Below are 55,806 nucleotides of genomic sequence, written 5' to 3'. Positions count from 1 at the left end.
CACACGCCCAACCTCCGTTCGTATCGAGCGAAGTCGAGATACGCTCGCCCTGCCGACGTCTTCACGTGTCTCGACTTCGGCCTGCGGCCGAAGTTTATCCTGAGCGCCTGCCAAGGCAGTCGAAGGGCTCGACACGAACGGGAATTAGGGGACTTTATAGCCTTCGAGCAACGCCTCGGGCGGGTTCAGCGCATTGATCGCGCGCCAGACGCGCTCCTCGGCCTCCTCGCGCGGCAGTCCCGCCGGAATCGTCTCACCGACCTTGTAGGTGATCGTCCCGGGCCATTTGACCCAGCGGCGCGGGGGATAGGCGATGCCGCTGTTCACCGCGACCGGGATCACCGGCACGCCGAGCAGGCGGTAGATGCCGGCAAATCCCGAGCGGAGCGGCGGCGCCAGCCCGTGCGGAATCCGCGTACCCTCGGCGAACAGCACCAGCGGGCGATCCTTGGCCAGCGCGGCCTTGGCGGCATTCAGCATCGCGCGCATCGCCTTGCCGCCGCCGTCGCGGTCGACCGGGATCAGGCCATAGAAGCGCGCCGCCTGCCCCCAGACCGGGATGTTGAACAGCTGTTCCTTGGCAAAGACGGCCGGATGCTTGAATAGCCCGGGCTGCTCGATCGTCTCGAATGCCCCCTCATGCTTGAAGACATAGAGCGCCGGAATGTCGGGCATCTCGCCCTCGACGATGATTTTCTGGCCTAGCACGAAGCGGCAGATCAGCCGGTGGAACTGCGCCCAGACGCGCACGAACCAGATCGTCGCACGGTGCGAGATCGGCAGCGAAATTACGGCGCCGATCGAGCTGAAACTGCTCATCAGGACGAACAGGATCCAGAACAGGATCGATCGAAACAGGGCAAAGATGTAACGCATCGGCCTTGCGCTTACAGACCGAGCAGGCCGCCCGCCAGCCCCGCGAGATATTTGTGATATTCGCGAAACAGCGTGGCGAAATTGGGCTCGCTGCGCACTGCGTCGGGCAGGATCGTCACCTTGTCGCCAACCGCGCGGGCGATCTCATATTCGGCGCGGCGCATATGCCAGTCGGTGGTCACCAGCCGCACGCTTTTATAGTTGCGCCGCGCAACCCAGGTCGCGACCTCGGTCGCGTTCGAACGCGTATCCTCGGCCTCGAACCCTAGCGCGATGCAGCAATCGAACAAGGCCTGCGGGCGTTTATATTCCGCCGCCAGCTCGCGCGGTTTCACCTCGCGCGCGACGCCGCTGATCAGCAGCCGCTTGGCGTCGCCTGCCTCGAGCCGTTCGAGCGCCCGGTCGATGCGCCCCGGCCCACCGGTGAGCACGACGATGGCGTCGGTTTTTTGCGGCGCGGCGGGCAGCGGCGGCAGCAGCGCAAACCATGCAAAGCCGAGCACCCAAGCCAGAAACAGAAGGGAAAGCAGGCGCTTGATCATAATATCTTCTTGAGCGCGGCGAGCAACGTCTGGCGCGCCGTCAGGGCTGCGAGCGCGATAGCCAATAGCGGCAGCGCCAGCAAGAGCGCCCAGCCGCCCGGACCCAGCGACGCGGTCGCCGCCAGCCCCGAGGTGACCCCCGCCCATTGCCAGCCGATCAGGAGCAACAGCGCCGCGGCGACCGCAGTGCCCAGCGCGATGCCATAGGCGGTGTCGATCGCGATCCGCCGCTGGAACAGCCGGGTGATCTGGCGGTCGGTGGCGCCGATCAGGTGGAGCATCTCGATCGTCGCGAAATGGGTGCCGAGCGCCGCACGCGCAGTCATGATCACCACCGCGGCGCTGGCGAGCGTCATCAATATGACGAGCGCGCCGGCGATCCATGCGAGCGAACCGATCAGCTGGGCGACCGGCCCCAGCCATTCGGCATGCGGAATGATCCGCGCGCCGGGGGCTTCGGCGGCGACCAATGCGCGCAGCTCCTGCATGTGGCGGCGACGGTTTTCGCCGACAAAATCGATATCGACGAGCGCCGGAAGCGGCAGCGAATTCAGCACCGGATCGTCGCCCCCTTCGCCGTTTGTTTCGCTGCCGAACCATTGCCCGAGCGTCGCCTGCAGCTCCTCGCGATCGACCGCGCGCGCCGACAGGACAAAGGGCTGGGCGGCGGCGGCGCGGCGCAGCGCCGCGGCCTGTTCGGCGCGGGTCACCGGGTTGGGGGTGACGATCTGCACCGTGACCCGTCCGGCGATGGCGCTGCCGATCGCGTTCGCCGATCGCGCCAGCCCGACACCGGCGGCCGCAGCGAGCAGGGTCAGCATCATCAGGATCGCGATCACCCACGGGGTCGGGCCCGACAGGCGGCGATCGGGAAGCAGGCGGCGGTGCTGGACGGGAACGCGCGGGATGATCATGGGCGGCCCGTCATGCCCGGTTCGCCGGCGGATAGCGCAGCGCGCCGGTGGGGTCGGCGAGGCGGCCCTTTTCGAGCCGCATCATCTGGGCATTTTCGATGCGGCTGATCAGGTGAATGTCGTGCGTGGCGACCACGACGGTGGTCCCGAGGCGATTCAGCGCCTCGAACAATCCCAACAGGCGCGTCGCCATTTCGGGATCGACGTTCCCCGTCGGTTCGTCGGCGACCAGCAATTGCGGGCGCGCGATCACCGCGCGCGCGATCGCGACGCGCTGTTGCTCGCCGCCCGACAGTGTCGCGGGGTGGGCCTCGGCGCGGTCGCCGAGGCCGATCCAGCTGAGCATTTCGCCGACCGGCCCGGACAGATCGTCTTCGCCGACCCCCGCGATCCGCAGCGGCAGCGCGATATTGTCGCGCGCCGACAGATGCGGGATCAGGCGGAAATCCTGGAACACCACCCCGATCCGGCGGCGAAAGCCGGGCAGGCGCTGGCGCGGCATGCTCACCAGATCTTCGCCGAACAGCCGGACGATGCCGCGGCTTGGTCGCTGTGCGAGGTAGAGCATTTTGAGCAGCGAGGTCTTGCCCGCGCCTGAGGCGCCGGTCAGGAAATAGAAGCTGCCCGGTTGCAGGTTGAAGCTGATGTCGCTCAGCACTTCGGCATCGGGGCCATAACGCAGGCCCACCCCGTCGAATTCGACCATCGCGCCACCGGGGCGCGGAGCGGCTGCGTCGGTCATGGCGTCACGCGCACGCGGTTCGGCGCGGGAAGCGTGGGACATAATCGGGGCGCGGTGGCGCTCATGCCCCGCCTGTTACACGGCAATAGTGTCAGGTAAAGCGGGGAGTGGGCGACCTGCGGCGACGCGGCACTTGCAACACCGCGAATCAGCGTGTTTAGAAGGGGACCATGATCCTCGCCTGCCCGTCCTGCCGCACCCGTTATGTCGTACCCGATACCGCGATCGGGCCGACCGGGCGCACCGTGCGCTGCGCAAGCTGCCGTCACAGCTGGTTTCAGGAGCCCGCGACGATCGATCCGACCGTTTCGGCGACTGTCGCCGAGCCGGTTGCGGCTCCGGCAAGCGAGCCCGCACCTGCACCTGCACCCGCTCCTTCTTTTCCCGAACGTCCGGTCCCGGTCGCCGAACCCGCGCCGCCGCCGCCCGAAGCCTTTGCCGCCGACCCGGCGCCGCGGGCGGCGCCCCCGGTCGTTGACGAAGCGCCGCTGCCCTTCCGCCGCCCGCGGCGCAATCCGGCGAAGCGCTGGACGCTGATCGCGGCGAGCGCCGCCGTGCTGATGATCGCCGCAACCGCTGGACTCACATATTTCGGCCTGCCCAGCTGGGCGCAAGGCTTAGGGCTGCCCGGTATGGCTGCCGAACCCGATCTGGTGATCGAGCTGCCGCCCAACCAGGACCATCGCGAGCTCGCCGACGGAACGATCTATTTCGCCGCATCGGGGGTGATCATCAATCCGACCGACCGCGAACAGCGGGTGCCGCCGATCCTCGCCGAACTGCGCGATGCGCAGGGGACGATCGTCTATAGCTGGACGATCAAGCCGCCGGTGCGGATGCTGCCGCCCAACGAAAAGGTCAATTTCAGCGAAGCAAAGCTCGACATCCCGCGCCGCGCGACACAGCTGACCGTCAGCTGGGCATTGCCGAAAAGCTAAATCCTTCCAGAGGTATGGCGTGACGTCGCGGCGTCACAGGCTCAATGCACCACCCAGCGACAACAGGAAACTGGTCACCGTCGCGACGATGATCGGTGCAAAGCTCCGCCATCCCTGATCGAGCAGCAGGTGCAGCCGCGCCTTCATCGCGGTGGCGACGATTGCGAGCAGGAGGAGTGCCTGCGCGCTGGTCGCCGCGCCATCTTGAACGGATGCGGGGATTTCCACGAGCGAATTGAGCGCGGCGATCGCTAGAAAACCGACGATGAACCAGGGCAGACGTAGCGGGATCTTGCGCGCGCCATCGCCTTCGTCGCGGCGTCCCAGCCACAGCGCCACCAGCATCAGCATCGGCGCGAGCAGCGCGACGCGGGTCAGCTTGACGATCGTCGCGACCTCGCCCGCGGCGGCTGAGAAGGAAAAGCCGCCGCCGATCGCTTGCGCGACGTCATGGATTGACGCCCCGATCAGGAACCCCGCCTGCGCGTCGGTCAGTTGCAACTCGGCGGCGAGCACCGGATAGAGCGTCATCGCGAAGGCGCTGGCGACGGTGATCCCGACCAGGGTCAGCGTGAACCGCGCCTGGTCGACGCGCTTGTCACCGATCAGCGACCAGAGTGCGAGCGCCGCCGATGCGCCGCAGATTGCGGTGGCGCCGCCCGCCAGCAGCGCCGCGTGGCGATCCTGCGCGAACAGCCGCGCGGTCGCGACGGTGACCACGATCACCGCGAGCATGATCAACACCAGCAGCGCGAAGGGCAGCGGCCCTAGTTCGGCGAGCTGATCGGCGGTGATCCGCGCCCCGACGAGCACGATCCCGATGCGAAGCGCGGTCTGCGACATCAAATCGAGCCCCGCGTGCGTCCGCCGGTCCTGCGACAGAAAACTCATCGCGAGGCCGATCAGCAGCCCCATCAGCACGAGCGGCGCCGCATAATGGTCGGCGAGCCAGGCGGCGGCGAGCGCCGCGATCGCGGTGACGAGCACCCCCGGCAGATAGTCGCGCCAGCGCCGCCGGGCCGGCGGATGCGCCTCGAGCTGCATTTCGCCATACAGGTCGGCGGCCATCGGCCAGCTTCGTTCGGATGATGCGTTCACGCCGCGGTCCCCATGCCCATGGCGCCGCTTTGCACATTGCCGCGCCGCGGTCGATAGGCCATTGCTGCCGGGCCGCGCTCTTGCTAGAGGCCGCGCTCTATTGGCACCCGTAGCTCAGCTGGATAGAGCGCTGCCCTCCGAAGGCAGAGGCCAGGGGTTCGAATCCCTTCGGGTGCGCCATTTCCCCAACTTCCTACGATTCCGCCTTCGGCGCGGCTCATCATGCCGCGGCGGCGGTCGGTGTGGCTGCTGCGCCGCAGCTGTCCTTGGGGGTTTCCGCAACGTCGCAGCGCGCGCTGGCGACCAGCACTGCTTCGTGCAGTTTTGCGGTAACGATCGCGGCGGTGGCCGGGTCGAGATCGTCGAACCCGACCTCGATCTGGAACAAGCCGTCGCACAGACGTGCCGCCAATATGGCGGGAATCAGCGACCGCTGCGCGAACACGCCGATGATGCGCGGCAGCGTTTGCGGATCGGGATAGGCGACGATCCGGAACTGCCGCTTCACGCCGCGATCCGGCCCGCCGAAGCGATCAGCCGCTCGGCGGTTTCGTCGGCAACGGTCGCGGGCGACAGGCCGCGGCGCGAAGCTTCTTCCAGGATGGCGGCGACGCGCGGGCCGATCTGCGCGACCCGGCTCGCGACGCTGGCGGCGCTTTCGCCCAGATATTCCGCCGAAACGCTGATGATCCCGCCCGCGTTGGCGACATAGTCGGGCACATAGGTGATGCCGCGGTCGCGTAGCAGGCCCGCGACTTCGGGGGTCGCGAGCTGGTTGTTGGCGCCGCCGCACACCAGCTTCGCCTTCATCGCCGCGACAGCCGGTTCGTCGAGGACGCCGCCCAGCGCGCAGGGCGCGAAGATATCGGCCTCGACCGCCGCGATCGCATCGGCGCCGACGACGCGCGCGCCGAGGATCGTGGCGAGCCGGTCGCGGCGGCCGGGCGCGACATCGGCGATGACCAGCCGTGCCCCGGCATCGGCGAGGCGGCGGCACAGCTCTGCGCCGACATTGCCGGTCCCCTGCACCGCGACGGTCAGCCCCCTGAGGTCCGCGCCGAGCGCAAAGGCGGCGCCCGCCTCGATCGCCCCGAACACACCCGCGGCGGTCCACGGCGACGGATCGCCGCCCGCCGCGGCGCCGACCGCGGCCAGCCCCGCGACATGGCGTGTCTCGCGGGCTACGTCCTGCATGTCGGCGACGGTCGTGCCGACATCTTCGGCGGTGACATAACGTCCGCCCAGCGCCTCGACCGCGCGGCCAAAGGCGGCGAACAGCGCGGCGCGGTCGAACGGGCCGTCGGGGCGGCGGAGCACCGCCTTGGCGCCGCCAAAGGGCAGCCCGGCCATCGCATTCTTGTAACTCATCCCCTCGGCGAGCCGGAAGGCGTCGGTGAACGCCCGGTCCAGGTCGGGATAATGCCACAGGCGGCAGCCCCCGGCGCCCGGCCCCAATGTCGTCGAATGGACGACGATGACGCCATCGAGCCCGGCGCTCCGGTCCTCCAGACGGACGGTTTCGACGGCGGGCAAGCGCCCCGAAAATTGCACAACCATGATAGTCTCCTGCTCTGCGCCTGTTATCGCAGACCGGAGCAGGTCAATCTTGCTCGATATTTCGAGTTTTTGGCGTTATGACGGTCAAAGCTTCTCAAAATTGAGAAAATTGAGGTTGAAATGACCGATCTTGATCCCTTCGAGAAGAATATCATCCGCGAGCTGCAGCGCGATGCCAGCCTGACCACCGCCGAGCTTGCCGAGCGCGTCGGGCTGTCGCCGTCGCCCTGCTGGCGCCGCATCGACCGGCTCGAACGCGACGGCTATATCAAGGGGCGGGTCGCGGTCGTCGACCGGCGCAAGGTCGGGCTGCACGCGCATATTTTTGCGCAGGTCAAGCTCAACGCGCACGGCCGCGCCAACCTCGACGAGTTCAGCAACGCGATCGCGGCCTTTCCCGAAGTGCTCGGCGCCTATGTGCTGATGGGCAATATGGACTTCATGCTGCGCATCGTCGCGCGGGACATCGATGCCTATGAGGCGTTCTTCTTCGACAAATTGAGCAAGCTGCCCGGAGTGCAGGAAATCAATTCGACCGTGGCGCTGTCCGAAATTAAATCGACGAACGAGCTGCCGATCCTTTGAGCCCGACCCGTTTGACTCGCGCGCGCGGCTGCGCCAGATGCCCGGTCGTGCCGATGTCGGCGCCGCGCGAGAGGGAATAGGAGCGGATGTACGACCTGCTGAACGGCCTGTCGGTGATCGAAGCCTCGTCCTTCGTCGCCTCGCCGACCGCCGGGCTCTATTGCGCGCAGATGGGGGCCGAGGTGATCCGCGTCGACCAGATTGGCGGCGGTCCCGATTTTCGCCGCTGGCCGGTGACCGACGGCAATGACTCGCTCTATTGGGAAAATCTCAACCGCGCCAAAAAATCGGTCGCGCTCGATCTCGGGCGAGGCGAGGGGCGCGAGTTGTTGCAGGCGCTGGTGCGCGCGACGGGCCAGTTCATCACCAATTTCCCGGTCGGGGGCTTTCTGGCGCACGAAGTGCTGGCGGCGGAACGGCCTGACCTGATCACCGTCCGCGTCATGGGCTGGGCCGACGGGTCGCCCGCGCTCGACTATACGGTGAACAACAGCGTCGGCTATCCGATGCTCACCGGCACCGGCCCCGAACCGGTCAACCATGTGCTGCCTGCATGGGATCTGCTCAGCGGCGCTTATGCCGCCTTTGCGCTGCTTGCCGCGATCCAGCGGCGGACTGTTACGGGCAAGGGTGGAGAAGTGCGGGTACCGCTGTCCGATGTCGCGATCGGCACCGTCGCCAATCTCGGCGGGGTCGCCGAGGTGCTGTACAGCGGCGCCAACCGTCCGCGGCTTGGCAACGCGGTCTATGGCCTGTTCGGGCGCGATTTCGTCACCGCCGACGGCCAGCGGACGATGATCGTCGTCGTGACGCCGCGCCAATGGACCAATCTGGTCGCCGCGCTGGGGCTGGGCGATGCGATTGCCGCGGTCGAGGCGGCGCGCGGGGTGTCCTTTGCGACCGACGACGGCGTCCGCTTCACCCATCGCGACGCGCTCTATCCGCTGTTCGAGCGCGCGATCGCAAGCCGCAACCATGCCGATCTCGCCGCCGCTTTCGACGCGGGCGGGATCGTTCATTCGCCCTATCGCACGATGCTCGATGCCGTGCAGGATCCGACGCTGGTCGCGGACAATCCGATCTTCGGGCAAGCCGACAACCCCAGCGGTTTTGGCTATCCCGCCGCGGGCGCCTTTGCGACCTTGCCGCACGATGCGCGCCAGCCGCCGCGCCCGGCGCCGCGCAACGGGCAGCATAGCGAGGAAATTCTGGCCGACCGCCTGTCGCTGCCGTCGGGCGAGATTGCCCGGCTGATCGATGCTGGTATCGTCGGGGTGGCCTGAGATGGATTCAATCCTTTTCTGTTCCCCCGCGAAGGCGGGGGTCCATCACCGACCCTCTCGTCACTCGGCGACCGTTGGCGATGACGGCACCGATCGGACGATGGACCCCCGCCTTCGCGGGGGAACAGCGAAATTATTTGATCCGACAAGCAAATCTGGAGAATGACATGACCCTGCGCCGCGCCGCCATCGTTGCCCCGATCCGTACCGCCGTCGGCAAATTCGGCGGCGCGCTCGCCAGCCTTGATGCCGGGCAGCTTGGCGCGGTGGTGCTCAAGGCGCTGGTCGAGCGGACGAAGATCGATCCGGCGCGGGTCGACGATGTCGTGTTCTCGCAAGGCTATGGCAATGGCGAGGCGCCGAGCATCGGCCATTGGTCGTGGCTCGCCGCGGGCCTGCCGCTCGAAGTGCCCGGCTATCAGCTCGACCGCCGCTGCGGATCGGGGCTGCAGGCAATCGCCAACGCCGCGATGATGGTCCAGACCGGCATGTCCGACGTCGTCGTTGCGGGCGGGGTCGAATCGATGTCGAACGTCGAACATTACAGCATCGATGTGCGCAAGGGCGTGCGCGCCGGCAATCTGGTGTTGCACGACCGGCTGACCCGCGGACGGTTGATGTCGCAGCCGATCGAGCGTTTCGGGGTGATCAGCGGGATGATCGAGACGGCCGAAAATCTGGCGAAGGATTATGGCATCACGCGCGAGGCCGCCGACGCCTATGCGGTGCAGAGCCATCAGCGCGCCGCGGCGGCATGGGCGAAGGGCCTGTTCGACGACGAGCTGGTCCCGGTCGCGGTGCCGCAGCGCAAGGGCGATCCGGTGATCTTTGCGCATGACGAGGGCTATCGCGCCGATGCGACGCTTGAATCCTTGGGTGCGTTGCGCGCGATCGAGGCAAAGACGATCCCCGGCGCGGTGGTAACCGCGGGCAATGCCAGCCAGCAGAATGACGCCGCGGCCGCATGTCTCGTCGTCGCCGAGGACAAGCTCGATGAACTCGGGCTTGAACCGATCGCCTGGTTCCACAGCTGGGCGGCGGCGGGCTGCGACCCCAGCCGGATGGGGATCGGTCCGGTACCGGCGGTGGAGCGCCTGTTTGCACGCACCGGGCTGGGGTGGAGCGACATTGACCTCGTGGAATTGAACGAAGCGTTCGCGCCGCAGGTGCTCGCAGTGCTGAAAGGCTGGGGATGGTCGGGCGACGACAGCCGCAACGAGATCCTCAACGTCAACGGCTCGGGCATTTCACTTGGCCACCCGATCGGCGCGACTGGTGGGCGCATCCTGGCGAATTTGACGCGCGAGCTGGTGCGCCGCGACGGGCGTTACGGGCTGGAGACGATGTGCATCGGCGGCGGGCAGGGCATCGCCGCGATCTTCGAGCGCGCGGTTTGAGCAGCGCATCACCAAGCGCCAGCCGGTCAAATTGAACCAGACCCTTCCTCCTCGTCACCCCGGACTTGATCCGGGGTCCATTGCGGCGCTGAAGTCATGGACCCCGGATCAAGTCCGGGGTGATGAAGAAAAGGCGGTCGAGCCGTGACGATGTGTGCGGATATGAACAGCGCGATGGCTGCCGCACAGGCCTATCGGGTGACGGCACAAACCGCGCTCGCTGCACGGCTGGCCGAACGGCCGATCGATCAGGAGCAGCGCGCCGCGCACGGCTTTGCCTGGGTCGCGACGACGGTGGCGGCACTCGAAGCGGTGCAGGGCTGGGTCGAGGCCGGGCAGGGCGCCAACCCGCTCGACGCCAAGATCGCGACGCTCGCCTTTGCCGAAGGGATCGGCCAGCTCGTCGGCGGCTTGCCGATGGGGCAGAACGAGATGTTCCGGCCTGCCGACCTTGGCATAGGCCTCGGGGCGCGGACACTCGCTGATGCTTGCGCCGACCTGCTCGACGCCGACCATGCCGCGCTGCGCGCCGAAGTGGCGGCGGCGCTGGCGGGTGGCGATTGGCCCAGCGAGACGCTGCACGATGCCGACCTCGATGCGATCCGCGACCAGTTTCGTCGTTTCACCGACGCCGAAATCATACCGCACGCGCATCGCTGGCACCTTGCCAACGATCTGATCCCAGACGCCACGGTCCGCGCGATGGCCGATCTCGGCACCTTCGGCGTCTGCATCCCCGAGGCGTTCGGCGGGCTCGGCCTCTCGAAGCTGGTGATGTGTATCGTCACCGAGGAATTGTCGCGCGGCTGGATCGGCGCCGGATCGCTCGGCACGCGGTCGGAAATTGCGGGCGAGCTGATCGCGACGGGCGGCATCGATGCGCAAAAGGCGGAATGGCTGCCAAGGATCGCGAGCGGCGAAATCCTGCCCACCGCAGTATTCACCGAACCCGACGTCGGATCGGACCTCGGCGCGCTCCAGACCCGGGCGCGGCGCGATGCTGGCGGCGCATGGGTCATCGACGGCGCGAAGACGTGGATCACTCACGCCGCGCGCTCGGATCTGATGACCCTGCTCGCGCGCACCTTGCCCGATGCGAAGGGTTATGCCGGACTGTCGATGCTGCTGGTGCCCAAACCGCGCGGGACCGAAACCGATCCGTTTCCGGCGCAGGGGATGAGCGGCAGCGAGATCGAAGTGCTCGGCTATCGCGGCATGCGCGAATATGCGCTGCAATTCGACGCGATGACGGCGCCCGCCGATGCGCTGCTCGGCGGCGAAGAGGGGCAGGGGTTCAAGCAACTGATGCGCACATTCGAGGGCGCGCGCATCCAAACCGCGGCGCGCGCCGTCGGCGTGGCGCGGCGCGCGCTCGAGCTGGGGCGCGATTATGCCTTGAACCGCAAGCAGTTTGGCCGGGCGATCGTGCAGTTTCCGCGCGTCGCCGACAAGTTGGCGATGAGCCTGGTCGATTTCGTCACCGCGCGCGAGCTGAGCTACGCCGCCGCGCGGGCGAAGGACAGCGGCAAGCGCTGCGACATCGAGGCGGGCATGGCAAAGCTGCTCGCCGCGCGCACCGCCTGGTCGAACGCCGACGCCAGCCTGCAGATCCATGGCGGCAACGGCTATGCGCTGGAATATGAAATCAGCCGTGTGCTGTGCGATGCGCGCATCCTCAACATTTTTGAAGGCGCGGCGGAGATTCAGGCGCAGGTGATCGCGCGCGGGCTCGTCGAACGACGCAACTGACGCCCGGTGCAGGTGATTCGTCAGACATCAAACAATTTGCGCGCAAAAAAATAATTTGCCTTGGGGCAGGGGGAGTGCAAAGGGCGCCAATCGCCGCGAAGCGAGCATTTTTGGGGGAAAACTTTCGTTTCGGTCGAGCGTTGCGCGGCCGGATGTTGCCGCCACCAAACTTGATTTCGACTCGTGATGCTCTATTCAAATCCCGTGCACGGCGATCCCGACAATTACATCAGCCTGCTGTCTGTCGCGCAGATTGAAACGCTGCGGCACGTTTATGAGCACAAAAATTCCAAACAAATCGCGCGCCTGATGAATGTTTCGCCGCATACGGTGGACGAAAGGGTGCGACGGTCACTAAAAAAACTCAATGCTTCCAACAGGATAGAGGCGGCGCGCATTTTGGCGGTTAACGGTGTCTTCGATCATGTTACCCCTTATCAGCCTTTGACATATCAATTGATCGACCTAGGCGACGCACCCGCGCCCCCCGATGCCGAGCCGGGGCGCAGTTCGTTGCGGCGACTATTCGACATCGGTTCGCCGTTCCCGACCGCGTCCCAGCCGGCCAACCGGCATGGGTTGATGGAAAGGATAATCTGGCCAATCTTGATTGCATTCGCGACCATTTTGGCTTTCTCCGCTCTCTATTCGATCCTTGTCGGACTTGGCCGGGTGATGACCTGAGTCCGAACCGAATGCTACGGGGGGGAAACCGGTGGCATTCTTTTTCAAGGAAAAAGAAAATGCTGAATGAACGAGTTTCGGCAGCCAAGAAAATCGCAGCCGACCTGCACCAGGCCGAAGACGCCATCGACGAAGCGATGATCCGTATCGCCCAGCTGGCCGCCACCCTGCCCACCGCGCGCCGCGACACCAACATGTCGGCGATCGTCGGCCAGACCGCGATGTCCAAGGTGGCCCATGCGCTCGCCGCCGCCGGCGAAGTCCGCCAGCTGCTCACCGACGCGCATCTCGCGCTGACGGTAACGCAAAAGGAAGTGGGCCTGGGAACGCGCATGTTCGGTGCCGGGGTGAAGCCCGCCAGCGCCAAGCTGGTCGACGAAGGCAGCAACGATCAGGCGGGGGCCGAAGTCGCCGCGGTCCCGTTCGCGCAGGCCGTTTGATTATCAGGAAGGGTTAGCAGCCACAATGTGGTCCGTGGCGATCTACTATCTGGTACTGCTCATAACGGTTGCCGTCGCGATCCGACGCGGCGGCCCGTTGGAGCGGTGGGCGGCCTATACCGCCCTGATCGCTTCAGTTCTCACCAGTGCCTTGTCACCCTTTCCGACCTGGACCGATATTGAACTGAATATCTTCGTCATCGATGTGCTGGTGCTGATCAGCTTCTGGTTCATCGCATTGAAAACGCAAAGCTTCTGGCCCTATTGGATCACCGGCTGGCAATTGATCGCCATCTTTGGTCATCTGCAGAAGTTCATGTTTTCGGAGATATTGGCGCGACCCTATTCGCTCCTGTCCGTTTATATATCGTACCCGATCCTGCTGTTGATCATCTATGCAGCAAGTTCGTCCAATCGGAACCGTGACGCTACGGCCTGATGTTTGTGGCACCCCAAGGGGTTTCCGCGCATGCAGCAATTTTCGAACCAAGAAGTTGCCGAGCTAAAGTCGCGTATCGACGAGATCCACGAGCTGCTCGCGGGCCGCGGTGGCGAATTGTCGGCGACCCCCACTTATCGTAACGGTGCCGGCGATGCTTCGCCGCAGTCGGTGCTGCTGAACCAGCTGTCGCTCAGCATCCAGATGCGGCGCATCCGGCGCAATCATTTCGCCAGCGCGGAATTGGCGGGGCCGATCTGGGACATGATGCTCGATCTGATGCTGGCCGAAAGCCACGGCCGCGCGCTCAGCGCCAGCGATCTGGCGACCGGCGCCGGGGTGCCGCTGTCGTCGGGGTTGCGGATGATCACCACGCTGGAGCGGCTTGGGCTGGCGCAGCGTTCGATCGACGAACGCGACCGCCGCCGGACGATCGTCCGCCTGACCGACAGCGGCAGCGAACGCATGGCAAGCTATTTCGAGAAAATCGGCGTCGCCTGGCAGAACAACCGGACACTCGCCGCCTGACCTCCCCCGACGACCGGGTGCGATGCCGAGCGGGTCGCACGCCGCACCCGGTCGCTTTTCCTCTCTCGCGTTCATTCGGTCATCTGGCGCATCATGCGATCGACCTTGGCCATCGCCTCGCGCTTGATCTGGCAGATGCGCGCCGCGCTGACGTCGAGCGTCAGGCCGATTTCGTGGAGGTTGAGCTCCTCAAAGAAATAGAGCTGCAAAACCATCTGTTCGCGGTCGGACAGGCAGGTGATGCATTGGCGCAGCGCGCCCATCAGATCGGCCTGCTCGCATTGCTCGCCCGCACCGATGTCGTCGTCGGGTAGCAGGAAGGCGCCGACATCGATCAGCTCGTCGAGCGAGGTCGAGCGCCCGTGGGTCGCGTTGCGTTCAAGCGCGAAATAATCTTCGGGCGACATGTCGAGCGCCGCCGCCATTTCGGCGGCGACCGGCGCGCGCATCAACTGCTGTTCGAGCGCGGCGCGCGTCGCCTGGATGCGCTTCGCCGCGACCATCGCCGACCGGCCGACATCGGCCTCGCGGCGGAGCTGGTCGATCATCGCGCCGCGGATCCGCGTCGTCGCATAGGTCGCAAAGGCAAAGCCGCGCTCCTCGTAATTCTCTCTCGCCTCAATGAGCGCGATGAGTCCGGTCTGGATCAGATCGTCGAGCTCGCTCGTCCGTGAGACGCGCGAAAAAACCTGCCACGCGATCTTGCGGACCAGTGGTGCATATTCCTCGACCAGCGCCTCGACGCTTTCGCCATAGCCGCGCGCGCGCGGCGCACGGGCCATTGACGCGGCGAATTGCTCGGCGGGTTCAATTCTCATGCGGTTGGTCCTCCATTTGGGCGTCGGGCCCGGTCGCGAGGCGCGGCACTTCGGCGCCGATCGTCGCGACGATTTCGGTCTGTTTGCTGGCCGGGATCTCGAGGTAGGAGATCACGGCGACGTCGGGGAAAGTCGCGCGCACCAGCCGCGACAGTGCCGAGCGGCAGATCGGCGAGGCGACCAGCGCAAAGCTGCGCGTCTGGAGCAGCAGCGGCTCGACCGCCTGTCCGACCTGTTCGATGATCTTCATCGCCATGCCATGCTCGAACGGCCATTCGGCCCCCGGATTGGCGCGCACCGACTGGTTGAGCAGAACTTCGATCTCGGGGCTGAAGGTCACGACGGGCAGCGGCATCCGGCTCGGCACGATCGTCTGGACGATCAGCGCACCGATGCGCTGACGCACCGCCTCGACCAGGTCGACTTCGCCCAGCTGCTGCGCGGCGGTCGCAACCATCGCTTCGGCAATCTTGCGGAAATCGCGCAGCGGGACGCGCTCGACCAACAGCGCTTTGCACAGGCTGGCGACGCGCGGCAGCGGATAGCCCTGCGGGCTGAGGTTCTGCGCGAGCTGCGGATAATGGATTTTGAGGTTGTCGATCAGCGCCTGCGCATCGTCGATCCCGAACAGGTCGGCGGCGGCGCCGACGATGCTGTTGTTGAGGTGGGTCGCGACGACGGTCGCCGGATCGACGACGGTGTACCCCGCCGCGATCGCGTCATTCTGCGTCGCTTTTGGAATCCACAGAGCATCGAGGCCAAAGGTCGGATCCTTGCACGGGCGTCCCGCGACCTTGGTGATCAGGTCGCCCGAATCGAGCGCCAGCATTTCGTGCGGGAACACCTCGTCCTCGCCGACGATCACCCCGGCGACCGAGATGCGATAGACGTTGCCGGGCAGCGACAGATCGTCGCTGACCTTGACCGGCGGGACGACAAAGCCGAGTTCTTTCGACAATTGGCGGCGGATGCCGGTGATCCGCGTCATCAGCGGCGCACCCTTGCGGTCGTCGACCAGGCTGACGAGCGCATAGCCGATTTCGAGCTGGCAGGCGCTGGCGTCGCTGACGTCGGCCCATTCGATCAGCGACGGGTCGGGTGCGATGGCGACCGGGGGCGGCGCTTCGGCGACGGCGACCGCGGTGCGGCGCAATTGCCAGCCGACGGCGAAGGACAGCGCGGCGGCCGGCAGTACCAGTAACTGCGGCATCGCCGGAACCATGCCGAGAATGAACAGGATCCCGCCGACCGCCATCCACACCGACGGGGCGGCGAACTGGCTGCCGATCTGGCCATTGAGGTCGAGCGGCGAGGCAACGCGGGTGACGATGGCGGCGGCGGCGATCGACAGCAACAGCGCGGGGATCTGTGCCACCAGCGCGTCGCCGATCGCGAGCGTGACATAGGTGCTGCCCGCTTCCGAAAAGCTGAGCCCATGGCTGAAGATGCCGAGGATCAGGCCGCCAATGATATTGACGAACAGGATGAGCAGCCCGGCGATCGCGTCGCCCTTCACAAATTTCGAAGCACCGTCCATCGAGCCGTAGAAATCGGCCTCGGTGGCGACTTCGACGCGGCGGGCCTTGGCCTCGTCGGGGGTGAGCAACCCGGCGTTGAGGTCGGCGTCGATCGCCATTTGTTTGCCGGGCAGGGCGTCGAGGGTGAAGCGCGCCGACACTTCGGACACGCGCCCCGCGCCCTTGGTGATGACGACCATGTTGATGATCATCAGCACGAAAAAGACGAACAGGCCGACGACATAGTCGCCGCCGATCAGCACTTCGCCAAAAGCTTCGATGACGTGCCCCGCCGCGGCGGTGCCTTCGTGGCCGTGAACCAGCACGACGCGGGTCGAGGCGACGTTCAGCGCCAGCCGGAACAGGGTCGCGAGCAGCAGCACGGTCGGAAAGGATGAAAAGTCGAGCGGCTTGGCTGCCGACAGCGCGACCATCAGGATCGCGAGGCTGATCATGATATTGGCGACGAAACTGATATCGAGGATCAGCGGCGTGACCGGGATGACCATCAGCCCGACCAGGACGAGCATCCCGATCGGCAGCGCCGACGCGCCGGCGATGCGGCCGACGTTGCCGAGGTTCAGGCCGCCGGTCATGCCGCGCCGCCCGACATCGAAGCGAGGCGCCTGTACGCATCGGCGGCAAAGCCCATCGACAATTTTCGCGGCATCGGCTGGATATCCATCATCTGCAGCGGGGGACGTCCCCCGCCGCCCGCCAGGCCGCTCGAACTGCTCGCCGAAGCGTGCCAGCCAGCGGGGGCGAAGGGTTTCATATTTTCGATCTTGCCGCCGTTCTCGAGCTTGGCGCGAAAGCGGTCGCGGATTTCGGCGAGGCTGCGCATGCTGCCGTCGGGGGCGTAAAAGACCGACCGGTTCGCGGCCGCCGCCTCGGGCATCATCGGTGCGCCGGGCTGGTCGGGATTGGTGTCGAGCGCGGTCAGGAATTTGGCGGCGCCGCCGCTGCCGAGGAAATGGGCGAGGTAGAGGTCGACGGGCTCGGCGCTGCGCCCGATACGGCTTTCCAGATAATCGCGATTGTCGCCGGTCAGCGCTGCCGCCATCGTCGATGCCGCCGCAGGGTCGTCGCGCAGGTCAAAAATCTGCTGGCGCAGCGCCGGGTCGGTGACGGTCAGCCGCCCCGATGCGTCGCGGCCGATCGCGTCGGCGGCCCAGGCCATGCCATGATTGGCGCCGTGGCGGTCGAGCGTCGCGAGCCAGGTCTGCTTGGTAAATTGATAGAGGCCGCGCGCCGATGATGTCGCTGCCTTGGCGGTCGGGTTATAGCCGCTTTCAACCCGCGCGACGTCGACCAGATAGTCGAAATCGACGCCCGTCCGTGCCGACGCCATTTGCATCGCATCCATGACGGGTGCGGCGACGCGGCGCGCGGCTTGGGGATTGTTGATTGCGTTCATAATCTGGTTCCGCTGATGCAGCAGGGCTGTCTCAGCAAACCAAAAGCAATCATCGTGCCATTTACGGTTAACGGCAGAAACCTAAAGTTTAATCAGTAGCTTAACGCCGCTCCGCGCTGATGAGTGCCGCGGATTTCGTGGTTCCTGTCAATCCGCTGACGCGTCCAGTCTTTCAGGACGTTGACGCGGATGGCCGCGGCCTCCAGCTGGCGCAGCGTCTTGCCGATCAGCAGTTCGGCGCGCTGTTCGCTACCGCGGGGGATTCCCGCGCCGCGAAACAGGATGACCGCGGTCGCCAGCTCTTCGGTCGCGGCGATGATCGCGCCGGCGTCGTGACCGTCGAGCGCGCCGACCAGCGTGTCGAGCCGCGATTGCACGTCTTCGAGCATCATTCGACCCCGCGGGTGTGGAAATCGATCATGGCGCTGGCGATGATCGCGGGGTGGACGCCGTAGCTGCCATTGGCGATCGCCGTGCGCAGCGCAGCGACGCGCGCGACATCGACCGGCGGTGCCTGGGTCGCGAGGCTGCCCGCGAGGCGGATCAGGCCCGCGGCGGGCAGGCTGTCGGGTACCGCGGCGAGCTGCTTCGGCGCTTGCGCCGCGCGCGTCGCCGTTTCGCTGGTGGCGCTGCGCAGCGGGGTCGTGCGGACAATGCCGCCGACGGGTCCGATCTTGCTGCTGTCACCCGACATAATCGCCTCCATCCGGTGCCGTCAGAAAAGTGACGACGCGGTTCACGAAGGCTTTAACGGACGCCGCCCGGCGCGATTAAGTCGGTTCGCCGCAAAAAGACAAAAGAAAGGCCCGGCGATGTCGAAAAGCCGACAATCACCGGGCCAGAGGGCAGGGTAAGCCAGCCCGAGGCTGGGGAAGGGGTGCGGGTCAGTCGTCGAGGCGGGCGCGGCCGGGACCGATCACGGTGGCGCTGAGCGACGACTTGGCGTCGTTGCCGCGCAGCGCGATCGTCTCCCCGACGCGGCCGTCTTCGGCCGCGACCGCGGCATAGCTGATCGAAAAACTTTCGGTATCGATGGTGACCCGGACATTGTCGCCGCGGCGAATGACCGGTGCGCTGGCGGCGGGGCGGCTGTAACTGGCCGCGGCCGGCGTCGCGCCGGTCGGCCCCGTCATCGGGACACGCAGGCGCCAGCCCAGCGACGCGCAGCGGACAGCCAGTGCGTTCGCATCGATCGCGGTCACCGAAGCCTGTTCGGGACAGCGCGCCAATTTGATGCGGCGGTCGACCGGCGTCGCGGTGCGCCCCATCGCCTTGGCGACCATGTCGGTCAGCACGTCGATCGTCTGCCAATCTTCATTGGCGGGCTGGGCCTGAGCGGGAATGGCGGCGGTACATGCGGCGAGGCCCAGGGCCAGGCGGGCGGTGATATGGCGGGACACGATCCATCTCCTTCGGTCCAAAATGGTCAGCGCCATTTTTGCAGGAAGCGTGCCAGTCGCGGTTTGCGGCGCGATTGGCGTCCGCGCGGCGGGACATTGTCGGTTTTTTGACGAGCGCCTTGGTCGCCTGTTATGGCGCTGATCTAAATATCTAGAAATCAACAATAAAATGCGTTTGGCACGGCGATTGCATCGTTCTTTGTGTTTTCCGCGCGTCCGTGTCGCAACCCGGCCCGGACCTCGGCGAAAGGAATTTGATGATGGCATCCGAGAAACTCTTTGGCCTGCACGCGACGGCGCTTCAGCTGCGCAGCCAGCGCATGATGATGCTCGCGTCGAACATCGCCAACGCCGCGACGCCGGGGTACAAGGCGCGCGACCTCGATTTTTCGAAAGCACTCGATCTGGCGCAGCAGGGCGGTTCGACCGCCGATGCGATGGCGGGCGCGATTGCCTACCGCGTCCCGGTGCAGGCATCGCTCGACGGCAACACCGTCGAAATGGCCACCGAGCAGACCGCCTTCGCCGAAAACGCGCTCGCTTACCGCTCCAGCCTGTCGTTCCTCAGCGGCCGCGTCAACACGCTGACCCGCGCGATCAAGGGCGAATGACGATGAACGGGAACTTCTCGGTTTTCGACATCAGCGGCCGCGCGATGTCGGCGCAGCTCGTCCGGCTCAACACCACCGCATCGAACCTCGCCAACGCCGGGACGATCGCGGGCAGCGAGGCCGAAGCCTTTCGCTCGCTCAAGCCCGTGTTCCGCACCGTCATGGATGGTCAGGGCCGCGCGACGGTTCAGGTCGACCAGGTGACGACGTCGAAAATGGCGCCGTCGAAACGCCACGATCCGTCGAACCCGCTCGCCGACAAGGACGGCAATATCTGGGAAGCCGCGGTCGATAGCGCCGCCGAGCTGGTCGAGATGGTCGAAACCGCGCGCCAATATCAAAACAATGTCCAGGTCCTGGAAACCGCCAAGGGCCTGATCAACGAAACCCTCAGGATGGGACAGTAAGATGGCCGTCAACAGCGTCACCAACGCCAATAATGTCGTGCTTCAGCCGAAGGGCGCCGGGCAGCAGATGGGGCAGAGCGATTTTCTGCGCCTGATGACCGCGCAGCTGTCGCAGCAGGATCCGTTCAACCCCGTCGATAACCAGCAGATGGTTGCGCAGATGGCGCAATTCTCGAGCCTCGCCGGGATCAGCGAAACCAACACGACGCTGCAACAGATTTCCGAACAGCTCGCGGCGCAGACCCAGCTGCTCAAAGACATCAAGGCCGCCACCCCGGCGCCGACCCCCACCACGCAGGAAGGATAAGACTATGTCATTCTACACTTCGCTTTCGGGCCTCAAGGGCGCCCAGACCGACATGTCGGTCATCTCGAACAACATCGCCAACGCGGGATCGATCGGGTTCAAGCGCAGCAAGGCGCAGTTTGGCGACATCTTTGCCGCCTCGCCGACCCAGTCGACCAAGATGGTCGCGGGGCAGGGCACGCGCCTCAACGGCATCACCCAGCAATTCACGCAAGGGTCGTATGAATCGAGCGAAAAGACGCTCGACATGGCGATCGTTGGTGAAGGCATGTTCGTCGTGAAGGGCGAACCGCCGCGCGAACAGGTGACCTACACCCGCAACGGCGCGTTCACCGCCACCCCCGACCGCAATGTGATCGATTCGACCGGCCAGAAACTCCAGCTTCTGCCCGTCGATGCCAGCGGCAACGTCACGAACAACACGCTCGCCGGCGCGTTCGACTTTGTGCTCCCCGCGGGCGCCCCGAGCGATCCCACCGCGCAGCTGGTCAATGTGTCGATCGGCCTCGACGGGCTGGTGTCGGCGACCTTTGCCAATGGCGAATCGCAGGTGCTGGGCAAGGTCGCGATGGCGACCTTCCCCGCGATGGAAGGACTGCGCCCCGTCGGCGACGCGCATTGGCAGTCGTCGGGCGAAAGCGGCCCGCCGACCATCGACGCCGCGACCAATGGCCCGATGGGCGCGATCCGTTCGGGCGCGCTCGAGCGTTCGAACGTCGATATCACCGAAGAACTGGTGATGCTGATCGGCGCGCAGCGCAATTTCCAAGCGAATGCAAAAGCCATCGAGGGCGCGTCGCAGCTGTCGCAAACCATCATCAACATGCGCTGATCCAGCGCATTTAGCCGCCTGCCGGGAGCCCTGTCATGGACCGCCTCATCTACACCAGCCTCACCGCGATGCGGGGCAGTCAGGCCCGGCAGACGGCGATCGCCAACAATCTGGCGAACGCGCAGACGCCCGGCTTTCGCGCCGACATGGCCGAAGCGCAGGCGTTGTGGCTGAACGGCAGTGGACTAGATGCCCGCGCCATGGCGTCGGAAGAGGTGCTCGGCGCCGACATGCGCGCCGGGACCGTCACCGCGACCGGCCGCGACCTCGACATCGCGGTGCAGGGCGACGTGCTGCTCGTGGTGCAGGCGAAGGACGGGACCGAGGCCTATACCCGGCGCGGCGACCTTCAGGTGTCGCCGAGCGGGCTGCTGACCACCGGCGACGGCCACCCGGTTCAGGGTGCGCAGGGGCCGGTGACGCTTCCGCCCGCCGACGCGGTCACGATCGATGTCGAGGGCCGCGTGTGGATCGTACCCGCGGGCGGCGACGCCGAAAATCCGCAGGAGGTCGACCGGCTACGGCTGGCGACCCCGACCGGGTCCGACGTCGTCAAGGGTCTCGACGGCCTGTTCCGCGTGCGTGGCGACGGCATCCTGCCCGATGATCCCGAAGCGCGGCTGATTACCCGCTCGATCGAAGGATCGAACGTCGCCGCCACCACCGCGCTGGTCGAAATGATCGAGGCGAGCCGCAGCTGGGATACCCAGCTCAAGCTGGTCAGCGACGCGCGCGACATGGACAACGCGACCGCCAATCTGATGCAGCTCCCCCGTTAAGGAGAATATGAAATGAGCTTCGGTGCCTTGCACGTCGCACGAACCGGTCTGGATGCCCAGGGCTTCCGGATGCAGGTGATCGCCAACAACCTCGCCAACGTGAACACCACGGGCTTCAAGCGCGATCGCGCCAGCTTTGAAACGCTGAGCTATCAGTTGATGACCGCGCCGGGCGCGCCGTCGTCGGCCGAAAACCGCTATGCGACCGGGCTCAACCTCGGCACCGGCGTGTCGCTCGGCGGCACGTCGCGGATCGATACGCAGGGGACGTTCGCCGCCACCGGCAACGGGCTCGACATCGCGATCGACGGCGCCGGCTATTTCCAGGTCGAAATGCCCGATGGCCGCACCGGCTACACCCGCGCGGGCAATTTCGGCCGCGCCGCCGACGGCACGATCGTGACGTCGGACGGCAAGCCGCTCACCCCCGCGATCCAGATTCCCGAAGATGCCAGCAATGTGTCGATCGGCGCCGACGGCACCGTGTCGGCGACGGGCGCCAACGGCACGCTCACCGAACTGGGCCGGATCGAACTCGCGCGCTTTGCCAATCCGGCAGGCTTGCAGGCGATCGGCGACAATATGCTGGTCGAAACCGCCGCGTCGGGCGCGCCGCAGGTCGGCGCCGCGGGGCAGGAAGGTCGCGGCAGCTTGCGCGGCGGGATGCTTGAGGGATCGAACGTCAACGTCGTCGAGGAACTGGTCGACATGATCGAGACCCAGCGCGCCTATGAGGTCAATTCGAAGATGATCCAGGCCACCGACGAGATGATGAAAAATGCCGCGCAGACGCTCTAATCTGTCGATCGGCGTGGCTTTTGCCCTCGCCCTCGTGCCGTTCGGCGCGGCGGCGAAGGACAAATTGCCGCCCGACGCCTTTGCTGCGGCGACCCCGGTGCCCCCGGCGCCGCTGCCCGGCAATGGCTCGATCTTTCAGGGCAGCTACACCCCGCTGACCTCGGGCGGTCGCGCCGGGCAGGTCGGGGACATCGTCACCATCCAGCTCGTCGAACGCACCGCCGCGACCAAAAGCAATGCCGCCGGCACGCAGCGCGACGGCAATATCGGCCTGACGCCGCCGACCACCGGCCCGCTGTCGCTGTTCAACCCCAGCGACATCGCGATGGGCGGCGGCCAGCAGTTCAAGGGCAAGGGCGACGCATCGCAGTCGAACGCCTTGTCGGGCGAGGTCAGCGTGACCATCGCCGCCGTCTATCCCAACGGGACGATGCTGGTGCGCGGCGAAAAGCTGCTCACGCTCAACCGCGGCGACGAACGCGTCCAGATTTCGGGGATCATCCGTGCGATCGACATCGGCCCCGACAACCGCATCCTGTCGACCCGCGTCGCCGACGCCAACATTCGTTACGTCGGCAAGGGCGAGATCGCGCGCGCCAGCCAGCAAGGCTGGTTGCAGCGTTTCTTCTCGATCATCAGCCCGTTCTGAAGAGGATCCCAAAGTGTCCCAGCGTCCCACCCTGTTTGCCCTGATCGCGCTCCTGATCGCCAGCCTTGCCTTTGCGGCGCCCGCGCAGGCGCAGCGCATCAAGGACATGGGCCAGTTCCAGGGGCTGCGCGCCAACCAGCTCACCGGCTACGGTATCGTCGTCGGGCTGGCGGGAACGGGCGACGACAGTCTCGACTATTCGACGCTGGGGATGAAGGGCGCGATCTCGCGCTTTGGCCTGACCCTGCCGCCGGGGGTCAACCCGGCGCTGAAGAACGCCGCGGCGGTGATGATCACCGCCGAACTGCCGCCCTTTGCCAAACCCGGCCAGCGGCTCGACGTCACCGTGTCGGCGATCGGCAAGGCGAAAAGCCTGCGCGGCGGCACGCTGGTGCTTGCGCCGCTCTATGGCGCCGATGGCCAGATTTACGCGATGGTCCAGGGCAATCTGGTCATCGGCGGGCTCGGCGTCGATGCCGCCGACGGGTCGAAGGTCACCGTCAACGTCCCGTCGAGCGGCCGCATCGCTGGCGGTGCGACGGTCGAGCGCGCGGTCGATACCGGCTTTGCGTCCAGCGACTGGCTGACCTTCAACCTCCACCAGTTTGACGCGACCAATGCCAAGCGTGTCGCCGACGCGATCAACGCGGCGATCCCGAACAGCGCGTCGATGATCGACGGCGCCAGCATCGCGATCCGCACCGGCGGCAACGGCGACGACCGCATGCGGTTGATGTCGCAGATCGAAAATCTCGCCGTCCAGCGCGCCGAGCCGCCTGCCAAGGTCATCGTCAACGCGCGCACCGGTACGGTGGTGATCAACGGTGCGGTCCGCGTCGGCACCGCCGCGGTCAGCCACGGCAAGCTCACCGTCTCGATCAAGGAGCAGCCGACGGTCGTCCAGCCCGCGCCGTTCAGCCGCGGCGAGACAGCGGTCGAACCGTCGAGCGAGATCGAGGTCGCCGAGGATGTCCGTCCCGCCTTTTTGATGAAACCGAATGCCTCGCTGTCCGAACTCGTCGATTCGATCAACCGCCTGGGCGTGTCGCCCGGCGATCTGGTCGCGATCCTCGAGGCGCTCAGCCAGGCGGGTGCCCTCACAGCAGAATTGGTGATCATATGATGATGCCCATATCGTCGACCCCGGCCGCGCGGTCGTTCGTACCGGCCTCGGCCACCCCGACCCTCGCGGGCGGCGGCGGCGACGGCGGACTGCGCAAGGCCGCCGAACAATTTGAAGCGGTGATCCTGCGCCAGCTGATGGCATCGATGCGCCAGGCAAAGCTTGGCGAGGATATGCTGGGGTCCAGCGCCACCGACAATTTCCGCGAAATGGCCGATGCGCGCACCGCCGATTCGATCGCCGCGATGCGCCAGTTCGGCATCGCCGACATGGTCGAGCGGCAGTTCCGCGGACAGCTGGGCAATGCGGCGGGAGGCGTGCAATGACCGACCTCCTCGGCATCGGCTATAGCGGCCTGAAGGCCTATTCGCGCGCGCTCTCGACCGTCGGCGACAATATCGCGAACGCTCAGACCCCGGGTTATGCGCGGCGACGGCTCGAAATGATGGAGCCGGTCAGCGGCAGCGATTCGCTGTTCTATCGCGGCAACGTGAACCCCGCGGGGGTCGAAATCCGCGGCGTCAGCCGTTCGGTCGATGCATGGCTGATCGAGGATTCGCGGCTGTCGTCGGGCGATTCGGAACGCGCGGCGACCAAGCTCGGCTGGCTCGGCAAGGTCGAAGGCGCGCTCAGCGACGAAACCAACGGCATCAAGACCGGGCTGACCAAATTATTCACCACCGCCGACCAGCTGACCGCCAATCCCGCGAACACGACACTGCGCAGCCAGTTCCTGCAGGCCGCCGATGATATTGCATCGGGGTTTCGCACCGCCGCGGGCCAGCTCGACAAGATGAGCGACGGGATCGAGGGCGCGGCGGCGAGCACCGTTGAAGATTTCAACGCCAATCTGAACGCGCTCGAACAGATCAACATCGGGCTGCGCAAGGCGCGGCCGGGATCGACCAACCAGGCGAGCTTGCTCGACGAACGCGACCGGCTGCTCGACAAATTGTCGTCGCAGGCCGGGGTCAGCGCGACCTTTGAAAACAATGGCTCGGTGACCTTGCGCGCCGCGGGAACGGGCGACCTGCTCGTTGGCGGCGGCGCGGTCAATCCGATCGCGGTCACCGCGGCGGCGGACGGGCGCCTGTCGTACAGCGTCGGCGGGTCGCCGCTCACCGTGACGACGGGTTCGCTTGCCGGACAGGCGGAGGCCGCCAATCATGTTGCCGACCAGCGTGCCGGGCTCGACACGATGGCGACATCGTTCGCGGCGCAGCTCAACGCTGCGCATCAGGCGGGCACCGACGCCAATGGCAATGCGGGCCAACCGCTGTTCGCGGGCACGACGGCTGCCACGCTGACCGCGACCGCGCTGACCCCCGATCAGGTGGCGGCGGCCAACGGATCGGGCAGCAACGGCAATATGCTGACCTTCGGTGCGATGCGCGGCGCAACCGATCCCGAAACGCGCTGGTCCGGACACCTCGCGACGCAGGCGCAGACGACCGCCGCGGCGCGGGCACAGGACGCCGCGGCGGCGACGCGCGCCGATGCATCGGCGGCGGCGCGCGACGGGGTCAGCGAGGTTGATCTCGACAAGGAGGCGGCCGAGCTGCTGCGCTTCCAGCAGGCCTATCAGGCGGCGGCGCGAACCATCCAGGTCGCGCGCGAAACCATGCAAACGCTCTTGAGCTCGATCTAGGAGGGCGACGACGATGATTAACGCCGTGGGCAATCGCATGACGCGCGAAATCGCGCGCCAGCAAAAACTCGCCGAGCAGATCGAACGGACGCAGATCCAGATTTCGAGCGGCAAGCGGCTGCAGCGCATGTCGGACGATCCGGTGTCGGCGCGGCGGATCGCGACGATCGGCACCAGCCAGGCCAGCATCGCCGCGTGGGATACGAACATTAACGCCGCATCGGCGCTGGTGTCGCAGGCCGACGGCGTGATGAAATCGGTCAGCAATCTGATGACCCGGGCGCGCGAGCTGACGCTCGCTGCGGCCAGCGGTACCGCCAGTCCCGCCGACCGCGCTACGATCGCTGCCGAACTCGGCACGATCGCCGACGAAATGGACAGCCTCGCGGCGACGCGCGATTCGAACGGCGAGCCCTTGTTCGCCACCGGCGCGGCGCGTGTCATGCGCTTTGATTCGGATATCAGCTTTGCCCCGGTTCCCGCGGCGGCGGATGTTTTCGTGATCGCGGGCAACAGCCTGTCGACCGGCATCCGCGATGCCGCCACCGCGGTGGCCGCCGGCAACAAGCCCGCGATCGACACGGCGATCACCGCGCTGGACAATGCGATCGGCCATGTTGCCGACCGCCATGCGGGCATCGGTCTGGCGGGCGGGCGGCTCGATCGCCTCGGCGACGAGCTGGCGGCGCGCGGCATCACGCTCAAGGACGAGCGCTCATCGGTCGAGGATACCGACCTGTCGGTCGCGATTGCCGAACTCAACGCGCAGGATCTGACGCTGGCTGCCGCGCAGGCGGCCTTTGCCAAGATCAACCGGCAGACCTTGTTCGATCTTTTGCGCTGATCGCGCTCAATTTAGCGGCGTGGCTGCCGTTAAGTATAAAGACGTCTTTTGAATTTGGGGCTTTCGGCCCGGATGGAGTTGACCCCGCATGTTTCCCGCAATCGGCATCGTCGTCCTGATCCTGCTGGTGTTCGGGGGTTTCGCTTTGACGGGCGGCAACCTTGGCCCCGTCATGCACGCCCTGCCGCACGAAATGTTGATCATCGGCGGCGCCGCGATCGGGTCGCTGATCATCGGCAATTCGGGCGCCGACCTCAAAGCCCTCGGCGGCGGCCTCGCCAAGGTGTTCAAGGGACCGCAGTATAAGAAGCAGGACTATCTCGATTGCATCCTGCTCGTCTCCACGCTGATGAAGATGATGCGGACCGAGGGGCCGGTCGCGGTCGAACCGCATATCGAGGATCCGAAAAACTCCGCGCTGTTCCAGCAATATCCCAAATTGCTGAAGGACGACACGCTGATCCACCTGATCTGCGACACGCTGCGCCTCGTCGTCGTGTCGTCGGGGACGCTCGACCCGAACGCGGTCGAGGACGTCATGGACGCCGCGCTCAAAAACCATCATCACCACGCGATCAAGCCCGCCGACGGATTGCAGAATCTGGCCGACGCGCTCCCCGCGCTCGGCATTGTCGCCGCGGTGCTTGGCGTCGTGAAGACGATGGGGTCGATCGACAAGCCGCCCGAAATTCTGGGCGGCATGATCGGGTCGGCGCTCGTCGGCACCTTCCTTGGCGTGTTGCTCGCCTATGGCCTGGTCGGCCCGTTCGCGACGCGTGCGCGGACCGTGATCGAAGGCGACGGCGCGATCTATCACACGGTGAAACAGCTGATCATCGCCTCGCTCCACGGCCATCCGCAGCCGCTGGTGATCGAGGCGGCGCGCTCGGGGGTCGAACATTCGAACCAGCCAAGCTTTGCCGAAGTGTTTGACGGGATGCGGGGCAGGTAATGGCCGCGCGTCCGAACACCCCGCCGCGCCCGATCATCGTCAAGAAGATCATTCAGGAGGCCCACGCCGGTCATCATGGCGGGGCGTGGAAGGTCGCCTATGCCGATTTCGTGACCGCGATGATGGCCTTTTTCCTGTTGATGTGGCTGCTTGGCGCCACGACCGAAAAGCAGCGCAAGGCGCTCGCCGACTATTTCGCGCCGACGATCGTCGAAACCAAACAGGGCAGCGCCGGGTCGAACGGACTGTTCGGCGGCGATTCGATCGTGTCGGCCGACGATTATCCGCACGCTGCGGGGCAGACCGGCACGCGCTCGATCACCATTCCCAAGGATGCGGTCGGCGGGCCGAAGGAAGCATCGGGGCGCGAGAGCGAGAAGATGAAGTTCCAGCAGGTCGCCAAGTCGCTGGTCGAACGCGTCCAGAAACAGGGCGACCTCAAACGCCTCGCGCGCAACCTGCGCTTCACCGAGACCGCCGAAGGGCTGCGGATTGATGTTGTCGACGACGCCGATTTTTCGATGTTCGTGATGGGCACCAGCCAGCTGACCGCCGACGGCGCGCGGCTGTTCAGTTCGATCGCCGAACCGATCGCCTCGGTGCCGAACCAGGTCATGGTGCGCGGGCACACCGATGCGGCGCCCTGGTCGGCGAAGTCGGGAACCAACAATTGGCGCCTGTCGGTCGACCGCGCCGAGGTCACGCGCCATTTCCTCGAGTATCGCGGGATCGACAAGACGCGCTTCCAGCGCATCGAAGGGGTCGCAGATCGCGAGCCCTATGTCCCCACCGACCGATTCGATCCGCGCAACCGCCGCATCTCGATCACCCTCGGCTGGCGCACCGCTTCGGGTAATTAGTGCCAATCTGGCAGCATATCGGATCGCTAATGACGCAATTGCGCCGCCATTACATCCAATCTGGCAATAACCCTTTATTTTGAATGGGTTATGGGAGGTTGGATAATCTTTTGTTTACCACTTTCGTCAATTTCTGGGTCCATCGAAAAGGCGCCGATTGGGGGGCGCGGTGGAGACCGAAATGACCGTGGGGCAGAATCATAACGCAGCGCTCGAGACGCTGATCATCGGCAGCAGCGCGGCCGCCGCGCAGCTGCGCGACATGATCCGCCGCGTCGCACGGTCCAACGCTTCGGTCATGCTCTGCGGCCCGTCGGGATCGGGCAAGGAACTTGTCGCCCGCGCCATCCACGACGAAGGTGTCCGTTCGGGCAAGGCCTTTTCCGCCATCAACTGCGGCGCGATCCCCGGCGACCTGATCGAATCCGAATTGTTCGGGCATGAAAAGGGTAGCTTCACCGGCGCCCATGCCCGCCGCATCGGCCATTTCGAAGCGAGCGAGGGCGGCACTTTGTTTCTCGACGAAATCGGCGACATGCGCTTCGACATGCAGGTCAAACTGCTCCGCGTGCTCGAAGAACGGACGATCGTCCGCGTCGGCAGCAGCGATGTGAAGGCCGTCGACGTCCGCGTCATTTCGGCCACCCACCAGGATCTCGGCGCCGCGATCGCCGACGGCAAATTCCGCGAAGACCTGTTCTTCCGGCTCGGCGTGGTTGTGCTCCAGGTCCCCAGCCTGGCCAGCCGCGCCGAGGATATTCCCGCGCTCATCCGCCATTTCCAGCGCAAGATGCCCGGCGAAGCGAAATGCCGCTTCGACGTCGATGCGATGGCGCTGCTGATGCAGCACCGCTGGCCGGGCAATGTCCGCGAACTCAGGAATTTTGTCGAACGCGCCAGCGTGCTGCACGGCGGTGAAACGCTGGGCGCCGACGATGTCGCGATCCTTTTGAACCCCACCGCAGCGCTTGCGCCGCGGCAGGCTGTCCCCAGCAGCTTTGCCGCGGTGCAGGCCAGCGCGGATGAACCCGCCCCCGCGATGCCGCATGCCAAGGCACCCGCGCCGGGCCGCCCGATCGACCTCAAGCGCGAGATCGAGACGATCGAGCTCGAACAGATCCACGTCGCGCTCGACCTTGCCGACGGCATCATTTCCGAAGCCGCGCGCCTGCTGACGCTGAAGCGCACGACCTTGATCGAAAAGATGCGCAAATATGGGGTTCAGCAGCAGGCGGCCTGACCGGCGCCCGCGACACGAGTTTCAGCACCCGCTGAAAAATAAGGGGCTCTGGTCCGCCCCTGACCACCCGGCCGCCCGTCCCCACCCAGGGCGGCCGGGTACCCAGCGGGATCTTTTGAAACGGCATCGGCCCGCTCCCCCAACCCCGGGGAGCGGGCCGATCCTGTTTCGAAGGTGCGTGAGCGCGGTGGGTTCAGCGCAGCTGGCGCCACGCGGCGCTGACCGTCAGCACGCCGTCGAGCAGCTCGGCCAGCGCCTCGCCGTCATTCTGGGCCACCGACTCGTCGAGTTTGCGGCGCATGCTGCGATAGACGCGCGACAGCGATTCCGCGACATCGCCGCCGGCTTCGCGGTCGAGCCCGGCGTCGAGCCCGATCAGGATCGTGCGCGCGCGGTGCGCGGGCTCGGTCGCCGAAATGCGCTGACCCTGTCGCACCATCGATCCGAGCACGCCGATCGCGGTTTCCAGCTCGTCATAGAGCATCGTCACCAGCTCGATCGGATCGGCGGCGGCGGCGCGGCTTTCATGCTGCAAGCGGCGATAGAGTCCGGTCGCCCGGACGGTCGAGGCGGTTGCCGTCACGTTCGATGTCCCTAATCATTACCCTGGTTGGACCAGAGCTTGATCTGTTGTTCGAGATAGGTCTGCGTCGCCTTGAACGCCGCAAGCTTGGCGTCGAGCGCGCCATATTGTTTCTCCAGCCGGGCGCGATAGGCGTCTTCGCGTTCCTCGATCGCCTCGAGCCGGTCGGCCAGCGTTTCCTTCTGCGCCTGAAGCGACTTCGATACGCGGTCCATGGTGCCATTGGCGCCGACCGCCTTGTCGCGAATGGCGTCCAGCGCAAAGGCGATGCCGGGATCGCTGAATTCGGTGTGGGTCGCGTCGCGGCGCGGGTTGAACAAGGCTTCGACCGCTCCGGCATCGGCGGCCAGAACCTTGTCGAGCTTGCTGTTATCGATCGAAAGCAGCCCTTCCTTGGTCGTCGAGATGCCAATATCGGACAGCTTGTTGATGCTGCCGTGGCTCGAGATCACCTTGTGCAGCAGCCCGCCGAGTTCGCGTTCGAGTTCGCGCAGCGAGCTTGTCGCACCGGGCAGCTTCGACGCCGCCACCATGCTTTGCTTCAGCTGGTTGTACACCGCGACAAAGTCGCCGACGGTCTGCTTGATCATGTTCAGCGGGCGGCTGGCGCCGATGTCCACCGGCTGGCCCGGTGCCGCCTTTTTCAGCGTCAGCGACATGCCCGGGACGACGTCGTCGATGATGTTGTTCGCGCGGCTGAAGGCGACGCCGTCGATGGTGAATTCGGCATTGGCGGCGCTCTGGCCCAAAGTCATGCTGCCCGTGCCAAAGGCGCTCAGCCCCGGGTCGGCGCCGGCGTCGGCGGTCAGCGTAAAGGCGCTTGCCGCGCCCGTCGGGCCTTTCAGGATCAGGCGGTGACCGCCGTCGTCGGCGATGATCGACGCGGTGACCCCGGCGCCGCTTGCGTTGATTGCGTTGGCCAGTCCGTCGAGGCTGTTGTTCGCGGCGTCGATCGTGATCGTTTTGGCGACCCCGCCGACCGACAGCGTCATCGTGCCCGTGCCGATCGCGGCGGTGCGGTCGGCGACGACGCCCGAATAATTTGTTTGCGCCCGGGCAAGCTGGTTGACCACCACCGTGGCGGCAAAACTGTCGGCGGACAGCCCCGCGCGGCTGGTCGCGCCGAGCACGCTTTCGTCCGACACCGTCGGCGTGCTGCGCAAGGTGCCGTCGCTGACCATCTGACTGAGCGAGTCGGCAAAGCCGTCGAGATCGGATCGCGCCTTTGCCAGCGCGCTGATCCGCGTCTGGTTCGCCTGCGTCAGCGTCGCCATATGCTTGATCTTGGGATCGCGCGACGCGTTCGACAGGTCGGTGACGAGCTGTTTGGTGTCGATGCCCGATCCAAAGCCGAGGCTGTTTGCAATTGAACTGACCATCGCGAAATATCCTTCGCACCTGTTAACGGCGGCGCGGCGGCGATTTTAAGCCTGGCGGCGACCGTCGGGGTCGAAGCGATGCGTCGGCGGCACGTCAACCACCGGCTGCGCATGACCTTCGGCGACCATGCGTTCGAGCTGGAAGACAAAGGCGAGCACGGTCGCAACCGCGACGAACAATTCGTCGGGAATCACGCGCCCCGCGCGCGCGGTAAAATAGATCGCGCGGGTCAGCGCCGGATATTCGAGCAGCGGGACATTGGCGCCGCGCGCCAGTTCGCGGATCGCCAGCGCGACATCGCCCCGCCCGCGCGCGACCACCACCGGGGCGGCGTCGATGCCGGGACGATAGCGCAGCGCGATCGAAAAATGGGTCGGGTTGGTCAGCACGACCGTCGCTTCGGACACCGCCTTGCGCGCCGAACCGCTCAGCATCTCGTGCGCGCGCTGGCGCTGCGCCTGCTTGAGTTCGGGGGCGCCGTCGGACTGGCGCATCTCTTCCTTCACTTCCTGCTTGCTCATCATCAGCCGCTTGTTGCGCTGGAACCATTGCGCCGGGACGTCGATCAGCGCGATGACGACCAGCCCGCCGGCCAGCACCAGCATGGCATGGCCGATCGCCTTACCGGCCTGCCCGATCGCGCCGAGCAGATCGGCCTGCGCCATCGTCATGATCGCGGGCAAACTGCCGTCGACCAGCCAGTAACCGATGGTGCCCAGCAGCAGGACCTTGGCCAGCGCCTTGCCGAGCTCGGTCGCGCCTTGCAGCCCGAACATGCGTTTGAACCCGGCCATCGGGTTCATCCGGTTGCCCTTGAACGCCAGCGCCTTGCTGCGCCACCCGAACGAGCCGAGCAGCGCCGGCCCCGCCACCGCGGCGCCCAGCGCGAGCGCGAACAGGCTGGCGAGCGGGAGCAGGATTTCGACCCCGTTGCGCATCAGTGCCTCGGCGGGCGAAAAGTCGCTGACGTCGGCGGCGGTCAGCGTCAGCCCGCGGCGGACAAGGTCGCTCGCCGATTGGACGAACCAGCCGCCCGCCGCGACGATCCATCCGGCGGCGGCGAGCATCATCAGTGCGGTCGCCAGCTCGCGCGACATCAGCACATCGCCCTCGCGCGCCGAATCGGCCAGCTTCTTGGGCGTCGGCTGTTCGGTTTTCTGGTCCTGTTCGGGTTTGCTCGCCACGGCTTACAACCCCGCGAACATCCGCGCGCCGTCGAGCGCGTCGGACAAAATGCGGGCGATCGCTTCAGCCATCGCCGGGGTGGCGACGCCCAGCAGGACGATCCCGGCGAGCAGGGTCGCGGGAATGCCGACCGCGAACAGGTTGAGCGCGGGCGCCGAGCGGCCGATGACGCCCATGATGATCTGCACCAGGATCAGGACAAAGCCGACCGGCATCGCGATCGTCAGCGCCGCGGCAAACATCAGGCTGCCGAACCGCAATATCCCGCCGATCGCCTCGAACGAGGGGAATGCATTGCCGGGGGGCAGCGCGACATAGCTGTCGACGATGATGCCGATCAGCACCAGATGGCCGTCGGCGGCCAGGAACAGGGCCGTGGCCATCATCGACAGGAACTGGCCGATCGCCGAGCTCGACGCACCGCTTAAGGGATCGACCATCGATGCAAAACCCAGCCCCATGGCGTTGCTGATCGCTTCACCGGCGAGCAGCGCGGCGGCGAGCCCCATCTGCAGGACAAAGCCGATGCCGAGTCCGATCACGACTTCGCCGATGATGAACAGCAGGCCGGGGACCGACACGATGCCTTCGGGGGGCAGCGCCATCCCCGATGCGGCGACCGCGGGAACGCCGACCGCCAACGCGATCACCAGCCGCAGCTGGATCGGCACGCTGGTCGCCCCGAACACCGGCGCGGCGATGAACGCGGCGCCGGGGCGGATCATCCCCAGCATCCACAGCTGGAGCATCGCCTCGATATTCGGGATGTCGGCGGGGTTCATCGACGTGCGCGGACTCAGCTGTCCACAGCATTCGTCATCCCGGCGAAGGCCGGGATCTCACCGTCGCGACCCGACGCATCGGCGAGATCCCGGCCTTCGCCGGGATGACAAAAACAAGCTTGGCTAGCGGACTTCACCGCACCACCGCGGGGATCTGCGCGAAAATGTCGCGGGTGAAATCGGTGAGCAGCACGAGGATGCTGCCGCCGAAAATCGCAAGGCAGATCGCCGCGACGATCAGTTTCGGTACAAAGGTCAGCGTCTGTTCGTTGATCGACGTTGCCGCCTGCACCATGCCGAGCAGCACCCCGATGACGAGCACCGGGAGCAGCAACGGCGCCGAGGCGAGCGCGAGGATCCACAAGGATTGCTGCGCCATACCGATGAAATAGTCGGTTTCCACGGCTTAGGTCCCGAACGAGGCGGCGAGCGAACCCATCGTCAGCGCCCAGCCGTCGACGAGCACGAAGAGCAGCAGCTTGAACGGCATCGAGATGATCGTTGGCGACAGCATCATCATGCCGAGCGACATCAGCGCCGACGCCACGATCAGGTCGATGACGAGGAAGGGCAGGAAGATCAGGAAGCCGATCTGGAACGCGGTCTTGAGCTCGCTGGTGACAAAGGCCGGGAGCAGGATCGAGAATGGGACGTCCTTGGGGCTGGCATAGGCCGGTGCCTTGGCGATCTTGGCGAACATCATCAGGTCGGACTTGCGCGTCTGTGCCATCATGAAGCCATGGAGGGCGACCCCGGAACGCGATACGGCTTCGCCGATATCGATCTGTTCCTGGCCATAGGGTTCGATCGCGACGCGGTTCACTTCGCTGATCACCGGCTGCATCACGAACAGCGACAGGAACAGGCTCAAACCGACCAGCACCTGGTTCGGCGGCGTCTGTTGCAGGCCGAGCGCGTGGCGAAGGATCGACAGGACGATGATGATGCGGGTGAAGCTGGTCATCATCAGCAGCAGCGACGGCAGCACCGTCAGCAGGCTCATCAGCACCAGGATCTGCAACGACAGCGACAGCGGGCGGCCGTCGCCGCCAATGTCGTTCACCGCGCGGCTGAGCCCGTCGGCAGCCTGCGCATAAGCGGCGGGCGCGGCGACCAGCAGCGCGAGGCCGCCCAGAACAGCCGCGCCCCGCACCCAGTATGCATTGAACAAAGTCCGTTTGCCCTGAGCTTGTCGAAGGGCTGTTCTTTCTTTCAGCGTTGAATGAAAGAAGAACGGTGCTTCGACAAGCTCAGCACGAACGGGTTGTGAGGGTGGCGTTGCCTCAATCGACATGGAAATCCCCCTGCGCGTCGTCGGCGATGCGGGTGATGCCGTTACGCGACACCGCGACCAGGATCCGCTGACCGGCAAATTCGACCACCGCCAGCTTCGATCCCGGGCCCAGCGGCAGGACGTCGACCATCTCGACCGCGCGTGCTTTCGCCGCGCCGCCGACCAGCGGCACGCCCATCTGGACGCGCTTCCACAACCACAGGCTGCCCCACGCCATGCCGCCGATCAGCGGCAGCAGGATGAGCAGGCGGAGGATATATTCGAACATCAGGCTCTCCGTTCAAAGCCTTCGAGGCCGCGCGCGGGCGCGACGACTTCGGCGACCTGAATGCCGTAACGACCATCGACGCTGACGATCTCGCCCTTCGCGATCAGCGTGCCGTTGGCGTAGATGTCGAGCAGGTCGGTCGCGGCGCGGTCGAGTTCGATCACGCTGCCCTCGTCGATCGCGAGCAGCTCGGCGAGGGTCATCGAGGTCGATCCGACCTCGACCGACACGCGCAGCGACACCCCGGCGAGCAGGTCGAAATTGGGCGCCGCAGCGATATTCTTGCTGTCGCGGCGCTCGGTGCGCGGCGCCGTCGGCGCGTCGCTCAGATCAGTCATGGTTCGGTCCTTTTTCGATTTGTTCGATCATGATGGCGGCGTTGCCATTCGCTTCGCCGATACTGCCGAGGGCAAAGCTGCGCCCGGCGACGGTTATCGGGACGTGGCGCGGCATTCCGATCGGGATGATGTCACCGACCTCGAGCGCCAGCAGTTTCACCAGGCTGATTTCGGGGCGCGCCAGAACCGAGCGGACGGGCAGGCGCACCTCGCGCAGCGTCTTGTGCAGCGCGCTCGCCCAGACCGGGTCGGCGTTGCCCGGGATTTCGGCGACCGGTTCGGCCCCGGCAATTCCGCGCAACGCGGCGAGCGGATAGGCGCAGGCGATCGTCCGCCCCTCGAGCGGCGCCCCGCGCAGGATGAAGCGCTGGACGAACAGTTCGTCGTCGGCGCGTACCGCGGCAAGCTTGGCGGGGTCGCCGGTCACGCAATCGAGCTCGGGCTCGAGGGTCAGCTTGTCGCCCCATGCGGCCGCGAGTTGCAGCCCCATGTCGCGGCCCAGCCGCGCGGCAAAGCGGTCTTCCGCATCGGTCAATTCTTCGCGCTCGCTGGCAAGGCTGCCCTTGCCACCGTAAAAGATGTCGACGAGCTGGAGCAGCAAGGGCCGCGGCGCGCCGAGCAATATCGGCCCCTTGAGCGGCGGCGCGTGGTAGCGCCAGAAGATCGCGGGGGCGCTCGCCGCGGTCCAGTCCGCGAAGCTCATCGTTTCGGCGCTGGCGCGTTCGACCTGCACCGATGGCACGCCGAGCGCGCGGATCAGGTCGCGGAGCGAGCGGGCGAATTGGACCGCGACGCTGTCGAGCGCCGGAAAGGCATAGCTGTCCGCAGCCTTGCGCAGCAGCAACGACGCCTTGGCGTCAGCCGCCTCGGTGGTCGGGGCGGCGGGCGGCTTTACGGCTTTGACGGATTTTTCGCGCACGCTCACTGGATCACCAGGCTCGTGAAATAGACATTGTCGATACCACCAAAACCCTCTTTCTCGCGCAGCACGTCGTTGATCGCAGCGGTCAATTGCCGCTGCAGCCGTTGTTTCCCCTGCGATGTCGAGAGCAACGCCGGATCCTGTTCGGACAGGACCATAAGCACGACCGAGCGGATCGGCACGGCCTGGCGTTTGATATTATTGATAACCTTGCCGTCGTAAAAGGTCGAAAGGCTGATACCCGCCTGCAAAAAGCCCGAACCGTCGGCGAGGTTGGTCGTGAAGGCATCGGGGATCGCAAAATAAGTGACTTCATATTTGCGCGGGTCGACCTTGAACCGGTCGTTGGGCACCGACACGGTGCCGACCTTCGGTGCGGCTTCCTTGTCTTCGCCCTCGGCGGCGGCGGGCTCTTCGCCCTCGCTGCGCACGACCAGCTTGGGATAATTATCCTCGGGCTTCGCCTCGTGCGCCGACAGCGCGCCGAAGTAGATGCCCGCGCCCGCCCCGGCGCCGATCAGTGCCACGGCGCTGACGCCGATGAACAGCAGCTTCTTGAACTTGCCCTTCTTCTTGGGCGCGGCTTCGTCTTTTTCCTTGCTCATGCTTCTACCCTTTGTGGTCAGGCAAAGCGGCCGCGGCGGTCGGCGGCCTCTTCGGGATCACGCGCCTTCACGCGTTCGGTAACGGTTTCGATCAGATGGCTGACGTCCTGTGCGGCGCCGCGGCCCTGACCCTGCGACTGGCCCTGCATCTGGCGCCCCGTGTCGCCGGGGGTGCAGGTCACTTCGCTGCCGGTCACGCGGACGCCCTGCTGGCGCAGGTCTTCGACCAGACGGCCCTGCGCCGCGGTGACGATGGTCGCGGTCGCTTCATGCTGGGTGTCGAGCTTCAGCGCCACGCCCTCGTCACCCACGAGCATCGCGACGTCGAGGCGGCCGAGGTGCCGCGGCATCAGGCGAAAGCTGATGTCGCCGCTGTCCGACTTGGTCGCCGCAATGTCGTGCGCGAGCTGGTCGATCCATGCGCCATCGCTGGCGAGGTCGAGCACGCGTTCGGCGATCGTGACCGGCGCGCTCGCGCTCGTCAGCGGCGCGGCGCCCGCGGTCGTCGGCTGCGCGAACTGGACCGTCATGGCCGGTGCGGCTTCGGCGGGCTTGGCCGCGACCGCTTCGCCAGCGATAACGGCGGGCCCCGCCTGCGGCGCTGCGCGCGGCTTGCTCGCCGCTGGCGCCGCGATCGCGCTTTCGATCTCGGGCGCCACGCGCGTGGCTTCGGCGCTGCGCGGCTTGTCTGCGGCGGGAGCGGTGACGGTAGCGGTGGCGGCGGCCGCGGCGGTCGGTGCCATGTCGGCGACCGGAAGCTTGCCGGGCTCGCTCGCCTTCACCGGCTTGCCCGGGCTGGCCGCAGCCCCCGGCGCTGCAACCACCACCGCAGCGACAACCGCCGCAGCGGCAGGCGATGCCGCAACGGACAGCGCGGCGGGTGCCGGGGCTGGCGTCGTGGCAAGTGTTTCGGGCGCCGCCGCCGTTTCGGCAGGCTTGGCAACACCGCTGCCGGGTTCCGCCACCGCTTTGCCGTCGGTCGGGGCTTCGGTGTTGAGCGCCTTGAGTGGTTTTGTTTCGGGCTTGGCGGCGCTGCCGTTCAACGCGATCAGCAGTTTCGCCGCCGATGCCGCGGCGGTGTCGGCGTCGGTCGTGGGCGCAGCATCCTTGGTCATCGCCATCGGCGCTTCGGCGGTAATTTCCGGGGCGGAGATTTCGCCAGCCGTCGCCGGAGCAACCACGACGGCCGCTACAACCGCAGCCACCGCTGGCGTCACCGGCGTCATCGGCATTTCCGACGCTGCGCTCGTCACGGGCGTCGCCGTCATCATGGGCGTCACGGCCATTGCCGGCGTCACCGTCATCGCGGGGATCGCCGGTGCCGCCGCGGCTCTGGACGGCGCAGGCAAAACCGACGCCGCAGGCGCGGCCTTGACCGCGGCGCCATCGACCTTTGGCACGGCAGCCAGCAACTGCTCGAAACCGCCGTCCTCGCCGCTACCGGCCGGCGTCTGGCCGATCGTGCTCAGGAAGGCCGCAAAGCCCGCGGGCGTCGAACCCTGTGGGGTCGGGAGGGAGGCTGCGCCCATCATGCCGCGCCGCCTTCGATCAGGCGCAGGCGCATGCCGCCGCGCGCGCGGTGGGGGCGGTTGGCGTCGCGGCGACGCTCGGCTTCGGCTTCGGCCGACTTCCGGCTGCGTTCGTACAGGCGGACCGCCGATTCTTCCTTGGCCATCGCGCTTTGCGCCAGCATTCCGGCCTGGTCGCGGCGGGCGCTGGCGTTCACCAGCGGTGCGGTCAGATTTTCCTGCGCGATGTCGAGCCGCATCGCGAGCTCGCCGATCGTGTTGAGCGCGCCGCCCGCGACGGCACCCTTGGCCATCGCCAGGTCGACGCGCAGCGTTTCGAGCCGCTTGGCCAGCTCGACCAGGCTGGCGAGTTCGCCCGTGGCGCGCGCGAGATTCGCCTCGGCCATCTGATGTTCGACGGTGCGCACGCGAATGATGCGTTTGCGGCGTGCGGTGCGGGCGGTCATGCGGAATATCCTTCAATCAGGGTCTGGCGGGAAATGTCGAAATCGACCTGCACCTTGGCGGGCTGGGTCACGAAGGCGAGCTGGTCGGCGTGACGCGCGATCGCGGTGTCGAGCACCGGATCGCCGCCGGCGACATAGGCGCCCATCAGCATCAGATCGCGATTCTCTTCATACGCCGACCACAGCTGGCGAAAGCGCGCGGCGGCGGCGGCATGTTCGGGATCGACCGTGTCGACCATCGTGCGCGACAACGAGCGCGCGACGTCGATCGCGGGATAGACGCCCTGTTCGGCCAGCTGGCGCGACAGGATAATATGGCCGTCGACGATCGCGCGCGCCGAATCGACGACGGGATCGTCGATGTCGCCGCCATCGGCGAGCACGGTATAGAGCGCGGTGATCGACCCGCCGGTTTCGCGGTCGATGCCCGCGCGTTCGCAGAGCGAGGGGATCAGCGCGAACACCGACGGCGGATAACCCTTCATCGTCGGCGGCTCGCCCAATGTCAGCCCGATCTCGCGCTGTGCATGCGCAACGCGGGTCAGGCTGTCGATCAGCAGCAGCACCTTCTTGCCGTCGGCGCGAAACGCCTCGGCGATCGCGGTGGCGCGCATCGCGGCGCGCAGGCGCAGCAGCGGCGGATGGTCGGCGGGAACCGCGACCACCACCGACTTCTTGCGGACTTCGGGGGGCAGCTTGGTTTCGACGAAATCGCTGACCTCGCGGCTGCGTTCGCCGATCAGTCCGACGACGATGACGTCGCATTCGGTCCCGGCGATCATCTGGCCCATCAGCACCGATTTGCCGACGCCGGACCCCGCGATGATCGCGACGCGCTGACCCTCGCCGACGGTCAGCAGCGCGTTGATCGCGCGCACGCCCATGTTGAGCGGACGGGTAACGCGGCCACGGCGCAGCGGATTGACCTTGCGCCCGGCGAGCGGCCACTGGAACTGCGACTTGACCGGCGCACGCCCGTCGAGCGGATGGCCCTGCGCGTCGATGATCCGGCCAAGCAGCGCCTTGCCGCATGCCACCATGGAGCTCGCGCCATGCGGTTCGACCGGCGCGCCGGTAACCAGCGGCATATTGGTGTCGAACGGCAGGACCAGGCTGCTCTGGCCGCGAAAGCCGACCACCTCGCCATAGACATAGTCATTGTTCGCCGACTTGATCCGGACATTGCTGCCCAGCGGCTGCGGGAAGCCCGACACCTCCAGCATGATGCCCTCGTGCGAGACGAGGGTGCCGATGCGGCGCGGGCTGGCGCCCGTCAGGTCGATCGGGTCGAGCAACTGCTGTGCAGAGAGGGCAAGGCGGCGCGTCATGCGGCGGCCCCTTCGCCCAGCGCAACGCGCAGTTCGTCGAGATAGACGGCGCGGCCATGCTCGATCCAGCCGGTCGAGGTTTCGATGCGGACGGTCCCGCGCATCATGCCGGGGTCGCTGGCAAGCGCCAGCGGCAGCGCGCAATCGGCAAGCAGTGCGGCATCGTCGGGGTGAACGCACAAGGTCCGCGCCTTGTCGGCGTCGGCGACCATCGCCGCGGCGGTCTCGGCCTGCGCCTGGAGCCATGCGGCGTCGATCGGCGCGTCGGCGACGATCTGATGCACCAGCCGTTCGACGGTGTGCGCGATCAGCTGCGCCAATTCTTCGCTGGGTTCGTCCTGCAACGCTTCGGCCCCGGCGAGCAGCGCGAGCAGCTGGTGGCGTTCGGCGACATAGGCGGCTTCGGCGACGCGCTGCCCTTCGGCCAGACCGCGAGCGAACGGGTCGTCGAGGTCGAGTTCGGTGGGACCGCTCGCGGCGGCCTGCGGCGGCCGGGGACTGCCGGCGAAGGCGAGCGGACGAAAACCGCTGCTGCGCGCCATCGCCGCGGCCAGGGTGACGGGGGCAAAGCCGGTTTCGGCGGTGCGATCAGACATAATCGTCGCCCCCGCCCGCGATCATGATTTCGCCCGACGCCGCCATCTGGCGGACGATCGTCATGATGCTCTTTTGCGCATCGTCGACGTCGGCGCGCTTGACCATCGTCATTTCGGCCATTTCGTCGCGGATCGTTTCTGACGCGCGCTGCGACATGGTCGACAGGCACAGGTCGATCATCTCGTCGTCGGTGCCCTTCAGCGCGACCGCCAGCTGCGCCGCGTCGACCGAACGCAGGACCGAACCCAGGCTCTTCTTGTCGAGATCGCGCAGATTTTCGAAGATGAACATTTCTTCCTCGATCGCCTGGGCGAGCTGCTTGTCGGTCTTCTTGAGCGCGCGGATCGTGCGTTCGCTCAGCGACTTCGGCATTTTCTTCATGATCTTGGCGACGTCGCTGGGGCCGCCGATCGCCTGTTTGGCGACGCGCTGGCCGTCGACATTGGCGCTCGCGAGCACCGATTCCAGATCCTCGATCGCCGCGGCGGGGACCGATGTCAGCATCGCGGCGCGCAGCACCAGGTCGGCCTGCAGGATTTCGTCGAGCGTTTCGATGGCGCGCGCGGCGACATCGGGGACCAGCACCGACAGGATCAGCGCGCCGACCTGCGGATGTTCCTGGGCGAGCAGGCCGCTGATCGCGTCGACATCCATCCAGCGGAGGATTTCGAGCGAGGCGGCGCTGCGCTGCGGCGCGACCGCGGCCAGGATGTTGTCGGCGCGGACGTTGCCGACGGCCTGGTTGATGACGGTGCGGATGCGGACGTCGGCGCCGATCGCCAGCGCGCTGACATCGCGGCTGCGCACGACGAAACGGTCGAGCGCCTGACCGATCTGCAGTTCGCTGGCGTTGGCGGTGTCGAACATCGATTTCGCCAGCTGGCGAACTTCGTCGGGCTCCAGATGCTTCAGGATCGTCGCGGCTTCATTTTCGTCGAGCAGCATCAGCAGGATCGCGGCGGCCGACGATCCTTCGATGGCGGGAGCGGCAGGTGGCGCCATGGTTTCGGCGGCGTCAGGCACGGGCGCCCTCCTGCATCAGCTGGCGGACGACGAGCGCGGCGCGGGCCGAATCCTGGCGGACAAAGGCGCGGACCAGATTGGCGCGCGTTTCATAGCTTGGCGCCTGTTCGATCATTTCCAGCGTGATCTCGCGGCCCGCGGCGGGGCTGGCGAGCGCGGGACGTCCGTCGGTCGCGGCGAGCAGGCTTTCCTCGAGCGCCGCATTGCGTTCGGCGCGTTCGGCGGCGCGCGCCTTGGCGGCGCGGATCAGCGGCCGACCGATGAACAGGAAGGCGAGCAGCGCGGCGAGGATCGCGCCGACCTGCTTGACCAGCGGCAGGAACCAGGCCTGATCATAGAAGGCCGGTTCCTCGGTTTCGACCTGGACGAAGGGCCGCTGGCTGATCGCGACCTGATCGCCGCGGGTGGCGTCGAACCCGATCGCGCCTTTGACCAAGCTGTCGATCTTGGTCATGTCGGCCTGGGTCAGCGCCTTCTTGCCCTGATTGAGCGCGACCGCGACCGAGACGCGGCGCAGCTTGCCCTGCGGCGAATGCGTCACCGAAATCTCGCGGCCGACTTCAAAGGCGCGCGCGGCATTTTCATTGCTCGCCGTTTCGGGCGCCGCGCCGGCGGCGGGCGTCGGGGTCGGCGCATTGGCGGTGACCGTCGTCGCCTGCGGCGGCTGGTTCGACAGCGCACCGGGGATGCCGACCGCGGCGGGCGGCGCGCCCTGGCCGCTGACGGTGCGCGTGATCTGTTCGCTGGTCATCGCGCGATCATTTTCGGGAAAGCTTTCGCGCGTTGCCTGGCTTTCGGACATGTCGACGTCGGCGTGGACCTCGACGCTGTAATTGCCGACGCCCAGCATCGGGCCGAGCAAGGTGTCGAGCGCGCGGCGGAACCGATCCTCGACCTGCACCTGCAACTGGAACGCCTTCATGTCGCTGCCCGATGCGGTGTCGGACAACAGCGCGCCGCGCTGGTCGATCACCGACACCTGATCGGCGTTCATGCCGGGGACCGACGACGCGACGAGGAAGCGGATCGCCTGCACCTGGCCATCGCTCAGCGAACGGCCGTTCTGCAGGGTCAGCATCACCGACGCGGTCGACGGCTTGTCGTCGCGGACGAACAGGCTGGGCTCGGCAGCGGCGACATGGACGCGCGCGCTTTTGACGGCGTCGATCGTCTCTATGGTGCGGGCGAGGTCGGCCTCGCGAGCCGATCGCAGCGCTTCGCCCTCGATCGCGCGGCTCGACCCCATCGGCAGCGCCGCGATCAGGCTGTCGCCGCTCGGCGCCGCCTTGGGCAGGCCTTGTCCGGCCAGCGCGATGCGCGCCTGGTGCAATTTGTCGGCATCGACGGTCAGCGCGCCGGTGCTCGCGTCGATGCTGTGCGCGATGCCCTGCGTCTGCAGCGCGTCGGCGACGGCGGCCTTGTCGCTGTCGTCCAGCCCGGCGAACAGCTGCGCCTGCGGGGCCGACTGCATGGTGAAATAGGCGAGCGCGGCGATGCCGATCGCCGACGTCATGGCAATCGCGGGCAGCGCGCGCTGCACCGCGGGCTGGCGGACGAAGCTGGTCAGCGGTGCAAGACGGTTGCCCGCCGCGGGGGCGGGCAGGCGGTTTGCATGGCCATCGTCGACGGGCGAAAGGATCTGGGTATCGGCCATGGATTACACCGGCATGTTCATGATGTCGCGGTACGCGGACAGCAGCTTGTTGCGGACCTGCAACGTGGTTTCGAAACCGAGCGAGGCTTTCTGCCGTTCGATCATCACGCTGACGATGTCGTGGGTGTCGCCGCGCTCATAGGCTTCGGTGATCGCGCTCGCCTTCGATTGCTGGGCGTTGACCTGTTGCAGCGCGTTGTTGATCGCCGCGCCGAAATCGGGGGTTCCGCCAGCGCCCTCGACGCCGCCCTCGACGCCGCCGATGCCGCCGCGACCGGCGGCGCGTTGCAGCGCCTGGTTCTGATTGAGGATCGAACTGCGCATCTGCAGCAGTCGGCTCGGGTCAATCGTGCTCATTGCTTTCCATCCGTCCTGAGCGCAGCGGTGCGCCGTACGCAAAGAACAATGCAAAGCTCATGCCAAAAAAATTAATCGTGATATTTCAATATTTTGAATTGTAGCGAAGGTCGCCGTGAACAACCTTCGGCATTTTTTTGACGGCGCGGCCTTAAGCGCCTCGACCGCCCGCCGTTACTGCTTTTCGTGACCGCTCCTCGAGCCCTCACATCACGGGAATGGCCATCGAGGCCGGAAAGGAACAAAGATGACTGTCATCAACACGAATGTGAGCGCGCTTCGCGCCCAGAATAACTCGCGCGTTGCGGGCAAAATGCAGTCGCAGGCGATGGAACGCCTGTCGAGCGGCAAGCGCATCAACAGCGCCAAGGACGACGCCGCCGGCCTCGCCGTTGCGACGCGCATGTCGGCTGCTTCGCGTGGCTTCACGCAGGCGATCCGCAATGCCAACGACGGCATTTCGCTTGCCCAGACCGCCGACAGCGGCGCCGCCAGCATCTCGGACATCCTCGTCCGCATGCGTGAACTGGCGATGCAGGCTTCGAACGGCACGCTCGCCGACGCCGACCGTACGCTGGTTCAAGAGGAAGTTACCGCGCTGATTTCGCAGATTGGCGACATCACGACGCAGACGACCTTCAACGGCAACGCGCTGCTCAACGGCAGCGTCGCGGCTGGCTTTGACATCCAGACCGGCATCAACAGCGGCGAAGAAGTGAACATCACCGTCGCCAGCCTGACCGCCACGTCGCTGGGCGTCAACGCCTTGTCGGTCGCCACGGCCGCCGGCGCCACCGGTGCCCTGGCAACGCTCGACACCGCGATCACCACGGTCGCCACCGAACGCGCCAACCTTGGTGCGCAGCAGAACCGTCTGAGCGCAGCTGTCGATAATTTGACGGCCCGCGTCACCAATCTGGACGAATCGCGCTCGCGCATCGAAGACGCCGACTTCTCGGCGGAATCGACGAAGCTGGCCGCGGCCGGGATCCTGTCGCAGGCATCGACCGCGATGCTGGCACAGGCGAACCAGAGCCAGCAGGGCGTGATGAACCTGCTCCGCGGCTAACATCCGCGACCGACTTTCAGGCTATATTCGGTTGGTCCCTTAGATAGCCTGATCCGATGCCCCGGCCCCCACAGCCGGGGCATCAACTTTTTGGCGCGAAGGCGCGGCACCAGCCCGCTCCCCCGCCCAACCTCCCGACAAGGATATCCTATGGGAGGTTGGGCGGGGGAGCGGGCTGGTGCCGCTTCCGGCGTCAGCCGGAAAGCAAACGCCTTCAGTGAAAATCCCGGGACTTGGGCAGGATGCGGACATCGCGCGGATGACCATGCTTTGCGGCATGGCCGCGCGGCAGTTGCGGATGCGCGACCTCGTCGGCGCGGCAGAGGTCGGGGCGTATCTCGCGCCCGTCGCCCAACGTGTCGAGCATCGCGGTGCGATCGACGATGCGCGTTGCCATCAGGTGGATGACGCCCTCCTTGCTCCGCTGCACCTCGCCCTCGGCCAACATCAACCGCGACGCCATGACGGCGCGGCGATAGCGTTCGAAATGGCGCGCCCAGAGCAATATGTTGACGATCCCGCCCTCATCCTCGATCGTGATGAAGATCGCATTGCCCTTGCCGGGGCGCTGGCGGATCAGCACGACCCCCGCGGCGCGGACGATCGATCCGTTCTTCGCCGCCGCCACCTCCGCCGCGCTCAGCACGCCTTCGCATGCGAAGGCACTGCGCAGAAACGCCATCGGGTGGCCTTTGAGCGACAGCCGCGTCGTCTGGTAATCGGTGAGGACGTTTTCGACGAGCGGAGTGGGGGGCAGCTGCGCATCGTCTTCGGCGCCAAGCTCGTCGGTTTCGGCGGCGCCGAACAGCGGCAGCACCCCTTGGCGGACGCGGCGCGCGTCCCACAGCGCCGGGCGCCGATCCAGCCTCATCGACCGGCACGCATCGGCCTCGGCGAGCAGACGCAGTGCGCGCGAAGGCAGGTCGGCACGGCGGGCGAGTTCTTCGATGCTCGCAAAAGGAGCGGTCCGCGCCGCCGCGATCTGCTCGGCCCAAGCCTCGCGAAACCCGTCGACCTGCCGAAAGCCGAGCCGCAGCGCGAGGCTGCCGTCATCCCTGCGCTCCAGGCTGCTGTCCCAATCGCTGGCGTTCACATCGACCGCGCGCACCTCGACCCCATGCTCCTGCACATCGCGCACCAGCTGCGCGGGGGCGTAAAAGCCCATCGGCTGCGAATTGAGCAGCCCGCAGGTGAAGACGGCAGGGTGGTAATGCTTGATCCATGACGAGACATAGACGAGTCGGGCAAAGGATTGGGCGTGGCTTTCGGGAAAGCCGTAGCTGCCGAACCCCTCGATCTGCTTGAAGCAGCGCTCGGCGAAGTCCTGCTTGTACCCGCGCGCAACCATGCCGCCGACCATCTTCTCGCGGAAATTGTCGATCGTTCCGACATTGCGAAAGGTCGCCATCGCGCGGCGCAGGCCGTTGGCTTCCTCTGGTGTGAAACCGGCGGCGGTGATCGCGAGGTTCATCGCCTGTTCCTGAAAGAGCGGCACGCCGAAGGTGTGACCCAGAACTTCGCGCAATTCATTGGGATCATGAGGCGGGTCGGGCGACGGATACTCGACATCCTCCTCTCCATTTCGGCGCCGCAGATAGGGGTGGACCATGTCGCCTTCGATCGGTCCGGGACGAACGATCGCGACCTGCACGACCAGATCATAGAGCTTCCGGGGCCGCAAGCGTGGCAGCATGTTGATCTGGGCGCGGCTCTCGACCTGGAACACGCCGATGCTGTCGCCTTTGCAAAGCATGTCGTAAACCGCCGGATCTTTGGAATCGATGTCGAGTTCCAGCGTGTGGTCGCCGAGTCCATGTTCGCGCATCAGATCATAGCATTTGCGGATGCAGGTCAGCATGCCGAGCGCGAGTACATCGACTTTCATCAACCCGAGCGCGTCGATGTCGTCCTTGTCCCACTCGATGAAGGTCCGGTCCTCCATCGCGGCATTGTGGATCGGCACCAGCTCGTCGAGGCGCCCCTGTGTCAGCACAAAACCGCCGACATGCTGAGACAGGTGGCGCGGCGCTTTCAGCAGCTCGCCGACAAAGCGGTGCAGCCGCTCGATCTCGCCATTATGCGGATTGAGTCCGGCCTCGCTCAGCCGCTCGATCGGCACCTCGTCGCCCCAGCTGCCCCAGCTTGTGTCGGCGAGCCGTGCGGTCACATCCTCACTGAGGCCCAGCGCCTTGCCGACCTCACGGATCGTGCTTCGCGGCCGATAGTGGATGACGGTCGCGGCAATGGCGGCGCGGTCGCGGGTGTAACGGTCATAGATATATTGGATTACTTCCTCGCGCCGCTCATGTTCGAAATCGACGTCGATGTCGGGCGGCTCGTCGCGCTCGGCCGATACGAAGCGCGAGAAGAGCAGCTTGTGTTCGTCGGGATCGACCGAGGTCACGCCGAGCAGAAAGCAGACGATCGAATTGGCCGCCGACCCGCGGCCCTGGCACAGGATCGGCGGTTCCTGCGCGCGGGCGAAACGGACGAGATCGTAAACGGTCAGGAAATAATAGACATAGTTGCGCTTCCGGATCAGCCGGAGTTCGTTGCCGATCAACTTGCGAATTTTCGGCTTCAACGGCGCGCCATAGCGTTTTTCCGCCGCCGTCTTCACCAGATGATGAAGATATTTGAACGGCTTCCATCCCGGCGGCACCGGCTCGTGCGGATATTCGTAGCGCAGGTCATCGAGGCGAAAGTCGATGCGCGCGAGCAGCTTTGTGGTTGCTTCGATCGCCTTCAAATGCCCGCTGAAAAGTCGCCGCATTTCGGCTGGCGGCTTCAGATGGCGCTCGGCATTGGCGCGTAGCCGCTTGCCGGCCTTCTGGACCGTAACACCTTCGCGTATGCAGGTGATGATGTCGTGCAGCGGTCGCTGGGCAGCGGTTGCATAAAGGGCGTCGTTGGTTGCGAGCAGGGGAACATTTGTTGCCACCGACAGCCGCCGGAGTTTGGCCAGCTTCCGCGTGTCAGCACCCGACTGCGACATCGTCGCCGCCAGCCATACTGATTTCGGTCGGGCGCCTTTGAGGACGCGAAGCAATTCCTCATCGCCTTCCATCACAATCAGCAGCAGGTCATCACAATGACCAAGCAGATCGCTCAGTTCGAGAATACAGTCGCCCTTCTCTGCCCGGAGGTTCCCCTTCGAGAGAAGGCGCGTCAGCCTGCCCCAGCCGTTGCGACTGACAGGGTAGGCGACGATGTCGGGCGTGCCGTCGGCGAAGACGAGCCGCGCGCCGACCACCAGTCGGAAGCCTTCCACCATCTCCGGCCTTTTGACTTGCTGCTCCTTCAGAAACGCCCACGCCCGCACCACCCCCGCGACGCTGTTGCGGTCCGCGATGCCGATGCCGGGCATGCCCAGCGTAATCGCTTCGGCGACCATATCGGCGGGGTGCGAAGCGCCGCGCAGGAAGCTGTAATTGGTCGCGGCGACCAATTCGGCGAAGCCAGGGTCTGCGGGTTCTCCACTCATGCGAACACCCCATGGATATACCAGCGCGGATCGGGCTTTTCGTCGTAGAGCCCGTGGCGAAACAGCCAGTAGCGGCGGCCGCGATCGTCCTCGACGCGGTAATAATCGCGCGTCAGCCCGCCATTGTCGCGGCGCCGCCACCATTCGGCGGCAATGCGTTCGGGCCCTTCGTAACGGCGGACCGCATGCGCCTGTCGGCGCCAGCGAAAGCGGTGCGGCGGGCCGTCGGGAACCTCGGCGATCACCTCGATCACTTGCGGCGGATCGAAAAGATAGAAGGGGCGCAGCGGTGGTTCGCCGGGTTCGGGGGCGGGCCAGGGCAACGCCGGGGGTGTGTCGATCGCGGGCAGGGCGAGCTGCGCCTGTTCGGGGATATGCGTATCGGCGGGGCGCAAGGCGCGGACCCGCCCGCGCCCGAGCCGTGTCGTGAGCCGGTCGGTGAGTTCGTCCATTGCTGCGCCCTGGCGTACCGCGCGCGCCGCGCCGCCCTCGAGCTTCAGTTGCGTTGCGCCGAGTGCTTCGAGCCGCGGCACTTCGAGACGGATCATGTCGAAACCGAAGCCGGGGTCGAGCGGATCGGCGAGGCCGTCCATGCGTTCGGCGAACAGGCGCATGACAAGGCCGGGGTCGCGCGTCGCATGGCCGGTCTCGACCGCGATACGTCGCGCCAGCCCATCGCTGCGAAAAAAGGTGGCGCCGAAATGGCGGCCGCCCTGGCCGCGTTCGGCAAGCTCCGCGATCGCCTCACCAACCAGCTCGGCAAGAATGCGGGTGGCGTGGGGCAGGCTGGCGACGGGTTCGGCAAAGCGGCGTTCGGTGGCGACCGGCGGCGGCGCGACGCGCGGGTCGAGCGGGCTAGGCGCATCGCCGAGGATCCGGCGTAGCGCCATCGCGGCGTCGGCGCCGAAGCGCGCGGCGAGGTTCGCCATCGGTCGCGCCGCGAGGTCGCCGATCGTCTTGAGCCCGGCGCGGACAAGCGCGGTCGCCGCCTCGGCGTCGAGTTCGAGCGCGGCGACGGGCAGGCGGCGGATCGCGGTGGCCTCATCCGGCGCGGGCCGGGTCTGATAGCGTGCGAGCGCACGGGCGGCGTTGGCGGTGGGCCCCAGCGTATGGCGCACGGTCATGCCGAGCCGGGTCAACCGCCGATCGATATCGTCGATCAGCCCGGCCTCGCCCTCGAACAAATGGGTGCAGCCGGTAATGTCCAGGATCAGCCCGTCGGGGGCATCGAGCGCGACGAGCGGGGTGTAGCGCGCGCAGCCCTGTGCGAGCCGGTCGAGCCAGTTCTGATCAAGGACCGGGTCGTGCGGCACGATGGCAAGGTCGCCGACCTGCGCCCGCGCGTCGGCGAGTGGCATGCCGACACGCAGCCCGAGTGCCTGCGCGCGGGCATCGACGCTCGCGAGACGCAGCGCGCCGCGCTGCTTCTCGGCAAAGACGAGCGGGAGGTCAGGCGGCTTCGGCGCCGAGCGGGTGAACCGTTCGGCGGGCAGCCAGGGGAAGAACAGCGCCAGATAGCGCCGCGTCCCGGAAAGCTTGCTCATCTTTATCCCAATCGAGTCGCCAGCGCGTTCCGGCAGGGCCGCTACGCCAGCGCAGCAGTTCAAGGTCGAAGGCCGGGGCGCCGGGGGCGTTGGCTTCGAGTTCGCGCGATGGGGCGGCGACGATGTGCCAGCGCGTTTCGGCGACGCTCGGCGTCGGCACCGCATTGAGGCGCAGCATCAGCAACGTCGTCCCCGCATCGCGCGCGCCGAGCGTCAGGCGGCGCCCGGCGGTCAGGTCGAGCAGCGGGAATTTGCCCCAGCTTTCAACGATCACCGCCGCCGATCCGGCGCAGCGCACCGCATCATTGGCGCAGGCGAGCAGCATCTTGGGATCGGCGGTTTCAACGAGAAGAAGCCGGTCGGGGTCGCCGCCAAGTTCGGCGATGCCGGGGGCATAGATATGCCCGGTACGGCGTCCGGCATCGACGGTGCGCAGCCACAGCAGCGGCGCATCGCCGCCACTGCGCAGCGCGACCAGTGCGGCAAAGGCCGCGGCGCTGGTGCCATCGAGCGCATCGGCGGCGAAAAACTCGTGCGTGCGCCCGACCATCAATCCGCCGCCGATCGCTGCATCGAACGCGTCATGCCCCGTCGCCAGCCAGCTTTGCGCCGGCTGGCTTGCGGGGCCACCGCTGGCGGCCAGCCGGGCGATGCGCTGGCGCAGCCCGGCGAGAGGTTGAGACGACTCGCGCATATATGTTCCTGATTTGTTCTATTAGCGCGCGAGCGAGAGGGAATGTCAAGATGAGTCGGACTTTATACCCTTCGAGCAGGTAGCAGTTCCCCGGCGAAAGCCGGGGTCCAGGGTGTCATAAATCAACGTCTGTTCTTGCTCGCCCTGGACCCCGGCTTTCGCCGGGGAACTGCTCTTCACCTATTCTGAGGGGATAAATGCCGCTCAGGTCCGGAGTGACGAGGGGCCGTCAGGAGGCGGGGGAAGCCGTCCCCGCGCCGCTGTCGCCGCCGAGCGCGCGGAATAGCGCGATGCGCGTCTGCACGAGCAGCAGTTGCGTCGCGATTTCGCTGCGCCGTGCCGCATAGAGGCTGCGCTGCGCGTCGAGACTGGCGAGGAAGCTGTCGACCCCGCCCTTGTAACGCGCATCGGTGAGCGTCGCGGTGTCAGCAGCGGCGGCGGTGTTCGCGGCGGCGGCGCGCACCCGGTCGGCGATCGTCCCCTGTACCGCCAGCGCATCGGCGACTTCGCGGAACGCGGTCTGGATCGCGCCCTCATAGCTTGCGAGCGCGGCGTCGCGCTGGGCTTCGCTGACCGCGACCCCGGCGCGGCGGCCGCCGGCGTCGAAAATCGGCGCGGTCACGTCGCCGCCCGCCGACCAGCTGAACGATCCGCTGTCGAACAGGCGGGACAGCGCGTCGCTGGCAAAGCCGAGCAGTCCGGTCAGCGAGATCGACGGGAACAGCTGCGCGCGCGCCACGCCGATGTCGGCGTTGGCGGCGCGCAGGCCATATTCGGCCTCGATCACATCGGGGCGGCGGAGCAGGATTTCGGAGCTGACCCCCGCAGGAAGCCCCACGACCGAGGGCGTGACTTCGACGAGGCCCGCGGGGAGCAGTGCGCGATCGACATCGCCGCCGACGAGCAGGCGGATCAGATTTTCATCCTGCGCGAGCGCGGTCCGTTGCTGCGCGATCGCATCCTCGGCGGTAGCGAGAATCTGTTCGGCCTGCCGGAGGTCGGTGCGCGGCGCGACGCCGCCGTCGAGCCGCGCCCTGGTCAACCGCACGCTCTCGCGCGCATTGGCGGCAGTGTCCTCGGCGATCTTCAGGAGGTCGCGGTCGGCGCCATAGGTCGCCCAGGCGTCGGCCAGACTGGCGATCAGCGCGAGCCGTACGGTGCGCGATGCCGCCTCGGTCGCCAGCGCGCGGTTGCGATCGGCCTCGGTGGCATTGGCGAGCTTGCCGAACAGGTCGAGCTCGAACGCCGTGACTCCGCCGCGCAGCGAGAAGTCGCCGCTGCCGCTCGCACCATTGCTGTCCGAATAGCCCGCGCCGCCGCTGATCCCGATTTCGGGGAATTGTCCGGCGCGGGTGACGCGCGCCTGCGCGCGCGCCGCGGCGACATTGGCATAGGCGCTGCGAAGGTCGCGGTTGTTCGCGAGCGCTTGCTCGGCCAGCGATTGGAGGCGGGGATCGGTGAAGACGCTCTGGTACGACAGGACCGGCAGCGCGGCTTCGCTTTGCAGCAGATAGGCATCGCCGACGGGCCAGCTCTGCGGCACCGGCGGGGGCGGGAGCACGGTCTTGGGCGCCAGCGAGCAACCCGCAAGCGCGAGCGTCGTCGCGAGCAACAGCGTGCGAGCCGCGATCATGCCGGTACCCCCGCCGCGCCATCTTCCGTGTTCCTGCCGAAGCGCGCACGCAGCGCGGCAAGCCCGTCGCGCACCCCGCGGCGGACGAGAACGAAAAAGAGCGGGATGAAGAAGATCGCGAGGAAAGCGGCGGTGAGCATGCCGCCGATCACCGAGGTGCCGATCGCGATGCGGCTGTTCGCCCCGGCGCCTGAGGCCAGGGCCAGCGGCAAAACGCCGAAGATGAAGGCAAAGCTCGTCATCAGGATCGGGCGCAGGCGGATGCGCGCCGCGATGATCGCTGCATCGATCACCCGCTTGCCTTTTTTCTCTTCCTGCTCGGCAAATTCGATCATCAGGATCGCATTTTTGGCGGCCAGACCCATCGTCGTGAGCAGCCCGATCTGCAGATAGACGTCGTTTTCGAGCCCGCGTAGCGTGACCGCGAACACTGCGCCGACCAGCCCGAGCGGGATGACAAGCAGGACGGCGACCGGGATCGACCAGCTTTCGTACAGTGCCGCCAGGCACAGAAACACGACCAGCAACGACAGTGCATAGAGCAAGGGCGCCTGTCCCGACGACATCCGTTCCTGATACGAGGCGCCGGACCAGGCGACGCTGGTGCCGGGAATTTCGCCGGCCAGCGCCGCGATTTCGTCCATCGCTTCGCCCGAACTCGTTCCCTCGGCGGGCTGACCCGAAATTTCGAACGCGGGAATACCTTGAAAACGCGAGGTGGTGCTGGGGGTCGTCGACCAGCCGATCTGGGCGAACGCCGAAAAGGGCGACATGCCGCCATCGGCAGAGCGCACATACCATTGGCTGAGGTCTTCGGGCTTGGCCCGATAGGGTGCGTCACCCTGGACATAGACGCGCTTCACCCGGCCTTCGTCGATGAAATCATTAACGTAACGGCCGCCCCAAGCGGTGGCCAGCGTGCTGTTCACATCGGCGTTGCTCAGGCCATAGGTGGTCAGGCGCTGGGTATCGATATCGATCTTCAGCGTGGCCAGATCGGGTAGGTCGCTGAGCCGGACCGACGACAATTTGGGATTGGCGTTCGCCGCGGCGAGCAGCCGGTCGCGTGCCGCGGCAAATTCTTCGCGCGTCAGTCCGCTGCGGTTCTGAAACTGCATCGTGAAACCTGACGTATCGCCAAGGCCGCGGACCGCGCCCGGCACCAGCGCAAAAACCTGTGCATCGCGCAGCCCCGAAAAGGCCCGGCGCGTGCGCTCGGCAATCGCGTCGGCGCTGTTTTCCTTGCCCGGGCGGTCGTCCCAATGTGCCAGATTGACGAAGCCCTGGCCGGTGTTCTGCCCCGACGCGCCGCCACCGCCACCGCCGGCGTTCAGGAAAAGCGATTCGATATTCGCCTTTTCGGCGCTCAGCATATGGTCCTCGATCGCGTCGCGGACCTCAAGCGTGCGTTCCTGCGTCGCACCTGCGGGCAGGCGAAACTGGATCTGGACGCGGCCCTGGTCTTCGCCGGGCAGGAAACCACCAGGCAGGCGCAGGAACAGAAAGGCGAGCAGCACGACAATGATCATGTACAGGCCCAGAAAGCGCCATTTGCGATCGACGACCTTTTCGACGCTGCCGACATAGTTTTCGGTGGTGCGCTCGAACCGGGCGTTGAACCATGTTTTCGCGCGGGTCAGCGCCGCATCGATGCGCGGCCAGCGGCCCGGCGGCGTTTCGCCGTGTGCGCGGGGTTTGAGGAGGGTCGAGGTCAGCGCCGGGCTGAGCACCAGCGCGACGAACACCGATAGCATCATCGCCGACACCACCGTCACCGAAAACTGGCGATAGATGACGCCGGTCGATCCACCGAAAAAGGCCATCGGCAGGAACACCGCCGACAGCACCAGCCCGATCGCGATCAGCGCGACCTGCAATTCCTTCATCGACTGAATCGTCGCCTCACGCGCCGACATGCCGGGATTTTCTTCCATCAACCGCTCGACATTCTCGACGACCACGATTGCGTCGTCGACGAGCAGGCCGATGGCGAGCACGAGCCCGAACAGCGTCAGCGTGTTGATGCTGAACCCGGCAAGGTAGAAGACGCCAAAGGTACCGAGCAGCACGACGGGCACAGCGATCGCGGGGATCAGCGTCGCGCGCCAGCTTTGCAGAAACACGAACATCACGATGATGACGAGGAGGATCGCCTCGAACAGCGCCTTTTGAACTTCGCTGACCGACAGGCGGATAAAGGTCGTCGTGTCGTTGATATAGGCATAGTCGAGCCCGTCGGGCATGTTCTGCGCCAGTTCGGTCATGCGTGCCTTCACGCGCTCGACCGTCGCCAGCGCGTCGGCGCCGGGCGACAGCGAGATCGCCATGCCCGAACTCGGCTGGCGATTGAGACGACCGACCGAGCCGTAATTTTCGGCCCCGATTTCGACCCGTGCGACGTCGCGAATCCGCACCGCCGAACCGTCGGGCAAGGTCTTGAGCACGATATTCTGAAACTGTTCGGGGGTTTGCAGGCGCGACTGGGCGGTGACCGTGGCCGTCAGCAACTGGCCCCGCGGCGACGGCAGGCCGCCGACCTCGCCCGCGGCGACTTCGCTGTTCTGGGCGCTGATCGCCGAAACCACGTCGCTCGGCATCAGCGATACGGCCGCGAGCCGCTGCGGGTTCAGCCAGATCCGCATCGCGTGCGGCGAACCGAAGATATTGACGTCGCCAACCCCCTCGACCCGCGACAACGGGTCTTGGATATTGGTCGTCAGATAATCGGAGACGTCATAATTGTTGCGCGTGCGCGTCTTGTCATAGACGCTGACAATCAGCAGCGTGTCCGAATTGGACTTGCTGACCCGCACCCCCTGCTGCTGGACCTGTTGAGGCAGGCGCGACACAGCAGACTCGATCTTGTTCTGCACCTGCACCTGCGCGATGTCGGGATCGGTGCCCTTGTCGAAAATCGCGGTAATGCTGGCCTGCCCGCGCGAACTGGATTGCGAGCTGAAATAGAGCAGCCCGTCGATGCCGGTCAGCTGCTGTTCCAATATCTGCGTTACGCTGTTTTCGACCGTCTCCGCCGATGCGCCTGGATAGCTCGCCCGGATGTTCACCTGCACCGGCGCGATGTCGGGATATTGTTCGATCGGCAGCGCGCGCAGCGCC

General features: G+C 66.3%; 59 protein-coding genes and 1 tRNA gene (1 of these 60 only partly in view). 25 read left to right on the top strand and 35 right to left on the bottom strand.

Annotated elements, in window-relative coordinates; all coding sequences use genetic code 11:
* Nucleotides 1-144: 144 nt before the first annotated feature.
* From G9408_RS14675 to ftsE, 4 genes are read right to left on the bottom strand one after another with little or no spacing between them, the layout of a single operon-like run.
* Complete coding sequence (locus G9408_RS14675; RefSeq protein WP_168454707.1) at nt 145-876, bottom strand: lysophospholipid acyltransferase family protein; 732 nt, start codon at nt 874-876, stop codon at nt 145-147.
* 11 nt (nt 877-887) lie between these two features.
* Nucleotides 888-1,418 (bottom strand): YdcF family protein, encoded by a 531-nt coding sequence (locus G9408_RS14670; protein ID WP_168454706.1) that lies wholly within the window; start codon nt 1,416-1,418, stop codon nt 888-890.
* Nucleotides 1,415-2,332: a cell division protein FtsX gene (locus tag G9408_RS14665; protein WP_168454705.1), complete on the bottom strand. Its 918-nt coding sequence runs from the start codon at nt 2,330-2,332 to the stop codon at nt 1,415-1,417. Before G9408_RS14665 ends, G9408_RS14670 begins: the two co-directional genes overlap by 4 nt.
* A gap of 10 nt (nt 2,333-2,342) precedes the next feature.
* Nucleotides 2,343-3,074: a cell division ATP-binding protein FtsE gene (gene ftsE, locus G9408_RS14660; RefSeq protein ID WP_120217632.1), complete on the bottom strand. Its 732-nt coding sequence runs from the start codon at nt 3,072-3,074 to the stop codon at nt 2,343-2,345.
* A 170-nt stretch (nt 3,075-3,244) separates the two neighbouring features.
* Here ftsE and G9408_RS14655 point away from each other — a divergent pair, with 170 nt between their 5' ends.
* On the top strand, nt 3,245-4,012 hold the full coding sequence (locus G9408_RS14655) for a zinc-ribbon domain-containing protein (RefSeq protein WP_168454704.1): 768 nt from the start codon (nt 3,245-3,247) through the stop codon (nt 4,010-4,012).
* A 33-nt stretch (nt 4,013-4,045) separates the two neighbouring features.
* Here the strand turns inward: G9408_RS14655 and G9408_RS14650 are convergent, their stop codons facing one another.
* Nucleotides 4,046-5,080: a YeiH family protein gene (locus G9408_RS14650; protein WP_168454935.1), complete on the bottom strand. Its 1,035-nt coding sequence runs from the start codon at nt 5,078-5,080 to the stop codon at nt 4,046-4,048.
* A 133-nt stretch (nt 5,081-5,213) separates the two neighbouring features.
* Between G9408_RS14650 and G9408_RS14645 the strand changes: the two genes are divergently transcribed.
* Nucleotides 5,214-5,290 (top strand) — tRNA-Arg (locus tag G9408_RS14645).
* 40 nt (nt 5,291-5,330) lie between these two features.
* Here G9408_RS14645 and G9408_RS14640 read toward each other — a convergent pair.
* Together G9408_RS14640 and G9408_RS14635 are read right to left on the bottom strand one after the other, a co-directional pair.
* A complete protein-coding gene (locus G9408_RS14640; protein WP_168454703.1) occupies nt 5,331-5,618 on the bottom strand; it encodes a hypothetical protein in 288 nt (95 codons plus the stop codon).
* Nucleotides 5,615-6,667: a Leu/Phe/Val dehydrogenase gene (locus G9408_RS14635; RefSeq protein WP_168454702.1), complete on the bottom strand. Its 1,053-nt coding sequence runs from the start codon at nt 6,665-6,667 to the stop codon at nt 5,615-5,617. The genes G9408_RS14640 and G9408_RS14635 overlap by 4 nt, the downstream gene beginning before the upstream one ends.
* A gap of 120 nt (nt 6,668-6,787) precedes the next feature.
* On the opposite strand from G9408_RS14635, the gene G9408_RS14630 reads away from it, so the two are divergent.
* From G9408_RS14630 to G9408_RS14595, 8 genes are all read left to right on the top strand, one after another.
* Nucleotides 6,788-7,252, top strand: coding sequence for an Lrp/AsnC family transcriptional regulator (locus tag G9408_RS14630; RefSeq protein ID WP_137869604.1), 465 nt, complete (start codon nt 6,788-6,790; stop codon nt 7,250-7,252).
* Between the two features lie 86 nt (nt 7,253-7,338).
* Nucleotides 7,339-8,535: a CoA transferase gene (locus G9408_RS14625; RefSeq protein WP_168454701.1), complete on the top strand. Its 1,197-nt coding sequence runs from the start codon at nt 7,339-7,341 to the stop codon at nt 8,533-8,535.
* A 167-nt stretch (nt 8,536-8,702) separates the two neighbouring features.
* Entirely contained in the window at nt 8,703-9,932 is a 1,230-nt protein-coding gene (locus G9408_RS14620; protein WP_168454700.1) for an acetyl-CoA C-acetyltransferase, read from the top strand.
* A 162-nt stretch (nt 9,933-10,094) separates the two neighbouring features.
* Nucleotides 10,095-11,681: an acyl-CoA dehydrogenase family protein gene (locus G9408_RS14615; protein ID WP_235957851.1), complete on the top strand. Its 1,587-nt coding sequence runs from the start codon at nt 10,095-10,097 to the stop codon at nt 11,679-11,681.
* A 186-nt stretch (nt 11,682-11,867) separates the two neighbouring features.
* Nucleotides 11,868-12,365 carry a response regulator transcription factor gene (locus tag G9408_RS14610; RefSeq protein ID WP_210423392.1) on the top strand — a complete coding sequence of 166 codons (498 nt, stop codon included), beginning with the start codon at nt 11,868-11,870 and terminating at the stop codon, nt 12,363-12,365.
* Between the two features lie 59 nt (nt 12,366-12,424).
* Nucleotides 12,425-12,805, top strand: a complete 381-nt coding sequence (locus tag G9408_RS14605) for a hypothetical protein (protein ID WP_120217623.1) — start codon at nt 12,425-12,427, stop codon at nt 12,803-12,805.
* A 25-nt stretch (nt 12,806-12,830) separates the two neighbouring features.
* The gene (locus G9408_RS14600) at nt 12,831-13,244 is read left to right on the top strand and encodes a hypothetical protein (protein ID WP_120217622.1); all 414 of its coding nucleotides are present in this window, start codon (nt 12,831-12,833) and stop codon (nt 13,242-13,244) included.
* A gap of 30 nt (nt 13,245-13,274) precedes the next feature.
* Nucleotides 13,275-13,772, top strand: a complete 498-nt coding sequence (locus tag G9408_RS14595; RefSeq protein WP_120217621.1) for a MarR family winged helix-turn-helix transcriptional regulator — start codon at nt 13,275-13,277, stop codon at nt 13,770-13,772.
* Between the two features lie 71 nt (nt 13,773-13,843).
* On the opposite strand, the gene G9408_RS14590 is transcribed toward G9408_RS14595, so the two are convergent.
* The 6 genes from G9408_RS14590 to G9408_RS14565 form a co-directional block, all read right to left on the bottom strand.
* Nucleotides 13,844-14,590, bottom strand: a complete 747-nt coding sequence (locus G9408_RS14590) for a sigma-70 family RNA polymerase sigma factor (RefSeq protein ID WP_120217620.1) — start codon at nt 14,588-14,590, stop codon at nt 13,844-13,846.
* Nucleotides 14,580-16,703, bottom strand: coding sequence for a flagellar biosynthesis protein FlhA (gene flhA / locus G9408_RS14585; protein ID WP_168454699.1), 2,124 nt, complete (start codon nt 16,701-16,703; stop codon nt 14,580-14,582). Before flhA ends, G9408_RS14590 begins: the two co-directional genes overlap by 11 nt.
* Nucleotides 16,700-17,524, bottom strand: coding sequence for a transglycosylase SLT domain-containing protein (locus G9408_RS14580; RefSeq protein ID WP_168454698.1), 825 nt, complete (start codon nt 17,522-17,524; stop codon nt 16,700-16,702). Before G9408_RS14580 ends, flhA begins: the two co-directional genes overlap by 4 nt.
* Nucleotides 17,525-17,616: 92 nt before the next feature.
* Entirely contained in the window at nt 17,617-17,916 is a 300-nt protein-coding gene (locus G9408_RS14575; RefSeq protein ID WP_168454697.1) for a hypothetical protein, read from the bottom strand.
* Nucleotides 17,913-18,218 (bottom strand): flagellar biosynthesis anti-sigma factor FlgM, encoded by a 306-nt coding sequence (gene flgM, locus G9408_RS14570; RefSeq protein WP_168454696.1) that lies wholly within the window; start codon nt 18,216-18,218, stop codon nt 17,913-17,915. The genes G9408_RS14575 and flgM overlap by 4 nt, the downstream gene beginning before the upstream one ends.
* Nucleotides 18,219-18,408: 190 nt before the next feature.
* Nucleotides 18,409-18,924 (bottom strand): flagella basal body P-ring formation protein FlgA, encoded by a 516-nt coding sequence (locus G9408_RS14565; RefSeq protein ID WP_328804477.1) that lies wholly within the window; start codon nt 18,922-18,924, stop codon nt 18,409-18,411.
* 260 nt (nt 18,925-19,184) lie between these two features.
* Here G9408_RS14565 and flgB point away from each other — a divergent pair, with 260 nt between their 5' ends.
* The 14 genes from flgB to G9408_RS14495 all read left to right on the top strand — a co-directional run bounded on the left by flgB (nt 19,185) and on the right by G9408_RS14495 (nt 29,974).
* Nucleotides 19,185-19,535: a flagellar basal body rod protein FlgB gene (gene flgB / locus G9408_RS14560; protein WP_408021885.1), complete on the top strand. Its 351-nt coding sequence runs from the start codon at nt 19,185-19,187 to the stop codon at nt 19,533-19,535.
* A complete protein-coding gene (gene flgC, locus G9408_RS14555; protein ID WP_120217613.1) occupies nt 19,532-19,942 on the top strand; it encodes a flagellar basal body rod protein FlgC in 411 nt (136 codons plus the stop codon). Before flgB ends, flgC begins: the two co-directional genes overlap by 4 nt.
* Before the next feature lies 1 nt (nt 19,943).
* Nucleotides 19,944-20,249, top strand: coding sequence for a flagellar hook assembly protein FlgD (locus tag G9408_RS14550; protein ID WP_137869594.1), 306 nt, complete (start codon nt 19,944-19,946; stop codon nt 20,247-20,249).
* Nucleotides 20,250-20,253: 4 nt separating this feature from the next.
* A complete protein-coding gene (locus G9408_RS14545) occupies nt 20,254-21,081 on the top strand; it encodes a flagellar hook-basal body complex protein (RefSeq protein WP_120217611.1) in 828 nt (275 codons plus the stop codon).
* 35 nt (nt 21,082-21,116) lie between these two features.
* Nucleotides 21,117-21,860 (top strand): flagellar basal body rod protein FlgF, encoded by a 744-nt coding sequence (locus tag G9408_RS14540; RefSeq protein ID WP_168454694.1) that lies wholly within the window; start codon nt 21,117-21,119, stop codon nt 21,858-21,860.
* Between the two features lie 12 nt (nt 21,861-21,872).
* Nucleotides 21,873-22,658, top strand: coding sequence for a flagellar basal-body rod protein FlgG (gene flgG, locus G9408_RS14535; RefSeq protein WP_168454693.1), 786 nt, complete (start codon nt 21,873-21,875; stop codon nt 22,656-22,658).
* Nucleotides 22,639-23,307, top strand: coding sequence for a flagellar basal body L-ring protein FlgH (locus G9408_RS14530; protein ID WP_168454692.1), 669 nt, complete (start codon nt 22,639-22,641; stop codon nt 23,305-23,307). The genes flgG and G9408_RS14530 overlap by 20 nt, the downstream gene beginning before the upstream one ends.
* Before the next feature lie 13 nt (nt 23,308-23,320).
* On the top strand, nt 23,321-24,430 hold the full coding sequence (locus G9408_RS14525) for a flagellar basal body P-ring protein FlgI (protein ID WP_120217607.1): 1,110 nt from the start codon (nt 23,321-23,323) through the stop codon (nt 24,428-24,430).
* Nucleotides 24,427-24,756: a rod-binding protein gene (locus tag G9408_RS14520; RefSeq protein ID WP_235957849.1), complete on the top strand. Its 330-nt coding sequence runs from the start codon at nt 24,427-24,429 to the stop codon at nt 24,754-24,756. Before G9408_RS14525 ends, G9408_RS14520 begins: the two co-directional genes overlap by 4 nt.
* The gene (gene flgK / locus G9408_RS14515; protein ID WP_168454691.1) at nt 24,753-26,078 is read left to right on the top strand and encodes a flagellar hook-associated protein FlgK; all 1,326 of its coding nucleotides are present in this window, start codon (nt 24,753-24,755) and stop codon (nt 26,076-26,078) included. The genes G9408_RS14520 and flgK overlap by 4 nt, the downstream gene beginning before the upstream one ends.
* A gap of 13 nt (nt 26,079-26,091) precedes the next feature.
* Nucleotides 26,092-26,922, top strand: a complete 831-nt coding sequence (locus tag G9408_RS14510) for a flagellin N-terminal helical domain-containing protein (RefSeq protein ID WP_168454690.1) — start codon at nt 26,092-26,094, stop codon at nt 26,920-26,922.
* Between the two features lie 88 nt (nt 26,923-27,010).
* The gene (motA, locus tag G9408_RS14505) at nt 27,011-27,874 is read left to right on the top strand and encodes a flagellar motor stator protein MotA (protein WP_120217603.1); all 864 of its coding nucleotides are present in this window, start codon (nt 27,011-27,013) and stop codon (nt 27,872-27,874) included.
* Nucleotides 27,874-28,734, top strand: coding sequence for a flagellar motor protein MotB (locus tag G9408_RS14500; RefSeq protein ID WP_168454689.1), 861 nt, complete (start codon nt 27,874-27,876; stop codon nt 28,732-28,734). Before motA ends, G9408_RS14500 begins: the two co-directional genes overlap by 1 nt.
* Before the next feature lie 181 nt (nt 28,735-28,915).
* Nucleotides 28,916-29,974, top strand: a complete 1,059-nt coding sequence (locus G9408_RS14495; RefSeq protein WP_168454688.1) for a sigma-54 interaction domain-containing protein — start codon at nt 28,916-28,918, stop codon at nt 29,972-29,974.
* Nucleotides 29,975-30,167: 193 nt separating this feature from the next.
* On the opposite strand, the gene G9408_RS14490 is transcribed toward G9408_RS14495, so the two are convergent.
* The 17 genes from G9408_RS14490 to fliE form a co-directional block, all read right to left on the bottom strand.
* Nucleotides 30,168-30,557: a flagellar export chaperone FliS gene (locus tag G9408_RS14490; RefSeq protein WP_120217601.1), complete on the bottom strand. Its 390-nt coding sequence runs from the start codon at nt 30,555-30,557 to the stop codon at nt 30,168-30,170.
* An 11-nt stretch (nt 30,558-30,568) separates the two neighbouring features.
* Entirely contained in the window at nt 30,569-31,936 is a 1,368-nt protein-coding gene (fliD, locus tag G9408_RS14485; protein ID WP_168454687.1) for a flagellar filament capping protein FliD, read from the bottom strand.
* 45 nt (nt 31,937-31,981) lie between these two features.
* Nucleotides 31,982-33,121: an EscU/YscU/HrcU family type III secretion system export apparatus switch protein gene (locus G9408_RS14480; RefSeq protein WP_168454686.1), complete on the bottom strand. Its 1,140-nt coding sequence runs from the start codon at nt 33,119-33,121 to the stop codon at nt 31,982-31,984.
* A 3-nt stretch (nt 33,122-33,124) separates the two neighbouring features.
* Complete coding sequence (gene fliR / locus G9408_RS14475; RefSeq protein ID WP_120217598.1) at nt 33,125-33,904, bottom strand: flagellar biosynthetic protein FliR; 780 nt, start codon at nt 33,902-33,904, stop codon at nt 33,125-33,127.
* A gap of 133 nt (nt 33,905-34,037) precedes the next feature.
* Nucleotides 34,038-34,283, bottom strand: a complete 246-nt coding sequence (locus G9408_RS14470) for a flagellar biosynthetic protein FliQ (protein WP_210423413.1) — start codon at nt 34,281-34,283, stop codon at nt 34,038-34,040.
* Between the two features lie 27 nt (nt 34,284-34,310).
* On the bottom strand, nt 34,311-35,075 hold the full coding sequence (gene fliP, locus G9408_RS14465; protein ID WP_168454684.1) for a flagellar type III secretion system pore protein FliP: 765 nt from the start codon (nt 35,073-35,075) through the stop codon (nt 34,311-34,313).
* Between the two features lie 112 nt (nt 35,076-35,187).
* Nucleotides 35,188-35,466, bottom strand: a complete 279-nt coding sequence (locus tag G9408_RS14460; protein ID WP_120217594.1) for a flagellar biosynthetic protein FliO — start codon at nt 35,464-35,466, stop codon at nt 35,188-35,190.
* Complete coding sequence (fliN, locus tag G9408_RS14455; RefSeq protein ID WP_168454683.1) at nt 35,466-35,804, bottom strand: flagellar motor switch protein FliN; 339 nt, start codon at nt 35,802-35,804, stop codon at nt 35,466-35,468. Before fliN ends, G9408_RS14460 begins: the two co-directional genes overlap by 1 nt.
* Nucleotides 35,797-36,723, bottom strand: a complete 927-nt coding sequence (locus tag G9408_RS14450) for a FliM/FliN family flagellar motor switch protein (protein ID WP_287409405.1) — start codon at nt 36,721-36,723, stop codon at nt 35,797-35,799. The genes fliN and G9408_RS14450 overlap by 8 nt, the downstream gene beginning before the upstream one ends.
* 2 nt (nt 36,724-36,725) lie before the next feature.
* Nucleotides 36,726-37,331, bottom strand: coding sequence for a flagellar basal body-associated FliL family protein (locus G9408_RS14445; RefSeq protein WP_168454681.1), 606 nt, complete (start codon nt 37,329-37,331; stop codon nt 36,726-36,728).
* 17 nt (nt 37,332-37,348) lie between these two features.
* The gene (locus G9408_RS14440; RefSeq protein WP_168454680.1) at nt 37,349-38,863 is read right to left on the bottom strand and encodes a flagellar hook-length control protein FliK; all 1,515 of its coding nucleotides are present in this window, start codon (nt 38,861-38,863) and stop codon (nt 37,349-37,351) included.
* Nucleotides 38,860-39,306 carry a hypothetical protein gene (locus tag G9408_RS14435; protein ID WP_120217589.1) on the bottom strand — a complete coding sequence of 149 codons (447 nt, stop codon included), beginning with the start codon at nt 39,304-39,306 and terminating at the stop codon, nt 38,860-38,862. Before G9408_RS14435 ends, G9408_RS14440 begins: the two co-directional genes overlap by 4 nt.
* The gene (locus G9408_RS14430) at nt 39,303-40,634 is read right to left on the bottom strand and encodes a FliI/YscN family ATPase (protein ID WP_168454679.1); all 1,332 of its coding nucleotides are present in this window, start codon (nt 40,632-40,634) and stop codon (nt 39,303-39,305) included. The genes G9408_RS14435 and G9408_RS14430 overlap by 4 nt, the downstream gene beginning before the upstream one ends.
* Nucleotides 40,631-41,230: a FliH/SctL family protein gene (locus G9408_RS14425; protein ID WP_168454678.1), complete on the bottom strand. Its 600-nt coding sequence runs from the start codon at nt 41,228-41,230 to the stop codon at nt 40,631-40,633. The genes G9408_RS14430 and G9408_RS14425 overlap by 4 nt, the downstream gene beginning before the upstream one ends.
* Nucleotides 41,223-42,254, bottom strand: a complete 1,032-nt coding sequence (gene fliG / locus G9408_RS14420; RefSeq protein WP_168454677.1) for a flagellar motor switch protein FliG — start codon at nt 42,252-42,254, stop codon at nt 41,223-41,225. Before fliG ends, G9408_RS14425 begins: the two co-directional genes overlap by 8 nt.
* A complete protein-coding gene (gene fliF, locus G9408_RS14415) occupies nt 42,247-43,908 on the bottom strand; it encodes a flagellar basal-body MS-ring/collar protein FliF (protein WP_168454676.1) in 1,662 nt (553 codons plus the stop codon). Before fliF ends, fliG begins: the two co-directional genes overlap by 8 nt.
* Nucleotides 43,909-43,911: 3 nt before the next feature.
* Complete coding sequence (fliE, locus tag G9408_RS14410; protein ID WP_120217585.1) at nt 43,912-44,265, bottom strand: flagellar hook-basal body complex protein FliE; 354 nt, start codon at nt 44,263-44,265, stop codon at nt 43,912-43,914.
* A gap of 247 nt (nt 44,266-44,512) precedes the next feature.
* On the opposite strand from fliE, the gene G9408_RS14405 reads away from it, so the two are divergent.
* Complete coding sequence (locus tag G9408_RS14405; protein WP_168454675.1) at nt 44,513-45,334, top strand: flagellin N-terminal helical domain-containing protein; 822 nt, start codon at nt 44,513-44,515, stop codon at nt 45,332-45,334.
* Nucleotides 45,335-45,548: 214 nt separating this feature from the next.
* Here G9408_RS14405 and G9408_RS14400 read toward each other — a convergent pair whose 3' ends face one another.
* From G9408_RS14400 to G9408_RS14380, 5 genes are all read right to left on the bottom strand, one after another.
* Entirely contained in the window at nt 45,549-48,818 is a 3,270-nt protein-coding gene (locus tag G9408_RS14400; RefSeq protein ID WP_235957844.1) for an error-prone DNA polymerase, read from the bottom strand.
* Nucleotides 48,815-50,362 (bottom strand): Y-family DNA polymerase, encoded by a 1,548-nt coding sequence (locus G9408_RS14395; RefSeq protein WP_235957842.1) that lies wholly within the window; start codon nt 50,360-50,362, stop codon nt 48,815-48,817. Before G9408_RS14395 ends, G9408_RS14400 begins: the two co-directional genes overlap by 4 nt.
* Nucleotides 50,268-51,056, bottom strand: a complete 789-nt coding sequence (locus tag G9408_RS14390; RefSeq protein ID WP_168454673.1) for an ImuA family protein — start codon at nt 51,054-51,056, stop codon at nt 50,268-50,270. The genes G9408_RS14395 and G9408_RS14390 overlap by 95 nt, the downstream gene beginning before the upstream one ends.
* Nucleotides 51,057-51,285: 229 nt before the next feature.
* Complete coding sequence (locus G9408_RS14385; protein ID WP_168454672.1) at nt 51,286-52,689, bottom strand: efflux transporter outer membrane subunit; 1,404 nt, start codon at nt 52,687-52,689, stop codon at nt 51,286-51,288.
* Nucleotides 52,686-55,806, bottom strand: the 3' portion of a protein-coding gene (locus tag G9408_RS14380; protein ID WP_168454671.1) for an efflux RND transporter permease subunit. It continues 74 nt past the right edge of the window; the window shows 3,121 of its 3,195 coding nt (coding positions 75-3,195); its start codon lies off the right edge, out of view — the gene reads right to left on this strand; its stop codon occupies nt 52,686-52,688. The genes G9408_RS14385 and G9408_RS14380 overlap by 4 nt, the downstream gene beginning before the upstream one ends.

The organism is Sphingopyxis microcysteis (genome assembly GCF_012274265.1).
GTDB lineage: Bacteria > Pseudomonadota > Alphaproteobacteria > Sphingomonadales > Sphingomonadaceae > Sphingopyxis > Sphingopyxis microcysteis.
This window is presented reverse-complemented; position numbering and strand designations above follow the sequence as displayed.

Coding starts and splice junctions, on each gene's coding strand:
- G9408_RS14405 (WP_168454675.1), top strand. CDS start 44,513: ATGACTGTCATCAACACGAATGTGAGCGCGCTTCGCGCCCAGAATAAC.
- motA (WP_120217603.1), top strand. CDS start 27,011: ATGTTTCCCGCAATCGGCATCGTCGTCCTGATCCTGCTGGTGTTCGGG.
- G9408_RS14605 (WP_120217623.1), top strand. CDS start 12,425: ATGCTGAATGAACGAGTTTCGGCAGCCAAGAAAATCGCAGCCGACCTG.
- G9408_RS14400 (WP_235957844.1), bottom strand. CDS start 48,818: ATGAGTGGAGAACCCGCAGACCCTGGCTTCGCCGAATTGGTCGCCGCG.
- G9408_RS14575 (WP_168454697.1), bottom strand. CDS start 17,916: ATGATGCTCGAAGACGTGCAATCGCGGCTCGACACGCTGGTCGGCGCG.
- G9408_RS14620 (WP_168454700.1), top strand. CDS start 8,703: ATGACCCTGCGCCGCGCCGCCATCGTTGCCCCGATCCGTACCGCCGTC.
- fliF (WP_168454676.1), bottom strand. CDS start 43,908: ATGGCCGATACCCAGATCCTTTCGCCCGTCGACGATGGCCATGCAAAC.
- flgC (WP_120217613.1), top strand. CDS start 19,532: ATGACGATGAACGGGAACTTCTCGGTTTTCGACATCAGCGGCCGCGCG.
- G9408_RS14545 (WP_120217611.1), top strand. CDS start 20,254: ATGTCATTCTACACTTCGCTTTCGGGCCTCAAGGGCGCCCAGACCGAC.
- ftsE (WP_120217632.1), bottom strand. CDS start 3,074: ATGACCGACGCAGCCGCTCCGCGCCCCGGTGGCGCGATGGTCGAATTC.
- flhA (WP_168454699.1), bottom strand. CDS start 16,703: ATGACCGGCGGCCTGAACCTCGGCAACGTCGGCCGCATCGCCGGCGCG.
- G9408_RS14530 (WP_168454692.1), top strand. CDS start 22,639: ATGCCGCGCAGACGCTCTAATCTGTCGATCGGCGTGGCTTTTGCCCTC.
- G9408_RS14665 (WP_168454705.1), bottom strand. CDS start 2,332: ATGATCATCCCGCGCGTTCCCGTCCAGCACCGCCGCCTGCTTCCCGAT.
- G9408_RS14500 (WP_168454689.1), top strand. CDS start 27,874: ATGGCCGCGCGTCCGAACACCCCGCCGCGCCCGATCATCGTCAAGAAG.
- G9408_RS14520 (WP_235957849.1), top strand. CDS start 24,427: ATGATGATGCCCATATCGTCGACCCCGGCCGCGCGGTCGTTCGTACCG.
- G9408_RS14495 (WP_168454688.1), top strand. CDS start 28,916: ATGACCGTGGGGCAGAATCATAACGCAGCGCTCGAGACGCTGATCATC.
- G9408_RS14550 (WP_137869594.1), top strand. CDS start 19,944: ATGGCCGTCAACAGCGTCACCAACGCCAATAATGTCGTGCTTCAGCCG.
- G9408_RS14595 (WP_120217621.1), top strand. CDS start 13,275: ATGCAGCAATTTTCGAACCAAGAAGTTGCCGAGCTAAAGTCGCGTATC.
- G9408_RS14460 (WP_120217594.1), bottom strand. CDS start 35,466: ATGTTCGAATATATCCTCCGCCTGCTCATCCTGCTGCCGCTGATCGGC.
- G9408_RS14630 (WP_137869604.1), top strand. CDS start 6,788: ATGACCGATCTTGATCCCTTCGAGAAGAATATCATCCGCGAGCTGCAG.
- G9408_RS14600 (WP_120217622.1), top strand. CDS start 12,831: ATGTGGTCCGTGGCGATCTACTATCTGGTACTGCTCATAACGGTTGCC.
- G9408_RS14635 (WP_168454702.1), bottom strand. CDS start 6,667: ATGGTTGTGCAATTTTCGGGGCGCTTGCCCGCCGTCGAAACCGTCCGT.
- flgB (WP_408021885.1), top strand. CDS start 19,185: ATGGCATCCGAGAAACTCTTTGGCCTGCACGCGACGGCGCTTCAGCTG.
- fliN (WP_168454683.1), bottom strand. CDS start 35,804: ATGACTGATCTGAGCGACGCGCCGACGGCGCCGCGCACCGAGCGCCGC.
- fliR (WP_120217598.1), bottom strand. CDS start 33,904: ATGAACCCCGCCGACATCCCGAATATCGAGGCGATGCTCCAGCTGTGG.
- G9408_RS14395 (WP_235957842.1), bottom strand. CDS start 50,362: ATGAGCAAGCTTTCCGGGACGCGGCGCTATCTGGCGCTGTTCTTCCCC.
- flgK (WP_168454691.1), top strand. CDS start 24,753: ATGACCGACCTCCTCGGCATCGGCTATAGCGGCCTGAAGGCCTATTCG.
- G9408_RS14385 (WP_168454672.1), bottom strand. CDS start 52,689: ATGATCGCGGCTCGCACGCTGTTGCTCGCGACGACGCTCGCGCTTGCG.
- G9408_RS14510 (WP_168454690.1), top strand. CDS start 26,092: ATGATTAACGCCGTGGGCAATCGCATGACGCGCGAAATCGCGCGCCAG.
- flgM (WP_168454696.1), bottom strand. CDS start 18,218: ATGTCGGGTGACAGCAGCAAGATCGGACCCGTCGGCGGCATTGTCCGC.
- G9408_RS14425 (WP_168454678.1), bottom strand. CDS start 41,230: ATGTCTGATCGCACCGCCGAAACCGGCTTTGCCCCCGTCACCCTGGCC.
- G9408_RS14390 (WP_168454673.1), bottom strand. CDS start 51,056: ATGCGCGAGTCGTCTCAACCTCTCGCCGGGCTGCGCCAGCGCATCGCC.
- G9408_RS14470 (WP_210423413.1), bottom strand. CDS start 34,283: ATGGCGCAGCAATCCTTGTGGATCCTCGCGCTCGCCTCGGCGCCGTTG.
- G9408_RS14615 (WP_235957851.1), top strand. CDS start 10,095: ATGAACAGCGCGATGGCTGCCGCACAGGCCTATCGGGTGACGGCACAA.
- G9408_RS14610 (WP_210423392.1), top strand. CDS start 11,868: ATGCTCTATTCAAATCCCGTGCACGGCGATCCCGACAATTACATCAGC.
- G9408_RS14625 (WP_168454701.1), top strand. CDS start 7,339: ATGTACGACCTGCTGAACGGCCTGTCGGTGATCGAAGCCTCGTCCTTC.
- G9408_RS14670 (WP_168454706.1), bottom strand. CDS start 1,418: ATGATCAAGCGCCTGCTTTCCCTTCTGTTTCTGGCTTGGGTGCTCGGC.
- G9408_RS14440 (WP_168454680.1), bottom strand. CDS start 38,863: ATGATGGGCGCAGCCTCCCTCCCGACCCCACAGGGTTCGACGCCCGCG.
- fliE (WP_120217585.1), bottom strand. CDS start 44,265: ATGAGCACGATTGACCCGAGCCGACTGCTGCAGATGCGCAGTTCGATC.
- G9408_RS14675 (WP_168454707.1), bottom strand. CDS start 876: ATGCGTTACATCTTTGCCCTGTTTCGATCGATCCTGTTCTGGATCCTG.
- G9408_RS14435 (WP_120217589.1), bottom strand. CDS start 39,306: ATGACCGCCCGCACCGCACGCCGCAAACGCATCATTCGCGTGCGCACC.
- fliD (WP_168454687.1), bottom strand. CDS start 31,936: ATGGTCAGTTCAATTGCAAACAGCCTCGGCTTTGGATCGGGCATCGAC.
- G9408_RS14445 (WP_168454681.1), bottom strand. CDS start 37,331: ATGAGCAAGGAAAAAGACGAAGCCGCGCCCAAGAAGAAGGGCAAGTTC.
- G9408_RS14430 (WP_168454679.1), bottom strand. CDS start 40,634: ATGACGCGCCGCCTTGCCCTCTCTGCACAGCAGTTGCTCGACCCGATC.
- G9408_RS14590 (WP_120217620.1), bottom strand. CDS start 14,590: ATGAGAATTGAACCCGCCGAGCAATTCGCCGCGTCAATGGCCCGTGCG.
- G9408_RS14540 (WP_168454694.1), top strand. CDS start 21,117: ATGGACCGCCTCATCTACACCAGCCTCACCGCGATGCGGGGCAGTCAG.
- G9408_RS14580 (WP_168454698.1), bottom strand. CDS start 17,524: ATGAACGCAATCAACAATCCCCAAGCCGCGCGCCGCGTCGCCGCACCC.
- G9408_RS14650 (WP_168454935.1), bottom strand. CDS start 5,080: ATGGCCGCCGACCTGTATGGCGAAATGCAGCTCGAGGCGCATCCGCCG.
- G9408_RS14655 (WP_168454704.1), top strand. CDS start 3,245: ATGATCCTCGCCTGCCCGTCCTGCCGCACCCGTTATGTCGTACCCGAT.
- flgG (WP_168454693.1), top strand. CDS start 21,873: ATGAGCTTCGGTGCCTTGCACGTCGCACGAACCGGTCTGGATGCCCAG.